Here is a 57,671-nt window from a genome sequence, read left to right as displayed (position 1 = left end):
GCTCCAGCGCATCCTCTAATACACCCTGCACAGTTACCAAGTTAGGCTGCCTTGCCCACCCGCTAAACCACGTGCCGTCATAGGCGCAGTCGATGCGTACCCGCTGCGTGCCCAGCACGTCCCCATCGCCAGATGATGGCTGTGAGTCTAGGTTTATCTGTGATGCCTGAGGACCAGGTTCTTGTAACTGATCAGACACAGTAGCTTTCCCCTTTCGCCCTTCAACAATACCTGGTGAATTGCCCAAGAATATACGTCTGAAACACGCAAAATCCGTCGCCTAGGAACCTAGGCGACGGATTTTGACAATAAGCTAACGCGTTAGCTGTGCTTACTCAGCAGAAACTTTCTGAGCTGCTGCACCACCGGCGGGTGCGTAACCTGCCGCCTCAGCCGACTCAGCGGAGTCGAACCAGATTTCGGCGATGGTGTTTGCATACCAGCGGGAGCCGGGCACGTGGTACTTCATCGAGTCAGCGTTACCCTTGACCTCGAATCCTTCGGGAGCCTCACCAGATTCTAACGGAGCGTGTGCACCTGCGGGCAGACCCTCGGTACCTTCAGACTTAGCGGGCTTAGCTTCTTCCTTAGGTTCAGCCTTTTCAGCTTTTGCCTTCTTTGCTTCAGCCTTGGGAGCTTCGGCAGCCTTCTCAGTAACCTTGGTAGCTTCTGCAACAGCACCCTTGGTTTCTACAGGCTCCATTACGAGTTCGATAACGGCCATAGGTGCGTTATCGCCCTTACGGTTACCGATCTTGGTGATGCGAGTGTAGCCACCGGGACGCTCGGCCATTGCCGGTGCAATTACAGTAAAAAGCTCGTGTACTACGGACTTGTCGGTAATGGATCGCAGCACGCGACGGCGAGCCGCCAAATCGCCCTTCTTACCGAAGGTGATGAAACGTTCAGCCACCGGGCGCATACGCTTTGCCTTAGTCAAGGTGGTGGTGATGCGCTTGTGCTGGAAGAGCTGCGCCGACAGGTTATTAAGCATTAGGCGCTCATGGGTCGGGGAACCGCCGAGGCGGGGACCCTTAGTGGGAGTAGGCATAGTTATTTCTCCATGATTTACGTTCCACCGCCCCAACAACGGGACTTAGGAACCACGTTTACTGATCCCGGAACAACCGGGTGAACTATTCGATCGAAATTTATTCGCCGGAACCGTCTTCGTCATCGTATGCACGAGCAACGGGTTCAAAGCCCGGAGGGGAATCCTTGAGAGCCAGACCAAGCTCATGCAGCTTAGCCTTGACCTCATCAATGGATTTAGCACCGAAGTTACGAATATCCATCAGATCCGCCTCGCTACGAGTTACGAGCTCGCCCACGGTGTGGATGCCCTCGCGCTTGAGGCAGTTGTAGGATCGAACGGACATGTTAAGGTCCTCAATCGGCAGAGCCAAATCGGCAGCCATGGACTCGTCGGCAGGCGACGGACCAACCTCGATACCCTCGGCGGCAACGTTGAGCTCACGTGCAAGTCCGAAGAGCTCAACCAGGGTGCTGCCTGCGGATGCGACGGCATCGCGCGGTGCAATGGCTTCCTTGGTTTCGACGTCCAAAGTCAGGCTGTCGAAGTCGGTGCGCTGTTCAACACGGGTTGCGTTAACGCTGAAGGTAACCTTCAGAACCGGGGAGTAAATAGAATCAACCGGAATACGGCCGATCTCTGCATCACCAGTCTTGTTCTGAGCTGCAGACACATAACCGCGACCGCGCTCAATAATCAGTTCGGCATTGAAGTTTGCCTTCGCGTTGAGGGTTGCGATGTGCAGTTCCGGGTTGTGAATCTCAACACCGGCAGGTACTTCAATGTCGGCTGCAGTAAGTTCACCCTCGCCCTGCTTACGCAGGTATGCAACTACGGGCTCGTCATTTTCCGAAGAAATCGAGAGCTTCTTGACGTTCAAGATAATCTCGGTGACATCCTCGGTGACTCCGGGAACAGTGCTGAACTCGTGCAGAACACCGTCGATACGAACGCTGGTAACAGCGGCGCCGGGAATGGAGGACAGCAGAGTGCGACGGAGGGAGTTACCCATGGTGTAGCCGAATCCCGGCTCAAGGGGCTCGATGGTGAAGCGCGAACGGTTCGGCGCTACGACCTCTTCAGTCAGAGTGGGGCGCTGTGCAATAAGCACTTTGTTTCCTTTCGGTGAGCTCCGCTATATGAGCCCACAAGTTTGGGAAAACAGATTTTAGGAAGCAGACGGGTGTCTGGACTCTTTGGTGTTATCTGTGAAGACGACAGCCGCAGAGGGATTAGGCATTCGCCTAATTAGACGCGGCGGCGCTTCGGCGGACGGCAACCGTTGTGAGCGACAGGGGTTACGTCCTGAATCGAACCAACCTCTAGGCCTGCTGCCTGCAGAGAGCGGATTGCGGTCTCACGGCCAGAACCGGGGCCCTTTACGAAAACATCAACCTTACGGACGCCGTGTTCCTTAGCACGGTTTGCGGCAGTCTCAGCAGCCAACTGTGCGGCGTAGGGAGTGGACTTACGAGAGCCCTTGAAGCCCATATCACCTGCAGAGGACCACGAGATTACTGCACCGGTGGGATCGGTAATGGAGACGATAGTGTTGTTGAAGGTCGACTTGATGTGAGCCTGACCAGCAACGATGTTCTTGCTGACCTTGCGGCGGGTCTTGCGAGCAGCCGCGGCGCGAGTCTTGGGAGGCATTATTGATTCTCCTACAAAGGTTTTCTAATACGTTGGTCGATACTGATAGTTCGACAGAGCAACGTTGCTTACTTCTTCTTACCTGCGACGGTACGCTTCGGGCCCTTACGGGTGCGTGCGTTGGTCTTGGTGCGCTGACCGTGAACCGGCAGGCCGCGACGGTGACGCAGACCCTGGTAGCTGCCGATTTCAACCTTGCGGCGAATATCGGCTGCAACCTCGCGGCGAAGATCACCTTCAACCTTGTAGTTGCCTTCGATGAAGTCACGAAGTGCCACAAGCTCCTGGTCGGTGAGATCCTTGACGCGAGTGTCAGGGTTCACGCCGGTAGCAGCAAGGGTTTCGTGAGCACGGGTCTTGCCCACGCCGTAAATGTAAGTGAGAGCAACTTCCACGCGCTTTTCGCGGGGAATATCAACTCCAGCGAGACGTGCCATACTGGCTTCTCCTTGTTGTTTTCCAGAGGTCTGTAGCATCACTGCCCGGGTGTTTGCCCGGTCCCCGGCCTCTGAGTCCGGAGGTATCCGCATCCTTTATCACTCGATAAACGATACGGAGCGGTGCCTATGACGATTCCGCCCGCAGGCGGTGTTACGCAGCTACCGTGGGCTTAGCCCTGGCGCTGTTTGTGGCGCGGGTTTTCGCAGATCACCATGACTACGCCATGACGGCGAATCACTTTGCACTTATCGCAGATCGGCTTAACGCTCGGCTTGACCTTCATCGCATTCCTTTTGATTGCAACTTGATAACTGGCGAGATAAGAGGTTCTTACTGGGCAACCAGAAGAACTATTTATCCCTATGAACACGACTTAAACGCCGCCGAAGCGACGTTTAATGATCGGGTTTTACTTATAACGGTAGACGATACGACCACGGGACAGGTCGTAGGGGCTCAGTTCCACTACCACGCGATCCTCAGGCAGGATTCGAATGTAGTGCTGACGCATCTTACCCGAGATGTGCGCGAGAACTTTGTGACCATTGTCTAGCTCAACACGGAACATCGCATTGGGCAAAGCCTCAACCACAGAGCCCTCGATCTCGATGACGCCGTCTTTCTTTGCCATATCCTCCGCTAACGTCGGTGCCCAGAGTTTATGCTCTGAACAGTTTTATCTTCTGATGCTGTATATCTTCACACACTGGTGAAGAGCGTTTTGCACCTGCAAAAAGGGCGCACTTAACGCTGGTACAAACAGCCAACTATCAACTATACGACATAGTTGCCTTTTAAACAACTGCAGAATAAGGGTTACTACCTGGTATGAGGCGCCCCTATTCCTCTTCTTTGGCAGCGAGCTGGCCACATGCACCATCAATATCAGAACCGCGAGTATCGCGAATTGTCGTTGGAATACCGTGTGCCCGCAGACGCTCCACAAAATTCTGCTCCACGCCTTTACGCGATGCTGTCCATTTTGAGCCAGGAGTCGGATTCAACGGAATAGGGTTTACATGTACCCATCCGCGACCGCGCTGCGCGAGCTTTTTCCCTAGCAAATCGGCGCGCCATCCCTGGTCGTTAATATCGCGAATAAGCGCATACTCAATTGAGATGCGCCGCCCGGTCGTGCGGTAATAATCGTATGCGGCGTCCAGAGTCTCATCAACCTTCCACCGCTGGTTGATGGGAATAAGCTCATCGCGCAGTTCATCATCCGGCGCGTGCAGCGAGAGGGCAAGCGTAATCGGCAGTTTCTCCAGCTCAAACTTGCGGATACCGGGCACCAAACCCACGGTAGACATCGTAAGTCCGCGTGCGGAGATACCCAGTCCCTCGGGGGCGGGATCGATCAGACGGTGCACCGCACCCATCGTTGATTTGTAGTTTGCGAGCGCCTCGCCCATTCCCATAAATACAATATTGGAGACGCGTAGCGGGCGGGTATCTTCCGACCCTCCATCGGCCTTGTCAAGACCCTTCATCTGCTTCAGATATCGTGCCCCAGCAACCACTTGCTCTACGATTTCTGCAGTCGAGAGATTGCGGGTGAGCCCCTGCTGCCCGGTGGCACAAAAGGGGCAGTTCATCCCGCATCCAGCCTGCGAGGAAATACACATGGTGACGCGGTTGTCATACCGCATAATGACCGATTCAATAAGCGCCCCATCGAAAAGACGATGTACGACTTTGAGGGTATCCCCGCCGTCAGCTTCTAGGGTTCGCACAGGAGTTAGCAGCTGCGGCATTGCGCGGGATACCATCTCGTCACGGTCCTGAGCAGGCAGGTCTGTCATCTGCGCCGGATCGTTAACCAGCCGTTCGAAATAGTGCTTTGAGAGCTGTGATGCACGGAAGGGCTGGTATCCCAGTTCCTTGAGGAATTCACGGCGCCCTGCCATATCAAAATCAGCAATATGCTTGGGCGGTTTTGTGCGCCGGGGTGCTTTGAGCGCAATTTTTCCCGGTTCGGGGCGCACGCTTGAAATCTCCACGGGTACTTTGGTGGAGCGCGACGTGGAATCGGTTGAAGCTGCGGCGCAGCCTGTCAGAGTTTCGCTCATAGTTTTCCTTCGGGCATTATAGATGCTCAGCCTGTGGTTATGATGCTTGTCAAGGATGCACGCCCTAAAGCGGGCAGATGCTACTTAGGAATCGGTACGGGGATAATGCCGAAGCGTGCCAGTTCAGAGGCTCCCCCATCTTCTGCGGTTAGAACCCACAGACCATCTCGATGCACGGCAACCGAGTGCTCCCATTGGCAGGCATCCGACCTGTCGGTTGTAATGACTGTCCAGTCATCCTCAAGTACGGTGATATCGGTATTCCCCGTTACAAGCATGGGTTCGATTGCAAATGCCATGCCAGGTTTAATTTTTGGGCCGAGGTCACGAGCGGCGTAGTTCAGCACGTCGGGTGCCATATGCATGTGGGTACCGATGCCGTGGCCTACATAGTCTTCGATGATACCGTATGTATCCCCGGTTTCGCTGCGCACGAATTCTTCGATCGCAATCCCAACCTCGCCGATTTTCTTTGCGTGCGACAAGGCGGCGATACCGTGCCAGAGGGCTTCCCAGGTTATATCGGATAGGTCTCGGCGGGCCTGTGAAGTATGTCCAACCAATACAGTTCGCGCAGAATCGCCATGCCACTGCTTCTTAGTAGCCGGGTCAATAATATAGGCGCCTCCATCGATGGAGATAATATCGCCGTCTTGAAGGATATAGTCACCGGGTATGCCATGTACCACCTCATGATTCACAGAGGTGCAGATACTTGCAGGGTAGTCATAATAACCATAAAAGTTCGAGATTCCGCCCTGTTCTTCCAGACTGCGCTCGAAAACTTTATTGAGCTCTGCGGTACTCACCCCGGGCTTTGCTGCCGCAACTGCCGCATCCAACGCACGGCTAGTTATGATGCCTGCGCGCGACATGTGATGTAACTGGGCATTAGTTTTGATCTCTACACGTGCCATAGGGTTCCTTCTCGTTCTGAGGCCTAAGAGCATTGCCGTATCACCATTACTGCGGCAGTGCGTTCATGCAACTGCGCCCCCGCACGATGACGGAGGCGCAGTTTATAATGTATAGCCCTAAGATAGGGCTTTAAGAATACGTTCGGTCACGTCGGCAATCTCACCTAGACCATCAACCTCTTTGACGATACCGCGTTCACGATACTTCGCAACCAACGGTGCGGTCTCTTCTTCATACACCTTCAAGCGATGGCGAATGACCTCTTCATTATCGTCGGTGCGCCCCTGCTCGGCAGCTCGGTTGAGCAGTCGGGCAACAAGCTCGTCATCATCCGCAACAAGCAGAAGTACACGGTCGATCTGCTGGTTTTTATCCGCAAGGATAGCATCAAGCTCGTGAACCTGAGCGATGTTGCGGGGGTATCCGTCGAGAAGGAAACCGTGTGCCACATCGGCTTCGTCAAGGCGAGCACGCACCATATTGTTCGTAACAGAATCGGGCACGAGGTTGCCGGAGTCAATATAAGACTTCGCTTCCTTACCGAGCTCGGTCTCTTCCTTAATGTTCTTCCGGAAAATATCGCCGGTCGAAATCGCGGGAATCTTCAGTTCCTCAGCAATCTTGACGGCCTGGGTGCCTTTACCGGCACCGGGAGGACCTATGATCAGAAGACGGTTCATCGAAGCAATCCTTCATAGTTTCGTTGTTGAAGCTGGGCGCTGACCTGCTTGAGAGTATCAAGACCAACACCCACCACGATCAGCAGCGATGCACCGCCGAACGGGAAGTTCTGGTTTGCGTTGAAGAGAACCAACGCAACAAGCGGAATCATGGAAACCACAGCGAGGTAAAGCGAACCCGGAAGTGTAATGCGGGTTAGCACATAGCTGAGGTAACGTTCAGTGGGCTTACCCGCGCGAACACCCGGAATAAAGCCGCCATATTTCTTCATATTGTCTGCAACCTCGACCGGATCGAAAGTCACCGCAACATAGAAATACGTGAATCCAAGAATCAGCAGGAAGTACAGAGCGATGTACAGCGGATGATCGCCCCTCGTAAGGTAAGTATTTACCCAGTTCACCCATTCGGGGGGTGCTGCACCACCCTGTGGTGTATTGAACTGCGCGATAATACCAGGCAAAGTCAGCAGTGAGGAGGCGAAGATGATGGGAATAACGCCCGCCATATTGACTTTGAGCGGAATATAGGTACTGGTACCGCCAATAGTACGGCGACCAATCATGCGTTTAGCATATTGCACGGGAACGCGGCGTACAGACTGCTCCACGTAGACCACAGCAAGCATCACGGCAAGGCCCACAAGGCACACGGACCAGAAGACGAACGGACCCTGCTGTTCCAGGATTGAGCCCAGAGCATTCGGGAATGAGGAAGCAATTGAGGTGAAGATAAGCAAAGACATGCCATTGCCCACGCCGCGCTCAGTAATTTGCTCGCCCATCCACATGATGACGCCGGTACCGGCACACAGAGTAATGATAATAACCAGGATGTGCAGCACATCGTCTTGCGGGATGATACCGGGGCAGTTCCCCAGAAGCACGCCAGAGCGTGCCATAGACACAATCGTGGTCGCGTTGAGAAGCGCAAGAGCGATAGTGAGATAACGGGTGTATTGAGTGAGTTTGGCCTGTCCCTGAGCCCCTTCATCGTGTAGCTCTTGGAAACGAGGAATGACCACGCGCAACAGCTGAATAATAATGCTTGCCGTAATGTAGGGCATCACGCCCAGCGCGAAGATAGAAAGCTGTAGGAGTGCACCACCGCTGAACAGGTTGATGATGTCGTAGGCGCCACCGTGAGTTTGGTTGGCGTTAAGACACTGCTGAACCGTGCCGTAGGAAATACCGGGGGCGGGAATGAAGGTGCCCATACGGTACAGCACAATCATGCCTAGGGTAAACAGCAGCTTACGTCGCAGGTCGGCGGTCTTAATGACTCGCCCGAACGCGCTAAGCACATGTCCTCCTGAAAATCTTGGGGTATGTATTCGCTAACACAGATGTTAGGAACACGCTAAACACATACCTTCCAGTCTAGCCTGTTCACCGGTGTTGTCGATAACCACGGCGCGAGATATGTGTATTTTGTATTCTGTGAGCGTTATTTAAGATGAATTTTCTAGAATTTCTGAGACGTTAAATACATCATAAAAGCTTTAATGCAGACTTTTGCTGTTCAAAGAAGATGGCCCCCGCCTCATGTGCGGGAGCCATCTAGTGAGTCTGAAGACTACTTAACGGTTACAGAACCGCCTGCCGCCTCAATCTTAGAGATTGCGGATGCAGAAGCCTTATCAACCACAACGTTCACCTTGACGGTGATGTCGCCGTCGCCCAGAACCTTCACAAGCTCGTTCTTACGAACAGCGCCCTTAGCGACTAGGGCCTCGACGGTGACCTCGCCACCTTCGGGGAACAGTTCCTGAATGCGCTTCAGGTTAACAACCTGGTACTCGGTACGGAACGGGTTCTTGAATCCGCGCAGCTTCGGCAGGCGCATGTGCAGCGGAAGCTGACCGCCCTCGAAGCCGGGACGAACCTGGTAACGAGCCTTGGTACCCTTGGTACCGCGACCTGCGGTCTTACCCTTGGAGCCTTCACCGCGGCCTACGCGGGTCTTTGCCTTGTGGGCACCCGGTGCCGGGCGCAGATCGTGAATCTTGATAGCGTCTGCCATCTTACTTGACCTCCTCAACCTTCACCAGGTGAGCAACGGTGTTAACCATGCCAACGGTGACGGGGTCGGCAGTGCGCACTACCTTGTTGCCCGGGCGCTTCAAGCCGAGGGAACGTAGGGTGTCGCGCATATTCTGCTTCTGACCAACATAGGATTTAACCTGGGTGATTTCCAGCTTTGCGTCGCTGGGCTGAATACGCTTAGCCATTACGCACCTGCCTTATCGGACTTGGTGTTGCGCAGGTAGCTGGGGATAACCTCATCGTTGGGCAGACCACGACGGGCTGCAACTGCCAGAGGCTCTTCCAGTTGCTTGAGTGCTGCAACGGTTGCGTGAACAATGTTGATCTGGTTCGAGGAACCGAGAGACTTCGACAGCACATCATGGATACCTGCTGCTTCGAGCACTGCACGCACCGGACCACCAGCGATCACACCGGTACCAGCGGTTGCTGGGCGGAGCATCACAACGCCTGCTGCTTCCTCACCCTGTACGCGGTGGGGAATGGTGCGGTTCTCGATGCGGGGCACACGGAAGAAGTTTTTCTTAGCTTCCTCAACACCCTTGGCAATAGCTGCTGGAACTTCCTTAGCTTTGCCGTAGCCAACGCCGACCATGCCATTACCGTCACCAACAACGACCAGAGCGGTGAAGCTGAAGCGACGACCGCCCTTGACGACCTTGGACACACGGTTGATGGTTACCACGCGCTCGATGTACTTGTCTTTTTCCTCCTCGCGTGCGCGGTTCTTACGATCACCGCGACCGCGACGCTCGCCGCGGTTGTTGCGGCGCTCTTCGCGCTGCTTGGAAGTCTCAGCGGTTTCAGCTGCTACTGCTTCGCTCACCTGAGTTTCCTTTACGTTCTGTTCGCTCATTAGAGTGCCAGACCTCCTTCACGTGCGCCATCAGCAACTGCTGCAACACGACCGTGGTATTTGTTGCCGCCGCGGTCAAACACGACAGTTTCAATACCGGCTGCCTTAGCGCGCTCTGCTACAAGCTCACCAACGCGCTTTGCTTTAGCGGTCTTGTCCAGATCGGTTGCGGCACGAAGCTCTGCTTCCATAGTGGAGGCGGATGCCAGGGTCACACCCTTGACATCGTCGATAACCTGAACGAACATGTGACGGCTCGAACGGGTGACGCACAGGCGCGGACGCGCAGCGGTACCCGAAACATACTTGCGGATGCGAGCGTGACGGCGTGCACGCTGCGATGCCTTCGACTTGATAGCCATGTTTACTTACCAGCCTTTCCGACCTTGCGGCGGATGTGCTCACCTGCGTAGCGAACACCCTTGCCCTTATAGGGATCGGGCTTACGCAGACCACGAATGTTTGCTGCAACCTGACCGACGAGCTGCTTATCGATACCCGAAATGGTCAGCTTGTTAGCGCCTTCCACGGCGAAGGAAACACCTTCGGGTGCAGAAACGCTAATCGGGTGGGAGTAACCTAGAGCGAATTCCAGGTCGTTACCCTTCGCGGTCACACGGTAACCGGTACCAACAATTTCCAGCTTCTTCTCATAGCCGTTGGTCACACCGATAATCATGTTCTGAATCAGGGTACGAGTCAGACCATGCAGCGAGCGAGAAACACGCTCGTCGTTCGGGCGCGATACCGCGATTTCATTGTCGTTTAGAGCAACAGTAATGGGGGAAGCCACCTGGTGGCTCAGCTCACCCTTGGAACCTTTAACGGTCACCAGGTTGCCATCGACCTTTACCTCAACGCCGGCTGGAACCGAGATGGGGAGACGTCCAATACGTGACATTCTTCTCTTCCTTTCTCTTCTAACCGACTACCAGATGTAGGCGAGAACTTCGCCGCCCACACCCTTCTTCGCAGCCTGCTTATCAGTGAGCAGGCCCGAGGAGGTGGACAGAATAGCGGTACCGAGACCACCCAGAACCCGAGGCAGGTTCGTGGACTTTGCGTAGGTACGCAGGCCCGGCTTGGAAATACGACGCACGCCAGCGATGGAACGCTCGCGGGACGGACCGTACTTAAGAACGAGGGTCAGGGTCTTGCCAACCTTTGCTTCCTCTTCCTTAACATCGGCAATGTAGCCCTCAGCCTTCAGGATCTCGGCGATGCGAGCCTTGAGCTTCGAGTAGGGCATAGATACGGTGTCGTGGTATGCGGAGTTTGCGTTGCGCAAACGGGTCAGCATATCTGCGACCGGATCAGTCATAGTCATTTTGGGCTGTAGCCCTTCCTCGTTGTGGTTTCCCTAATCTGCGGTAACAGACTCTGGACCTGCAACGTAGTCGTTAGTTGGTCTTGAACGGGAAGCCCAGTGCCTTCAGCATGGCACGGCCTTCATCGTCGGTCTTGGCGCTGGTCACCACGGTGATGTCCATACCACGCACGCGGTCGATCGAATCCTGATCGATTTCGTGGAACATGGACTGCTCGGTGAGGCCGAAGGTGTAGTTGCCGTTACCGTCGAACTGGCGATCGGAAAGACCGCGGAAATCGCGGATACGGGGCAGAGCCAGGGTAACCAGGCGGTCCAGGAACTCCCACATGCGGTCGCCACGCAGGGTAACGTGTGCGCCGATTGGCATGCCTTCACGCAGTTTGAACTGTGCGATGGATTTCTTGGCACGGGTTACAACCGGCTTCTGACCGGTAATAGCGGTGAGATCGCGGATAGCGCCGTCCATGAGCTTTGCATCGCGAGCTGCCTCGCCAACACCCATATTTACGACGACCTTAACGAACTTCGGGGTCTGCATGACGTTCTGGTATTTGAACTCTTCCTGCAGCGCGGGGACGACAACCTCAGCGTACTTGGTCTTAAAGCGGGGGGTAATCTTGGTCTCGCTCATTAGATATCCTTCCCCGAACGCTTAGCAACGCGCACGCGAACGGTACGCTGCTTGCCATTACGCTCTACAGTCTCTTCGCGGAAACCAACACGGGTCGGCTTCTCGGTCTCAGGATCAACGATTGCTACGTTCGAAACGTGAATCGGTGCCTCCACCTTCTGAATACCGCCTGCTGCGCCGGTTACGGGGTTTGCCTTAGTGTGCTTGGTGACGACCTTAACGCCCTCAACAATCACGCGGTTTTCCTTGGGGATAACCTTCAGAACTTTGCCCTGCTTACCCTTGTCTGCACCGGAAATAACCTGAACCAGGTCGCCGGACTTGATCTTAGCCATAAGTTAGAGCACCTCCGGAGCCAGCGAAACAATCTTCATGAACTTCTTATCGCGAAGTTCACGACCAACGGGACCAAAGATACGGGTACCACGGGGATCACCATCAGTGTTCTTCAGAATAACTGCTGAGTTCTCGTCGAACTTGATGTAGGATCCGTCTGCGCGACGGGTTGCCTTCTTGGTACGGACGACGACTGCTTTCACAACGTCACCCTTTTTAACAGTGCCGCCAGGAATTGCATCCTTGACGGTTGCGACGATAATATCGCCGATGCCTGCGTAGCGACGCGAGGAACCACCAAGCACACGGATGGTCAGGATTTCCTTCGCACCAGTGTTATCGGCGACCTTCAGTCGCGACTCCTGCTGAATCATATTTCTCCTGTCGTCTCGCCGGTTCCGACTCGCCTTCAGGCGCGAGCCAGCCTTGCGGAACATTTTTACGGGATTGATTGACGCCCCGGGCCCACAGCATCATAAGGATGCGCGGGTTAGCGGAAACGCCTGGGGTAACCCATGCCAGGAGCATTTGGACCCGCGTAAGCGGGCGTATCCACCCGTTATAGCGGCATTATGCACTGGCACGAGAAACCCGTGGTTATGAGACTATATCTGGGTATAGCCACACAGTCTTAAAATTTTACCGGAATTTTCCTGATATTTCAAAGGATTTATCGTGAGGCATAGCGCATCATACCGGGCTTCAATGCACAAATTCTCAGATTATTAGAAGACAGTGCGGGGGTATCCGCTGAATGGCACCATCTTGCGGGTTAACGCAACCGTCGCATCGGGAGTATCGCTGTCAGACCCTTCAGGTTCTGCAACTCGGACGGGGTTCTATACTGGTGAAAAATTATCCTGCGCGTGTACCATCACTGACGGTGTTTGCGCCGCCCACCCAAACATTACTGTCGCGGTTATCGAGTACCGAACCATATGGGCTTTGCAGGTAGTACTGCCCTGCTGTTTGAAGATGCTCATCCAGTGCAACCGGTCATTTTGCAAGCGTCTCGATACCAAGGTATTCGGGTTAACGCGGGCGGTTGTCGCAACGGCATTCCCACGCGTGCGAGCATGTTTGAAACTTCCGCTAACAAAAAAGCTTATGAGTTTTAGGATTGGCCCCAACTTGATGCTGCTCAAGATTCTCATGAGCTTTACAAATTGTGAGGCTCAAGATTTGAACCATGTCACTGTCTTCCGCATGAGGGGCTCGGAAATTTCTACCCATCATATGCTCTGCCACTTAGCATGTCCCATATCGAAGCGAACATTGCCCTTAAATAAGTTCCTACCAGCACCATAACGCAACATACTCTATAAAACGCCCGAAGCTCTGTACTTCCTGGATGAAATTGGCTTATGACCCTTAAGACTCGTGTACCTGCATATTAGACACATTACGGATATAAAGATAGATAACTTCATGAATTAACAAGATTTTTTCTCTTTTATTCGTGAACATGATGCAAAATCTAACATTTTGCATCATAATGGTTAAGACGCTTGCGTCATTTTACAGGTTCGGCTCTTATCAGACAGATTTCTTGGGTCCCATATTCCTTGCTAGTCCGTCTGCAGGAGCCGAACCGCTTTTAACTGTCAAATAACGCCGTCACCGTCGAAGGTCGCGGCGTTATTCTCTACTATTTAGGCAAATAGCAGCGGTACTCACTCAAGATCATGGCTCTCTCATACCCACGTTCACCTGAGCAATGGATTTATCTCGAATACTCCAAATAACAGTAACAAGGCGGTGCTTACCCCACGAACATGGGGTAAGCACCGCCTCGGTAACCGCGTACTCGCTTATGTTGCCTCTTATTTATTTGACGGCGAATCGGTGGATGAAAGCCGCCATCGCAGCACGCTGAATAGGCTCGTTCGGACGGAAAGTGCCGTCAACCCAGCCAGTCGTGATGTGCTGGTCCTTAAACCAGGAAATCTCGCGGTAGAACGGATTATTGCGATCGACGTCCTTGAACTGAGGAGTCTGCGGTGCCTCATAGTTTGTCACCTTCGCATAACGGAAGAAGAAAGCCGCCATTGCTCCACGATCTACCGATATGCCGGGACGATAAGTTCCATCCTCATACCCAGTTGTAATGCCCTGCTGGGACATCCACACAATCTCTTTGTAGAAAGGATGCGACGAATCGACATCTTTAAAAGGTGAGATCTCAGGAAGTGCTACTTCGGGAGAACCCGCTAGACGGTAAAAATACGCCGCCATAGCCCCACGATCTACCGGCTGCTGGGGGCGATAGGTACCATCAGTCCACCCAAAAGAAAGCCTTTGATGCGCCAACCACTGAATATCGGCGTAAAAGGGAGAACCTTCAGGAACATCCGAGAAAACGGGGGTATCAGCCTTGGTTTGCGCGGGAACTGTGCTGGTGCCCCTAGGATATACAGCACCTGCTGTTGAAGTCGTGGCGACAACCTGCTGAGTCTGCACGGGATCGCACTGAGGAATATTTGGAACAGCAGTAAACGTCGGAGTAATCTTGACAAGGGAATTTACCGTGATCGGAGTATCTGCGCCGTTCTCACCCTTGGGTTCAGCACTTGCCGCCTCTTTAAATTTACCGGTGGTGGGATCCAGCGTGTACCCCGTCGTCACGTTATCAGCAAACTTGTCTCTGACAACCGCGTAGACTTCGCCTTCGGGGGTTACGAGAACGTCGTTAGCTCCGCCTTCTGCCCCCGTGCTCACCTCATGCGTGATGAAGCCGGTACGACCGTCAATAACGCCGATCTTTCCGGTGGCAAAATCGGTAGCATAAACCACGTCATGCTCTTCGTCGGCAGTAATCGCCAGCGTCTGTTTCCCGAAATTAATGCTCTTCTTGTACTCGCCCGTCTTCAAATCGTAAACCGTGATACCAGAGTTCCCCTTAGAAACTTTTGTCTCGCGGTCCATATCGCCCTGGGACGAAACATAGATTTCACCCAGAGACTTATCAATCGTTACATCGGAGGGACGCAGCTGCGCGTCTGCCACTTCTTTATGCAGCTCAATGGTCTGCTCAACAGCGAGAGTTTCGGTATTGATAGCTTTCAGCGTTCCCGAGTTCAGCGAAGGTACGTAGAGGCGACCACCTTCGGAATCCAGCTCCATATTCATGCCCGTATCAGCAGAGCCATCGGAACTAGTAAAGTTAATCTTCTGAATAACCTGGTGGCTCTTCAAGTCGAACACGGTAACGCCGCCAGAACCAGAAACAAATGCTTTCCCTGACTTCGCATCAACCTTAACCTCACGAGGACGCGATACAGACCCGTTTTCCGGATTCTGCGCATCGTAGCTGGTCCACAGTTCCTTCTTGGTGTACAGATCGTACACGGTTACCGAGTTGGTACGAGTCTGGGTTACCCAGATAGTACCGTGTGCATCATCAATCGCAATACCGTCAGGAGAAGCAAGTTGCTTACTTGTCGCTTCGGTCTGCCCGCTGGGTACGAAATCTACGGTTCCCGGCAGCATAACTTCATCGAGGGTTGGGATTTCGCCGTAGGTTGTCCACACTCCAATGCCGCCGGTGTAAACGGGCGGACGTCCATTTGAGAATGTTGTATAAAGGTTCCGGGTGTAGTTGGAATATGCCAGCTGATATTCGCCCGGAAGCCCCTGGTATCGATCAGCGGTGATCGCAATATTACGACAACCAGAACTGTTGTCGTGGGGAGCGGGCTGTTGCTCGTTAGCGAACGATGCAGGCATCGCGCTTAACGATGCCATCACAAGCGATACGGCTCCAGCAGATGCTAACGCTCTCTGCGTGGGTCGAGATATGCCGTGATTAGATGAAGGATTCATGTCTGTGTTCCTCAGTATGCAGTGTGTCGGGGGCATAACGCCCTAGAAGCTCACTAATCAGCGAAACCACGTCAAATATAGGTTTTACTTAGTAAGCGTACCTTCGATAGTAAGCAATACTAGAGCGGATTTTCAACCATATTCAAAAAGTAAAGTTTTCATAAAGTATTGGAACATATTTCGTTTCATCATCTGCACATCTTTCATATAAGAGACGTATAGAACATAGAGGTAGGGCCTCTCCCCCATGGAATTATGGGGGAAGAGGCCCTACCTCGTATAGTGCTCAAGCAGAGTCCTAGGCGCTTACTTAGCTTTCTCTAGGATCTCCACGACACGCCAACGCTTGGTAGCGGACAGCGGACGAGTCTCTGCCAACAGAACATAGTCACCAACGCCGCAGACATTTTGCTCGTCGTGTGCCTTGATCTTGGAGCTACGGCGCATAACCTTGCCGTATAGAGCGTGCTTCACGCGATCCTCGACCTCGACGACAACGGTCTTGTCCATCTTGTCGGAGACAACGTAGCCGCGGCGGGACTTACGGTAGCCGCGCTCTTCGTTCTTTACTTCACTCACTTGGACTCACCTTCGGTTGCGGGACGAATACCGAGCTCGCGCTCACGCAGCACGGTGTAGATACGTGCGATATCACGCTTGATGGTGCGGCGACGACCAGCGTTAGCCTGACCGGTGACTTCCTGGAAACGGATGTTGAAGAGTTCCTTCTTCGATTCGCTCAGCTTTGCAGCCAGCTCTTCGTTGGAGAGCTCTGCGAGCTTATCGATGCTCAGATCCTTGGATCCAACTGCCATCTCGCTTATTCACCACCTTCGCGACGCACAACACGTGCCTTCATCGGGAGTTTGTGGATTGCCAGGCGCAGCGCCTCGCGAGCCACCTCTTCGGATACACCGGCGATCTCAAACATGACTCGACCGGGCTTAACATTAGCGACCCACCACTCGGGTGAACCCTTACCGGAACCCATACGAGTTTCGGCAGGCTTCTTGGTCAACGGACGGTCCGGGTAAATGTTAATCCAGACCTTACCGCCACGCTTGATGTGACGGGTCATTGCAATACGTGCAGCCTCAATCTGACGGTTGGTCACATATGCGGGCGAAAGAGCCTGAATGCCCCATTCACCGAAGCTAACCTCGGTGCCGCCCTTTGCGAGACCATGACGCTTGGGGTGGTGCTGCTTACGGAACTTTACTCGACGGGGAATAAGCATTTATGCCTCACCGTTCTCTGCAGTCTTGGCTTCGGTGTTTGCCGAAGCATTCTCGTTGCGGCGTTCACGACGGGGACCACGGCCACCGGAGCGGCGGCGATCACCATCACGGCGGTTGCCGCGACGGTTGTTGGCTGCCTGCTGAGCTGCCAGTTCCTTGTCGGTCAAGTCGCCTTTGTAGATCCAGACCTTCACACCAATACGACCGAAGGTAGTCTTGGCTTCGAAGAAACCGTAATCGATGTTCGCGCGCAGGGTGTGCAGGGGCACACGACCTTCACGGTAGAACTCGGAACGGGACATTTCAGCGCCGCCTAAGCGACCGGAGCACTGGATACGAATACCCTTTGCGCCTGCACGCTGTGCGGACTGGATTGCCTTCTTCATAGCACGGCGGAATGCAACACGCGCTGCAAGCTGTTCTGCAATGCTCTGAGCAACCAGCTGAGCTGACAGATCGGGGTTAGAAACCTCAAGAATGTTCAGCTGAATCTGCTTGCCGGTCAGTTTCTCAAGCTCGCCACGGATGCGGTCTGCTTCAGCGCCACGGCGGCCGATGACGATACCGGGACGCGCGGTGTGGATATCCACACGCACACGGTCACGGGTACGCTCAATCTCAACCTTTGCAACGCCCGCACGATCCAGGTTCTTTGCCAAAAGCTCGCGGATCTTCACATCTTCGCGAACGAAGTCTGCGTAACGCTCGCCGGGCTTGTTGGAATCAGCGAACCACTTGGAGACGTGCTCGGTGGTAATGCCCAGTCGGAAACCGTTCGGGTGAATTTTCTGACCCATTTAGCGGTCCTCCTCCTTCTCCGGGGTAGCAACTACCACGGTGATGTGGCTGGTGCGCTTGTTGATACGGTATGCACGACCCTGCGCGCGGGGCTGAATGCGCTTCATGGTCGGACCTTCATTCACGAATGCTTCGCTGACGAACAGCTCTTCCTCGCGGAACGGCAGACCTTCCTGGGTCGCCTTCTGACGAGCGTTTGCTATTGCCGAAGCAACGATTTTATATACCGGTTCTGAAGCGCCCTGGGGTGCGAACTTCAGAATCGCCAGAGCCTCTTCCGCTTGCTTACCACGGATCAGGTTGACGACACGGCGGGCCTTCATAGGCGTAACGCGAACAAAACGCGCCGATGCCTTGGCTTCCATTGCCTATCTCTCTTTCGTCTTATGCCGAAAAGGAAACGTTAACTAATCGGATTATCCGATTAGCGACGCTTGCCCTTACGGTCGTCCTTCACATGGCTGCGGAAAGTGCGGGTGGGTGCAAACTCGCCGAGCTTGTGCCCAACCATCGACTCGGTAATGAATACCGGTACGTGCTTGCGTCCGTCGTACACTGCGATGGTGTGCCCGAGCATATCGGGAATAATCATCGAGCGACGGGACCAAGTCTTAATAACATTCTTGGTGCCCTTCTCGTTCTGAGCCGCTACCTTCAGGTAGAGGTGCTGATCAACGAAAGGGCCCTTCTTCAAACTACGAGGCATGTGTCAGGCTCCTTAGCGCTTCTTGCCAGTACGACGGCGACGAACGATGAGCTTGTCGCTTTCCTTATTGGGACGACGAGTACGACCCTCGGGCTTACCGTTGGGGTTAACCGGGTGACGACCACCGGAGGTCTTACCCTCACCACCACCATGCGGGTGGTCAACCGGGTTCATAACCACACCACGAACGGTCGGACGGATGCCCTTCCAACGGTTGCGGCCAGCCTTACCCCAGTTGATGTTGGACTGCTCTGCGTTGCCAACTTCGCCCACGGTTGCACGGCAGCGAACATCCACGTTACGGATTTCGCCGGAGGGCAGACGGAGCTGACCGTACTTGCCTTCCTTAGCAACCAGCTGAACCGAAGCACCAGCGGAACGTGCCAGCTTTGCGCCACCACCGGGACGGAGCTCAACACAGTGGAGCACGGTACCTACGGGGATGTTGCGCAGGGGCAGGTTGTTGCCGGGCTTGATGTCGGCTGCAGGGCCAGACTCGACGATGTCGCCCTGAGAGAGCCTGTTCGGAGCGATAATGTAGCGCTTAGAACCATCGAAGTAGTGCAGCAGTGCGATGCGTGCGGTACGGTTTGGATCGTACTCGATGTGCGCAACGCGTGCATTCACACCGTCTTTATCGTGACGGCGGAAGTCGATCAGACGGTACTGACGCTTGTGTCCGCCACCCTTATGACGAGTGGTGATACGACCGGTGTTGTTACGGCCGCCGGTCTTGTGAAGCGGACGAAGCAGGGACTTTTCCGGGGTGGAGCGGGTGATTTCAACGAAATCAGCAACGCTCGAACCGCGGCGACCCGGGGTCGTCGGCTTATACTTACGAATACCCATGTGAGATATTTCTTTCCTTCGTTAAAGTGGTCTCCGCGAGCCTTATGCCTGCGGACCGCCGAAGATGTCGATACGGCCTTCCTTGAGGGTCACGATGGCACGCTTGGTGTCCTTACGAGAGCCCCAACCGAAACGGGTGCGCTTCCGCTTGCCCTTACGGTTCATAGTATTGATGGAAGCAACCTTGACGTCCCAGATTGTTTCGATAGCCTGCTTGATTTCAAGCTTGTTTGAGTCCGGAGCGACCTCGAAAGTGTATTTGTCTTCGTCGATCTGTCCATAGCTCTTTTCAGAAACAACAGGAGCGATAATTACGTCGTACACGGACTTGGTGGAAACGCTCATTACTTAGCGCCCTCCTTCTTCTGATTAGCAGCTACGAACGCGTCGTATGCCGCCTTGGTGAAGACTACATCATCCGAAACCAGCACATCGTAGGTGTTGAGCTGATCTGCGTAGAGCACGTGAACTTTCTGCAGGTTGCGTGCGGACAGTGCCAGCACATCCTCTGCACGATCGATAACGAACAGAATGTTCTTGCGATCGGTAAGTTCTGCGAATGCAGCCTTAGCAGCCTTAGTCGAGGGAGTCTCACCAGAGATGAAGTTCTCCACCACGTGGATGCGGTCGTGACGAGCGCGGTCAGAGAGAGCGCCACGCAGTGCTGCAGCGATCATCTTCTTGGGGGTGCGCTGTGCGTAGTTACGCGGGGTCGGACCGTGCACCACGCCACCACCGGTCATATGCGGAGCGCGGATGGAGCCCTGACGTGCATTACCGGTACCCTTCTGCTTGAAGGGCTTACGGCCTGCACCGGAAACTTCACCACGGTTCTTGGTTTTGTGGGTACCCTGACGTGCGGCAGCAAGCTGTGCAACGACAACCTGGTGCAGCAGGGGTACGGATGCCTGCGCGTCGAAAATCTCTGCGGGCAGATCTACCTTAAGGGTTTTGACAGCCATGATGTACTAGGCTCCCTTCACAGCGGTACGAACCAGAACAACGCCGCCCTTAGGACCGGGGATTGCACCCTTGATCAGCAGGACATTGTTCTCTGCGTCCACACCCTGGATAGTCAGGTTCAAAGTGGTGTGACGAGCTGCGCCCATACGGCCAGCCATGCGCATACCCTTGAACACGCGTGCGGGATAGGATGCACCACCAATGGAACCGGGCTTACGGTGGTTCTTGTGCTGACCGTGCGATGCGCCAACACCCTTGAAGCCGTGACGCTTCATAACACCTGCGAAACCCTTACCCTTGGTCTTGCCAACGACGTCTACCTTCTGACCGGGCTCGAACATCTCAACGGTCAATTCCTGACCGAGGGAATACTCAGCAGCGTCTGCGGTGCGCAGTTCGACGAGGTGACGACGGGGAGTAACACCGGCCTTCTCGAAGTGACCAGCCAGAGGCTTGGTAACCTTGCGAGAATCGATGGAACCGAAACCGATCTGCACAGCGTGGTAGCCGTCAGTTTCCTGGTTACGGATCTGAGTAATAACGTTAGAATCGGCCTTGACGACGGTCACCGGCACAACTTTGCCGTCCTCGTCCCAGACCTGAGTCATGCCAAGTTTTGTACCCAGCAGACCCTTCACCTGGCGCTCGAATTTGTTAGTCATGAGATGCGATCCTCTACAGCTTGATCTCGATGTTCACGTCTGCCGGCAGGTCAAGACGCATGAGGGCATCAACAGCCTTAGGGGTCGGATCAACAACGTCGATCAGACGCTTGTGCGTACGCATCTCGAAGTGCTCGCGGCTGTCCTTGTACTTATGGGGAGAACGAATAACGCAGTATACGTTCTTCTCGGTCGGCAACGGCACGGGGCCAACTACAGTTGCGCCTGCACCCTTTACCGTTTCGACGATTTTCCGTGCCGAAGAATCAATGACCTCGTGATCATAGGACTTCAGACGGATGCGGATTTTCTGTCCCGCCATCTGTCGGACTCTCTTTCTTGATGTATTCCCTGTATCGGAGCTTGTGCCCCTTATCATGGCGCTTAAGGAACGCGATATATTCATCACGTGCGCCGCCCACCACGGACTGAATCCGGTAAAACCGGGTTCCTCACCCCGCATGGGCACCGACCCCCGAACTCGGGCGTGTCGCCTGCCGTAAGACAGACTCGTCCCTTCATTCCTCGGACCGGGTCATATGTGGGCTTATCTAGAACAGATAAACGCTTTTACAACGTCGTCCATTCTCTCAAAACTCATCACCCCACGCAAGCAGAATCAAAGGTTGTTGTTAAAAACACAACCATCTACGAAGATCTGCATTGTTGTTTCGCAGTCCTGCCTGACTCTCATGCTGAGGTTCATTAATTTATTTTTTCATATCGTTTGAGTGTCCAGAGAATCTATCAAGAGGAAATCTCGAAAACCAGAATTACTCCTTAAAAATGCGGTTATTTCGCATTCAGGATTCTCTCATTCTTTTTCCAGAAACCTCTATGCCGAATAAAGCATCAAATCAAAGAATCTATGCTCCGCATTCGTCTATGGTGAAAATAGGTAAATCATTAAAGGAGTAAATATCATGTCTACCCCCAACCACGAATTCCCCTCCGGTGCTCAGCCGCAGGGTTCAGGGCAGTCTCCTCAGACACCAGCCGGGTATTCATACCCTCAGGCACAGATGCCTTGGCAGGGCCAAAACCCACAAACAACGTGGTATTCTGATCCGTCACAGGCAACGATGCAGGCTCCCCAGCAGACCACCCGTTCTTTGACACGCCGCCGTGCCGAAGACCTTTTCCTTAATGTTCTGCTTTACTTGGGCTCATTGCTCCTCATCGGTTCTGCGGCGCTGTTCATCACTTCGATCACCTCGCAAGATAGGACCAGCGTTATTCTTCGTGTAGCTGGTCTAGGATTAGGTAGTTTACTTTTCTACAGCGCAGGTCTTATTACCTACAAAACCGTGGCACGTTTGCGCATCGCATCTTACTCATTCACCGCCACAGGTTTAGCACTTTTACCTCTTACCGGTATCGCAACCTATGTTCTGGGGTTTTGGAATGATGGAAGCCTTATCTGGCTGCTGGTCTCACTCGTTGGCACAGCTGCGATTATTCTGGCCTGCTCTTTTATGCGCAACAGGGTGATGGCTTATGTTCTTATTTCTTTCTTCGTCTCGGATGCGCTTGCCGCCACGAACGTGGCTGCTCTCCCCTTTGTGTGGTACTTCGTCGCGCTCACAGTACTCGCCATTATCCTGGGCCTGCTCATACGCCTGAATTCGCGCCTTGTACCTACTGGTTTGCGTGAGGGTCTTTTAGAATCCTCCCGTATTTTCGTTCCCGTCACAGCGATCGTGGTGCTCTTCTTTATACCGCAGATGAGTAGCTCTGATATGGGCATAGTCTTCTCCGTTATGTCGGCTCATGCTTTCGTCTTTACCGCTCTGGAACGCAAGCTTGACTACTACATTCAGGCTCGCCTCTACCCATTCATCGCCCTGATCAGTTTCGGCTGGGGCTTAGAGAGGCCTATTACCGTCACAATAGTCCTCATGGGCCTATATGCGCTGCACCTTCTCGCAGTCTTGGTAGGGTACCCCCTTATGCAGCGTGAAATGAAGGCGAATCTACCTAAGCATCCCATAATGCGCTGGGATGTTCGGATTGATACCTATATAAGCATTATTTTTGCTGCATTCGTCACTTTTATCGAAATTCCACATGCGCTTCTGACCAATATAGATTCTTTCCCAACTGGGCTAGAATTTATGCTGCTTGTACATCTAGACGGTGTTACCTTTCCGCGTGCATGGGTATTTGCTGTGCTTTGCGTGGGTATTATTGTTGCCTACCGCAAATATCTTCTTGCTCAGGAGTACGTATACCTGATCACTGGAATAAGCAGTGGGTTAAGCCTGATGTTGCTAGGCCAGCACGAATCCGCTTTCTATCTGTACTTCGTAACAGCGGGTATTCTCATGCTTACCGCCCGCAAGCTTCAGCTACCTCAGCTCCTTGTATCGAGTACAACAAAGATATTCCTCTTCCTAGGTACCATGCACCTGCTCTTTACGCTTCAGCTCGGATGGGGCGTACGAGGTATCCTCCTAGCAGGTGCTCTCACCATTACCGCTCTTGGATTGTTCGCCGCGCTCCGTTACGAGATGCTGCCCCAGAAACGTTCTCTGACAGCCTTCCGGGAAATTCTGGTGTACCTTGTCATGGCAGTTGTATTCTTTCTGCTGCGTTCGATCTTCACGTGGACTCCCCGCGAGGTTGTTGACCCACCCCTTGATACCTCGCTCTATGTTGTCGCTCTTCTCGCGGTTCTGGCTCTTGGCTTCTTGACGCTCCGAGCATCGAGTGCGTATAAAGATCAAAAGATTGTGCCTCTCATCTGCATCTATCTCACGTTATGCGGTTTAGGCATTGCAGCAACATCGATGAACTATCTCTTCCCCGCTGGGGATTGGTGGGCAGTCGGGGTTCTGGTTCTGACCAGCATCTATATGTTTGGAATGTCTTACATTATTCCTCAAGAAACCTCGGAACGTCATATTATGTTTATGACGTCTAGGTTCCCGATGCTGTGGTCAGTCATTGTGCTGTGGGCTTCCAATAGCATTGCCTCTAATCAGGTGTTCCTCACCGCCTCTGGACTGCTCCTTATTCAAGGTCTGCTGAGTGGAATTCTGTACATGACTCGCCGCCAGCCACGCGAACGAACTGTGTTTTACATTATCTTCTACACAGCGTGTCTGCCCGGCTTCATCGCTCCCTTCGCGTACTCAGACAACGCTCTGTTCACCGCCATCTTCTGTCCCCTTGCTGTTCTAGTGCTGTGGGGGCTCGGGGAGGCAGCGAACCTGGCTATGCTCCGAGTATGCGCCTCTATCGCGTTGCTTTTGACAGGTTATACCGTTACCAATCATATGCTGAACTTCAATCATGTGCGGTTCTCTGAATATGTTATCTACCAGGGTCTTGCCGCTGCCCTATGCAGTGCAGTCCTCTACGGTCTAACAACTCTGCTGAAGCGCGAGATCCCCGGCAAGTATGATTCGCTTCAGCCTCTTAACGTGCAGTTGGAGAACTCAGCGAAAGTTATTCAGCTTCCGCTCCACGGGCCCGCCCGATCCTCGAAAAACTATTTGGTTTCTCAGCGTAATGACAGCACCCGATTCTACGGCCCGCACAACACCTTTTTGATGGTTCCAGCAATCATAGCTATCGCCTTCTGGACTCTTGCTTCGATTGCTTCCGAAGATACAGTACAGAGCGCTCTGCTGTGGGGTCTTACAGCTTTGAGCTTTGCCTCCGTCAGCACTAAGCGTATGCTGCCAACAGCCATCGTTGCCGCACCGGTGGCATTTACTACACGAATCCTTCTGGATTTCTCGGTAACAGGGTTCTTCCAGAGCCTGCTGGAAGCTGCGATCCTCATTCTGCTTGCTGTTGTGGCATCTAAGATACTCCGGAACCTCATCGAGAAACGCCCCGCTCAGCAAGGTATCTCTGCGGCGTTGCTCTACACGGCTATAGGATTACAGGGGCTCCTCACCATCATGGCATGGGGCACTGGTTACCTTCAGCAAGGTGCGGTCATCATGCTCTTGGGCATTCTCCTGACTGCACTTGTCAGCGTTGTTCTTGACCGTATCTGGGTATTTGTCAGCGCGGCTCTCGTTACGGTAGATCTTGCGCTTCTGCTCAACGGGCTCAACCCGCTCACGCTTATGATTATCTCGGTACTTCTCATTGCTGGTGTTGTGTGGCGTTTGCTGGCTCGCGATCAGGGGCCTTCAGCGGATAAGCAGGCTACCGCTCTTCCGCAGAACCCGTATCAGGGCGCGCCTGCCGGATTCGTTCCTCCAAATGCTGCATCCGCACCTTACGGACAGGGGCCATGGGCAGGGCAGCAGCCTTACCAAGGCTATAACCAGCCCAATGGTCAGGCACAGTATCCTGGATACTCACAACAGCACAACAACCCGAACGGAAGTAGTCAAGCCTAGAATATTCCTGATGTTCTAGCTCCTACAAAAGAGCCTTGATGGTGAACAAAGCATTGGAAACTTCGCTTCATTCACTATCAAGGCTCTTTTTATGGAGAGGATAAGGGAGGCACGGGTAAGGTGAAGTAATGCAATCCCGGACTATTTACCCCGTTACCTTTTAGCGTGTTCTAGAAAAGCCTGCCCAAGCAAGACACGCTAAAAGAAGGTGCCCAATCCACCCCGACATGCCCTCCCCCAGCCGTGCTTATGGTTAGGGGAATTCCACCGGGGCTAGATACCAAACACAAACTATCGCTCACAGAAGCGCCCTCTCTCCAGGACTGCGGAGTGTTAAACGTAGAAGTCCCCCTGCATTCAATGATGCAGGGGGACTTCTAAAATCGCTAGCGTTGAAAGAGCAAGCTGTTCAACGCATCATCAGCGAATCGTCGTTACTACGGCAATTACTTGATGATCTTGGTAACGCGACCCGAACCAACGGTGCGGCCACCCTCACGGATAGCGAAGCCGAGGCCTTCTTCCATAGCGATGGGCTGGATCAGCTCAACAGTCATCTCGGTATTGTCACCGGGCATAACCATTTCGGTGCCCTCGGGGAGCTTAATAACACCGGTCACGTCAGTGGTACGGAAGTAGAACTGAGGACGGTAGTTCGAGTAGAAGGGGTTGTGACGACCGCCCTCATCCTTGGAGAGGATGTAGACGTTTGCCTCGAACTCGGTGTGAGGGGTGATGGAGCCCGGCTCCACAACAACCTGACCACGCTCAACGTCGTCACGCTTGAGACCACGCAGAAGCAGACCACAGTTCTCGCCTGCCCATGCTTCGTCGAGCTGCTTGTGGAACATCTCGATACCGGTCACGGTGGTCTTCTGGATGGGGCGGATACCAACGATCTCAACCTCAGAGTTGATCTTCAGGGTACCGCGCTCTGCACGACCGGTCACAACGGTGCCGCGACCGGTAATGGTGAAGACGTCCTCAATGGGCATAAGGAAGGGCTTGTCGGTCTCACGAACCGGATCCGGAATGTAGGTGTCAACTGCTTCCATGAGCTCCTCAACCTTAGCAACCCACTCGGGGTCACCTTCGAGAGCCTTCAGAGCGGACACGCGGATCACGGGAGCGTCATCACCGTCGAACTCCTGCGAGGAGAGGAGGTCACGAACCTCCATCTCGACGAGGTCGAGAAGCTCTTCGTCATCAACCATGTCAGCCTTGTTCAGTGCCACCAGCAGGGTGGGCACGCCAACCTGGCGAGCGAGCAGCACGTGCTCACGGGTCTGCGCCATGGGACCATCGGTAGCAGCAACCACGAGGATTGCGCCGTCCATCTGTGCAGCACCGGTAATCATGTTCTTGACGTAGTCAGCGTGACCGGGAGCGTCAACGTGTGCGTAGTGACGCTTCTCAGTCTGGTACTCAATGTGAGCGATGTTAATGGTAATACCGCGCTGGCGCTCCTCAGGAGCGCTGTCGATCATACCGAAGTCGCGCTGTTCGTTCAGGTCCGGGTACTTGTCAGCCAGAACCTTGGAGATAGCAGCGGTCAGGGTGGTCTTACCGTGGTCAACGTGACCAATGGTACCGACGTTAACGTGAGGCTTGGAGCGCTCGAACTTAGCCTTAGCCAAGAGTGTTCCTCCTAGAACGTATTGAAAACATGCACCCGGATCTTCGCTCCGGCGCAACCCGCAAAAAACGGTCTAGCGTCTAGAATAGCGGATTACGCGGCAGAGATGAAACTGTTCATGCCCTCAATGGTGGATTTTTATTTAAAAATTTTAGTGAGGGGTCACGGGCTTCTCAACCCGCAACCCTCAAGAAAGAGACGGGAAATTACTCGCCGCGGCTCTTCTGAATGATCTCGTCAGCGACGTTCTTGGGAACCTCGCCGTAGCTATCGAATGCCATCGAGAACACTGCACGACCCTGGGTCTTACCACGCAAGTCGCCAATGTAACCGAACATCTCGGTCAACGGTACGAGAGCCTTGACGATCTTGACACCGGATGCATCCTCCATGGAACGCACGTGACCACGACGAGAGTTTAGGTCGCCGATAACGTCGCCCATGTACTCCTCGGGGGTACGCACCTCAACGTCCATCAGTGGTTCCAGCAGAACAGGGTTAGCGCGCTTAGCACCTTCCTTGAAGACCATAGAACCAGCGATCTTGAACGCCATTTCAGAGGAGTCGACATCGTGGTAGGCACCGTCGATCAGGGTTGCTTTCACGCCGACCATCGGGTAACCGGCCAGAACACCAAACTTCATAGCGTCCTGAATACCGGCATCGACAGAAGGAATGTACTCGCGAGGCACGCGACCACCGGTCACCTTATCCTCAAACTCGTACAGTTCCTCGCCATCCAAAGGCAGCGGCTCGAAGGAAACCTGCACCTTCGCGAACTGACCGGAACCACCGGTCTGCTTCTTGTGGGTGTAGTCGACCTTCTCAACGGTCTTCTTAATGGTCTCGCGGTATGCAACCTGAGGCTTACCAACGTTAGCCTCAACCTTGAACTCACGCTTCATACGGTCAACGATGATGTCCAAGTGAAGCTCGCCCATACCACCGATTTCGGTCTGACCGGTCTCTTCATTCAGAGACACGGTGAAGGTGGGGTCCTCAGCGGAGAGCTTCTGAATTGCGGTCGACATCTTCTCCTGGTCGCCCTTGGTCTTAGGCTCAATCGCCACGAAGATCACGGGAGCGGGGAAGGTCATCGTCTCAAGCACGATCGGGTTTGCAGGATCGCACAGAGTATCACCGGTAGTCGTGTCCTTCAGACCGATCGCCGCATAAATGTGACCTGCGGTGATTTCGTCAACCGGGTTCTCCTTGTTGGACTGCATCTGGAAGAGCTTACCGAGACGTTCTTTCTTACCCTTAGTCGAGTTAAGAACCTGCTGACCCTGAGCCGCGTGACCGGAGTACACGCGGGTGTAGATGAGCTGACCGTAGAACGGGTGAGCTGCAACCTTGTAGGCTAGAGCCGCGAAAGGCTCATCCGAAGATGCCTTACGGGTAAGCTTCTCTTCCTCATTCGAGGGGCTAGAGCCCTCTACATCGGGAACATCCAGCGGGGAAGGCAGGTACTCGATCACAGCATCCAGCATGGGCTGAACGCCACGGTTCTTGAATGCGGAACCACAGAGCACGGGGAATGCCTCGCCGTTGATGGTCAGCTGACGGATACCAGCCTTGAGCTCATCAATCGTGAGCTCTTCACCTTCGAGGTACTTCTCCATGAGTTCCTCGCTGGACTCAGCAACAGCCTCGATCAGCTCTGCGCGGTACTCTTCGGCCTTAGCCTGCAGGTCAGCGGGGATCTCTCGAGTTTCGTACTCTGCGCCCATGGTCACGTCGCCCTTGGCGTCGCCGGGCCATACGTATGCCTTCATTTCGAGCAGGTCAACCACGCCGACGAAGTCGCTCTCAGCGCCGATAGGCAGCTGCATAACGAGCGGCTTTGCGCCCAGGCGATCGATAATAGTCTGAACGGTGAAGTAGAAGTCCGCACCCATTTTGTCCATCTTGTTAACGAAACAGATGCGGGGGACATCGTACTTATCAGCCTGACGCCACACGGTCTCAGACTGAGGCTCAACACCTTCCTTACCGTCAAACACCGCTACCGCGCCGTCAAGCACGCGCAGCGAACGCTCCACCTCAACGGTGAAGTCAACGTGACCGGGGGTGTCGATAATATTGATCTGGTTGTCTTTCCAGAAGCAGGTGATAGCTGCGGAGGTAATGGTAATACCGCGCTCCTGCTCCTGAGCCATCCAGTCCATAGTTGAAGCGCCATCGTGAGTCTCACCGATCTTGTGGTTAATACCGGTGTAGAACAGGATGCGCTCAGTAGTGGTGGTCTTACCGGCGTCAATGTGCGCCATAATACCGATGTTGCGGACCTTGTTCAGGTCAGTGTACACATCATGTGCCACGTTTTTCTCCCTAAATGAGATACTCCGAAAGCCTGCCAGGCTCCATAACCTCGACAGGCTGTAAACGGAGAATTACCAACGGTAGTGTGCGAAGGCCTTGTTGGACTCGGCCATCTTGTGAGTGTCTTCGCGGCGCTTGACAGCGGCGCCGAGACCGTTGGATGCATCCAGGATCTCGTTCATCAGACGCTCAGTCATAGTCTTTTCGCGGCGCTGCTTCGAGAAGCCAACCAACCAGCGAAGAGCCAGAGCGGTGGAACGGCCGGGGCGGACCTCGACCGGCACCTGGTAGGTTGCACCACCAACACGGCGGGAACGAACCTCAAGCGAGGGCTTGATATTGTCCATAGCCTTCTTCAGGGTGACGACCGGATCAGAACCGGTCTTCTTCTCAACACCCTCAAGAGCACCGTATACGATGCGCTCTGCCACGGACTTCTTGCCGTCCAACAGAACCTTGTTAATGAGCTGGGTAACCAGCGCAGAACCGTAAACAGGATCGTTTACGAGGGGACGCTTGGGAGCGGGACCCTTACGAGGCATTACTTCTTCTCCTTCTTAGCGCCGTAGCGGGAGCGGGCCTGGCCGCGACCCTTAACACCCTGGGTATCCAGAGCACCACGAACGATCTTGTAACGAACACCGGGGAGGTCCTTCACACGGCCACCGCGAACGAGCACAATCGAGTGCTCCTGCAGGTTGTGACCCTCACCGGGAATGTATGCGGTAACCTCGATACCACCGTTAAGCTTGACACGAGCGACTTTACGCAGTGCCGAGTTCGGCTTCTTCGGGGTGGTGGTGTACACACGGGTGCACACGCCACGCTTCATAGGGTTGCCCTTCAGTGCGGGCGCCTTGGTCTTAACGACCTTGGGAGTCCGGCCCTTACGGACCAGCTGCTGAATAGTAGGCACGTTTTCTCCGTTACTATGTGGACTTATCTGTCTTCAAGTCCTTGGGAACTTACTGGCATTTTGTGTTGCCACGAAATGCTCTCGGTTACAGAAGCCCGTAGCCCATCTAGGCACACGGGTTCTTGCTCTCAGCGAGTTTAAACTTATTTCTGATGAAAAAGTTTTTGGGCACACTTAAAAATGGCATTTAGGTGTCAGCGCACAGGCAACACCAAAGGACGGTATCCATACTGCCATTGATTCGTTGACCCAAGACCTCACGATTAACTATCACAAGGAATCACGGTGGTGAATTCCACGCCGAGGCTAGGTACTTCGGATAAAGACTATACAGGTTAAAATCCTGTTAATCTAGCTGAACTCGGAGAGAACACCATCCATCACGGTAAATACACTATGGTATTCATCACTTGATACTGAAATAGAGTAGTCCTCTCCCCTAGCTAACGTCAGGAGGCGGTCTCGGGAAGTTCCCGAAACCGCCTCCATCATCTAGGCTACTAGACCCGATTCACGATCGAGTTTACGAACCCATTATGTGAGTCTTACTCAAGACCACGACCGTACTCGTCCAAGGGAACAGCCATGTAGCCGCTGTTGGCGTAGGGGTACGGATCTTCACCCAGCTGGGTGAACGCGCTCTGATAGCCGAAGCCATCAAACGCCTGCATCTGCTCCTCACGCGCCTTCTGGCTGGGCTCAACCTCAATATCGTTGTAGCGAGCCAAACCGGTACCGGCGGGAACCAGCTTACCGATGATGACGTTCTCCTTCAGACCAAGCAGCGGATCGGTCTTAGCCTCCATAGCAGCCTGGGTGAGAACGCGAGTGGTCTCCTGGAAGGATGCGGCAGACAGCCAGGACTCGGTGGCCAGCGACGCCTTGGTAATACCCATCATCTCGGGACGACCAGCGGCAGGCTTCTTGCCCTCAACCAGTGCCTTGCGGTTAGCCTTCTGGAACACAATGTTGTCCACCAGTTCACCGGGCAACAGCTCGGTATCACCAGACTCAATGACGGTCACACGGCGGAGCATCTGACGCACAATAACCTCAACGTGCTTATCGTGGATCTCTACACCCTGAGACTTGTACACGCCCTGAACCTCGCTCACCAGGTGCTTCTGCGCCTCGCGAGGACCACGAATACGCAGAACCTCCTTCGGATCAACCGCACCAGCAGCCAGCTGATCGCCCACCTGAACGTGGTCGCCAGTCTGCAGCTTCGAAGCTGCACGGCGAAGAACCGTGTAAGACTGCGGTTCGGAACCATCATCCGGGGTAACGACGATCTTGTACGACTTTTCGGTATCCTCAATGGTCACACGGCCGGAAACCTCAGAAATCGGTGCCACGCCCTTAGGGGTACGAGCCTCGAAGAGCTCCTGAATACGGGGCAGACCCTGGGTAATATCGTCAGCCGATGCAACACCACCGGTGTGGAAGGTACGCATAGTCAGCTGAGTACCGGGCTCACCAATGGACTGAGCCGCGATAATACCCACAGCCTCGCCAATATCAACCAGAACGTTCGATGCCATAGAGCGTCCGTAGCACAGGGCGCATACGCCGATGCTGGACTCGCAAGTCAGCACAGAACGAACACGCAGTTCCTTCACGCCAGCCTTGAACAGCTTCTCGATCAGCACATCCGAAACATCCTCACCAGCGGATGCGATGACGTTACCGTCAGAGTCCTTGACATCAATTGCCAAGGTACGACCGTGGATAGAAGTCTCAACATCCGGGTGGAGGTTGCCGTCGGCATCGATCAGCGGAAGCACCAGACCACGGCGAGTACCGCAGTCGTGTTCACGCACGATCACATCCTGCGAAACGTCCACCAGACGGCGGGTCAGGTAACCCGAGTTAGCGGTACGCAGCGCGGTATCGGCAAGACCCTTACGAGCACCGTGAGTTGCGATGAAGTACTCCAACACCGACAGCCCTTCACGGTAGGAGGACTTAATCGGGCGGGGCATAATCTCGCCCTTCGGGTTAGACACCAGACCGCGGATACCCGCAATCTGACGAACCTGCATCCAGTTACCACGTGCGCCAGAGGTCACCATGCGGTAGATGGTATTCAGACCACCGTTGTCGCTCAGATTCTCGCGCATAGCCTCAGCGACCGTATCGGTAGCTTCGGTCCAAATCTTAATGAGCTCTTCACGGCGCTCGTCGTCGCCAATCATACCGACATCAAACTCATCCTCAATCGCGGAGGCCTGCTTCTCATAGCGTTCCATAATCGCGGGCTTAGTCGCCGGGGTTGCGATATCAGAAACGGCGACGGTCACGCCCGAACGCGATGCCCAGTAGAAGCCAGCGTTCTTGAGGTTATCCAGGGTACGCGCCACGATATCCATCGGGTACTTCTCAGCAAGGTCGTTAATGAGCTTGCCCAGTCCCTTCTTATCTGCAATGCCAGAGAACCACGGGTAATCCTTCGGCAAAGTCTGGTTGAACAGAATCTGACCGACGGTGCACTCCAGCAGAATCGGATCTCCAGGCGTGTAACCCTCAGGGGCTTCCCAACCCTCGGGCGCTACAAACTCGTCGCCAGAGAGACGCACCTTAATCTTGGTGTACAGCTCAATATCGTGACGATCCATCGCCATCAGAGCTTCAGCGATCGACGAGAATGCGTGGCCCTCGTTCTTCTCACCTTCGCGTGTGGTGGTCAAGTGGTACAAGCCAATGATCATATCCTGCGAAGGAACAGCTACCGGACGACCGTCCGAAGGCTTCAAGATGTTGTTCGAGGAGAGCATCAAAATGCGTGCCTCAGCCTGAGCCTCGGGCGAGAGCGGCAGGTGAACCGCCATCTGGTCGCCATCGAAGTCAGCGTTGAACGCAGAACACACGAGCGGATGCAGCTGAATAGCCTTACCCTCAACCAGCTTCGGCTCGAACGCCTGAATACCCAGACGGTGCAGGGTAGGTGCACGGTTCAGCAACACAGGATGCTCGGTAATGATCTCTTCGAGAACATCCCACACCTGCGGGCGGAAACGCTCAACCATACGCTTAGCGCTCTTAATGTTCTGCGCGTGCGAAAGCTCCACCAAGCGCTTCATGACGAAGGGCTTGAAGAGCTCCAACGCCATCTGCTTCGGCAGACCGCACTGATGCATTTCCAGCTGCGGACCAACCACGATCACGGAACGGCCGGAGTAGTCCACGCGCTTACCGAGCAGGTTCTGGCGGAAACGCCCCTGCTTACCCTTGAGCATATCGGAGAGCGACTTCAGCGGGCGGTTACCGGGACCGGTCACGGGGCGACCACGACGACCGTTATCGAAGAGCGAATCCACAGCTTCCTGCAGCATACGCTTTTCGTTATTCACAATGATCTCGGGAGCGCCAAGCTCCAGCAGACGCTTGAGGCGGTTATTACGGTTGATCACACGACGGTACAGGTCGTTCAAGTCGGAAGTCGCAAAGCGACCGCCATCGAGCTGAACCATCGGGCGCAGCTCCGGCGGAATAACCGGAACAACATCCAGCACCATACCCAGCGGGGAGTTATTGGTGGTCAGGAAGGCGTTTACAACCTTCAGACGCTTGAGCGCGCGGGTCTTCTTCTGACCCTTACCGGTCTGAATGACCTCTTTCAGGGCCTCAGCTTCGGCCTCTAGATCAAAGGTTTCCAGGCGCTTCTTGATAGCCTCAGCACCCATTGCACCCTCAAAGTACAGACCGTACTTATCGATCATGGAGCGGTAGAGCGCCTCATCACCCTCAAGGTCAGCAACCTTCAGGTTCTTGAAACGATCCCAGACCTTCTCCAGGTGCTCAATTTCACGGTCAGCGCGCTTGCGAACAGACGCCATCTGACGCTCGGCATTATCGCGCAGCTTACGCTTTTCGGCTGTCTTCTTGCCGCCCTCGGCCTCAATACGAGCCAATTCCTGCTCAACTTCGCGGGAAATAGCGGCAATATCGGCGTCACGCTGAGACTCCAGCTCACGCTTTTCACGGTCGTGTGCCGCCTGCAGGTTCGGCAGATCCTCGTGACGAGCCTCCTCGTCCACGCTCGTGATCATGTAGGCGGCGAAGTAGATGACCTTTTCCAGGTCTTTCGGCGCCAAATCAAGCAGATAGCCTAGGCGTGAAGGAACGCCCTTGAAGTACCAGATGTGGGTAACGGGTGCAGCCAGTTCAATGTGGCCCATGCGCTCACGGCGCACTTTAGAGCGGGTCACTTCAACGCCGCAGCGCTCACACACAATACCCTTGAAGCGCACGCGCTTGTATTTACCGCAGTAGCACTCCCAATCCTTGGTGGGACCAAAGATGCGCTCGTCGAAGAGGCCTTCCTTCTCCGGCTTCAGGGTACGGTAGTTGATGGTCTCGGGTTTCTTGACCTCGCCGTAAGACCAACGACGGATATCGTCGGCGGTGGCAAGACCAATTCGCATCAAACCAAGCGAAGATTCGTTGGACATATCGGTCCTAATCTCTTTCTGTAGTTTCGAAGACTTGGGGTTGATGGGCGGGGCGAAAATCGTGCGTGACTACGCCCTGCCCGCGAAGGAGGGGCTGTGATTAGAGCTCGTCCACGGAGCTGGGCTCCTCATGGGTTAGGCTCACGCCCATATCTTCTGCTGCCCGGAAGCCTTCTTCCTCCGAGTCGCTCATTTCAATGGTCTTCCCGTCGGTAGAAAGTACCTCGACGTTCAGGCACAGTGACTGCATTTCTTTAATAAGAACCTTGAAGGATTCAGGGATGCCCGGCTCGGGGATATTCTCACCCTTGACGATCGCCTCGTAAACCTTCACACGACCGGCCACATCGTCAGACTTGACGGTCAAGATTTCCTGCAGGGTGTAGGCGGCGCCGTATGCTTCCAGCGCCCACACTTCCATCTCGCCGAAGCGCTGACCACCGAATTGTGCCTTACCGCCCAACGGCTGCTGGGTAATCATCGAGTAAGGACCGGTGGAACGAGCGTGAATCTTGTCGTCCACCAGGTGGTGCAGCTTCAGGATGTACTGGTAACCCACCGAAATCGGGTCAGGGAACGGCTCACCCGAACGACCGTCAATCAGACGTGCCTTACCGGAGCGAGTAATCAGACGATCGCCGTCACGGTTCGGGTTCGCGTGATCCATCAAGTCGAAGAGCTCATCCTCATGAGCGCCGTCGAACACGGGGGTCGCCAGGCGGGTGGGTCCGGATTCCTTCGGGAAGTTCGGCATATTCTTCAGCCACGCCGGGTCGCCCTCAATCTTCCAACCCTGCTTAGCGAGCCAGCCGGTGTGAACCTCAAGCACCTGGCCGATGTTCATACGACCGGGCACGCCCAACGGGTTCAGAATGACATCAACGGGAGTACCGTCTTCCAAGAAGGGCATGTCTTCGACCGGCAAGATCTTGGAAATAACGCCCTTGTTACCGTGGCGACCTGCGAGCTTGTCGCCGTCGGTAATCTTACGCTTCTGCGCAACGTACACGCGCACAAGCTTGTTAACACCCGGGGGCAGATCGTCTTCATCGTCGCTTTCGCGGTCGAAGATGCGAACGCCGATCACGGTACCGGATTCACCGTGGGGAACCTTCAGAGAAGTGTCACGAACTTCGCGGGACTTCTCGCCGAAGATTGCGCGCAGCAGGCGCTCTTCGGGGGTCAGCTCGGTCTCGCCCTTGGGGGTTACCTTACCGACCAGGATGTCGCCAGCCTCAACCTCGGCACCAATGTGGATAATACCGCGGTCATCCAGTGCAGAGAGAACTTCCTCAGAAACGTTGGGAATATCGCGGGTAATTTCTTCGGGACCCAGCTTGGTGTCACGAGCGTCGATTTCATGCTCTTCGATGTGAATCGAGGTCAGCACATCTTCGGAAACCATGCGCTGGGAGAGGATAATAGCATCCTCATAGTTCAGACCTTCCCAGGGCATGTATGCCACGAGCAGGTTCTTACCCAGAGCGAGCTCACCGCCGTCGGTCGAAGGGCCGTCCGCGATAACGTCACGCTCTTCCACACGCTGACCGGCCTTCACCACAACACGCTGGTTGTAGCAGTTGCCCGGGTTCGAGCGGGAGAACTTCATGATCGGGTACGAGCTGGTGGTGCCGTCATCGTTGCGGACCAACACCAGATCGGCCGAGACCTCGGATACCACGCCAGCTTTCTTCGCCAGCACGGAATCGCCGGAGTCAAGCGCAGCGTACTTCTCCATACCGGTACCAACGACGGGAGCCTCGGACTCCAACAGCGGCACAGCCTGGCGCTGCATGTTAGCGCCCATTAGCGCACGGTTTGCGTCGTCGTGCTCAAGGTAGGGAATTAGAGCGGTTGCCACAGACACCATCTGACGCGGGGAAACGTCCATGTACTGCACAGCGCCGGGGGCAACCAGCACGGCCTCGCCAGAACCATCGCCTGCACGGCAGAGAACCTCGTCCTCAGCGAAGGTACGCTCGCTAGTCAGCGGGGCGTTTGCCTGCGCAATAATAACGCTCTTCTCGTCGTCGGCAGTCAGGTAACGCACCTTGTCGGTGACCTTACCATCTTCAACCACGCGGTAGGGGGTCTCGATAAAGCCGTAAGAGTTGATACGCCCGTAGGTTGCCAACGAACCGATCAGACCAATGTTCGGGCCTTCAGGGGTCTCGATGGGGCACATACGGCCGTAGTGCGAGGGGTGCACGTCGCGCACTTCCATGCCCGCGCGGTCGCGGGAAAGACCGCCGGGGCCCAGCGCCGAAAGACGACGCTTGTGGGTTAGCCCAGCCAGCGGGTTGTTCTGATCCATGAACTGCGAAAGCTGCGAAGTACCGAAGAACTCTTTAATCGCTGCAACCACGGGACGGATGTTCACCAAGGACTGCGGGGTGATGGAATCAACGTCCTGAGTCGTCATGCGCTCACGCACCACACGCTCCATGCGGGAAAGACCGGTGCGAATCTGGTTTTCAATCAACTCGCCCACGGTGCGGATGCGGCGGTTACCGAAGTGGTCAATATCGTCGATATCGATCTTAACGGAAATTTCCTTGCCGTCACGTTTACCGGGGATGCTGCTCTCCTGAGCGTGCAGGGCGCACAGGTAGTGAATCATCTGAGCGATGTCGTCCTGGCTGAGCACCGATGCCTCGGGGGAATCAAGAGGAACATCTACACCGAGCTTACGGTTCACCTTGTAACGGCCAACCTTCGCCAGATCATAGCGGCGCGGGGTGAAGTACATGTTGTCGAGCAACGCCTGTGCGGCCTCTACCGTCGGGGGCTCGCCCGGGCGGAGCTTACGGTAAATATCGAGCAGAGCCTCGTCGCGGGTTGAGACGGAGTCCTTCTCGAGGGTTGCACGAATAGAATCATAGTTCCCGAACTCGGCAAGGATCTTTGCCTCGGTCCATCCCAGAGCCTTCAACAGCACGGTCACAGACTGCTTACGCTTGCGGTCCAGGCGCACACCCACCTGATCGCGCTTGTCTATTTCAAGCTCAAACCATGCACCGCGCGAAGGAATAACGCGTGCTGAGTAGATGTCCTTATCGGAGGTGCGGTCGGGTGCCTTCTCGAAATATGCACCGGGTGAACGCACCAACTGGGAAACGACCACACGCTCGGTACCGTTGATCACGAAGGTACCGGACTCGGTCATGAGCGGGAAGTCGCCCATGAAAAGGGTCTGCTGCTTAACCTCACCGGTGGTCAGGTTCATGAATTCAGCTTTAACGTACAGGGGTGCCGCATAGGTTGCGTCACGGTCCTTGCACTCTTCCATGGTGTACTTGGGATCGGAGAATTCCGGATCCGAGAAGGACAGCTGCATGGTTTCCTGGAAATCACGAATCGGGGAAATCTCCTCGAAGATCTCAGCAAGACCGGATTTCTCAGGTACAGAGGTGTCACCTGTTGCCTGAGCATTTTCCAGACGCTTTGCCCAGCGCTCGTTACCCACGAGGCGGTCGAAGCTGTCGGTCTGGATAGCCAGCAGGTTGGGAACCTTCAACGGTTCACTAATTTTTGCGAATGAGATACGACGGTCGGAATTATTTTCCGCACCGTTAGCGGCGTCATGGTTAGAGGTGCTCGAAGCGACCAAAATGGGGATCCTTCCACAGACATGTCTGTTAGCAATCTGCCTCCCGGCGACAGAGCCGTAAGACATCATGATGAAGACCCCGAAAACGGTGTGCAAAGCTAGTAGATGTCGAACGGTTTAACGTCACCTTCAGCCCGTGCCCACCGCTATATGAAGGCACAAAGGTCAGGGAAAGCGTAAATATTAACAATACACTATGCTCGCGCGTTTGTCTACCACACCCGTACAGCAGATGCAAGCGCCGGATTCAAGTGAGCTTTTATAGCCCTTCCAGAAGCTTCCGCAGTATATCTCCTAGGCTTTTGAAATCGCGCATGAACACCCTCTTACGCTCCCCTGCTAAACCTATTCTTCGCGCAAGAAAATACTGCCGTCAGGGTTGGTGTAAGACTCAACCACCATACCCACTTTCACCAGTTTCGTGCCATCCTGGAGCACCATCATCATACCGTGCTCAACATCCCACTCAGTCTCGGCTTCCACCACAATCAGCACGTTGTTATTGTCCCAGGCAACCGTGCACCGATCCCAGATAGGATCCACAAGAGTCCACACCTGAGATTCGGGAATATCCGGCAAGTATTGTTCCCAGCCATACTCATCCGCCATATCAAAATACATACGGTAGAACTGGTACACATAAGGGGTTGCCTGGGCAAAAATATCGGTATTGGGTGAGCGGAGGTTGTCAATCGCGGCACGAATACGCTGCCACCCGGCAGAGTCAAGAGTCTTCGTATCGAAACTAAACGTTACCGATGCCTTCTTGAGCGCAGGCACGTCCACCGGGTCACTCACATAGAACTCTTCGTCAGCATCGTAATTGAAATTTATGATATTGGGGTCGTGGGTGTTATTAGGTTTCATCGCCATCGCTTTCCTCCTATGTAAACTCTCATTATTTCATCACCGCGCCCCATCAGGTCTTTTTAACGAGTATGTTCTCGAATTGTTGCCTCCAATTCTTCAAGAAACCGCGCGGTAGGCGGAGCGGGCTCTTCTTCCGACATAACACTTATCGGTGGGTGCGGGGGAAGACCTGGAATATGATGCACCCGCACTGCTGCTCCCTGTTTCTCAACGATAGACTGCGCGATTATGGCACATCCCAGGTTTGCCGCAACCATCTCGCGGATACTGGCCGGACTGTGTGTCTCAAAATCCACTCGCGGTTCGACTCCGATTACGCCGAATGCCTCGTTCAGCAGGTGGCGCAGACCGCTATCTGAGGGTAAGCAGACAAATGGCTCATGCGCCACATCAGCCAGCGTACTTACATGACCCCTGCCAGCAAGCGGCGTGATAAGTACCAACCGTTCACTCGTAATTTCGGTTCGCTGCCATCCCTGACGTTTATCGGCAGCACCTGCCGGCCCGATCACCACATCAACCTGACCCGCTTCTAACTTACCCAGCAGTTCTGCAATAAGCCCGGTAGACAATGAAATTGTCACCTGTGGGTAACGTGCACGAAATCGACTCAGCAGACCAGCAACATCAAAATTACCGGTGAGTGGCGTGACTGCTACACGCACATGACCCGCTGAAACCGAGTGGAAAGACTGCATCAGCCGCTTGCCTTCGTCAAGATTCGCCAACGCCAGCCGAGCATAGGGTAAAAATTGTTCCCCGGCAGCGCTGAGGGTCACAGTTCGGGAGCGGTTCAACAACGTGACCCCTAGCTCCTTCTCCAGCCTTTTGACGTGTGCGGAAATAGCAGGCTGTGCCAGATGCAGGTCAGCAGCAGCTTTGGTGAACCCGCCGCACCGCACGACTGCCTCAAAGGATTCCAGGTAGCGTAGTTCCATCTATCCATAATAAAACGTTATGGATTCTATAAAAACATTGTCTTAGACATATAAGAGTGTGGGTGGAAAAATTTTTCATATGACATTACATCAACATACAGATAGTCCAGCCACCCGGAACCTCGGAGCTCTGACGACCTCAGCCTTAGGCTTTGGCTGCATGGGTCTGTCTCAGGGGTACGGGCCTGCTGATGATACCGAGTCAATCGCGGCCATTCATGCTGCTCTTGATGCTGGGGTTACGCTGCTTGATACCGCAATAAGCTATGGTCAGGGGCATAACGAGGCTTTGGTAGGTCGCGCCGTAGCATCCAGTGGTGTGCCCCGCAACAATCTGCAGATCGCAACTAAATTCGGAATTGTACGAGGCGATCACGGTGTCCATCTGGATGCCCACCCGGACCACATTGCAGGTTACTGTGACGAGTCGCTGCGTCGCCTCGGAGCTGAAACGATTGACCTGTACTATCTGCACCGTGTAGACCCGCAGGTGCCGATCGAAGAGTCAATTGGTGCGATGAGCGAGCTGGTGTCCCAGGGGAAAGTACGCCATCTTGGAGTGTCTGAGGTGACAGCTGACCAGTTGCGCCGTGCCCACGCTATCCATCCGATTGCCGCCGTGCAATTTGAATGGTCGCTCATGTGGCGTGAACCTGAGGTAAATATTGTTCCAGCGGCACGCCAGCTGGGTGTGGGCCTAGTCCCCTATAGCCCTCTGGGCCGCGGGTTGCTTGGCGGAAGTCTCAATACCACCAGTGTTGCAGAAAGCCCCTTCCGGGCGAATGACCCGCGGTTTAACGGTTCCAGCCTCACTGCTAATATGCGTCAAGTTGATGCCCTCGCCTCGTTTGCGCAGTCCCGCTCCATGACCGTGGCCCAGCTGGCTCTGGCATGGCTTCTTGCGCAGGGCGACGATGTTGTTCCTATCCCCGGAACACGCAATGCGCAGAGGGCACAGGAAAATGCTGCGGCTATGCGCTACCACCTAGAGGCAGAAGATTTAGCCGCCCTGGAGAGCATGGTACCAACAAACGGTTGGGTGGGAGATCGCCAGTCTTTCGCCGTACCGGTAACCACTCGACCGGTGTTCTAGCCGACTGCACAATAAAAGATCAAGAAAACGCTCGCCCTGAATGCCCCTGCGGATTCCGGGCGAGCGCTCCCCTACCGTTTTGGAGCTAACATTCCACCACGTTAACCGCCAGGCCACCCATTGAGGTTTCCTTGTAACGGTGTGACATATCCATGCCGGTTTGGCGCATCGTTTCGATCACTTGGTCTAGGGAAACACGATGCGCACCGTCACCGCGCAGTGCCATGCGTGCCGCCGTGACCGCGTTCGACGCGGCCATCGCGTTGCGTTCAATGCACGGAATCTGCACCAGCCCGCCCACAGGGTCACAGGTCAGCCCCAGGTTATGCTCCATCGCAATCTCTGCGGCGTTTTCAATCTGCTCGTTCGTACCGCCCAAAACCTGAGCAAGACCGGCGGCGGCCATCGAGCTGGCGCTGCCGACCTCTCCCTGGCATCCCACCTCGGCACCGGAAATCGAGGCACGCTTCTTATACAGCACCCCGATTGCGGCGGCGGCCAAGAAAAAGTCGATCACCGCATCCTCACGCTTGCCCCGACCGCAATGCCGTATTCCGGGCGTATAGTTCATCGCATAGTGCAAAACCGCCGGAATAATGCCGGATGCACCATTCGTCGGCGCCGTCACTACGCGGCCGCCAAACGCATTCTCTTCGTTCACGGCGAGCGCGATTAGGTTCACCCAGTCGATGGCGTATTCGGGGGATTTATTAGGGTCTTCGGTCATCAGGTCGCGGTGCCATGCCCCGGCGCGGCAACGTACCTTGAGGGGTCCAGGCAGGTAACCGACACGCGATAGTGAAGACCCGATGCATTCCTTCATAACCTTGTAGATGTGCAGAATTCCTTGGCGTACCTCGGCCTCGTTGCGAAGCGAACATTCGTTCGTCATTTTGAGTTGGGCAATACTCATCCCGGCCTCGTTCGCCATATCTAGGAGCTCGGTGCCGGAACCGAACGGGTAGGGTGGGTGTTCCAGGGATGCTCCCCCGGTTGCGGGCTCGTCACCTTCGACAATAAATCCACCACCGATGGAAAAATAGGTGCGCTCCAAAAGCATCTTCTCGCCCTCGAATGCGGCGATCTTAATACCGTTTGTGTGGCGCGGAAGCACTGTTAGGGGACGCAGGGTTATATCGAGTTCTCGGTAGTTCAGAACCGGTCCGTAAACTTTGCCCTCCTCGCCGCTGGGTGCTGTCGCACCGTACATACTGGAAGGATACCCGGCGAGCGGTAGAGTACCGTCCACGCTATTGCGCTCAATCATGGAGTCAGCCTCGGTGAGGCAGATAGTTTCGGGCACATGCCCGCACAGCCCTTTGAGCGCCGCGCTCATGGTGCCGTGCCCTGCCCCGGTTGCGGCGAGTGATCCATACAGGTCAATATGCACTTTCGTGATGCGTGAGAGCAGGTTGGTGTCAATAAGTTCGGCGATAAAACGGTTGGAGGCGCGCATCGGCCCTACAGTGTGGGAGCTGGAAGGACCTATGCCGATGCTAAAGAGCTCGAACACGCTAATATCATATTCGAGCGCTTCAGCCTGTTTTTGCACACTACTTGGAACGCCAGTATCTAGTGCCACATTATTCCTTCATCTATGTGAGTATGCGCTTACCCGCCAGGTTTTATATGCGGCGGTTCGTCCGTTTATATTCTCACGGTGTAACCGCCCGAAGACGGTATGCAGCCTTCATTGTCTGCTGATTTTCCCTGAGGTTTATGCTCACCGAGCATCTTGCACCCTGCTGAGTTCATCCTAGCTTACTTCACGTCATGGATAAACTAAGGCGACATTATGTTTGCGTGCGCACCCGGGCTTGCCTGTGCGATAAACTTCGAGTCGATATACCGACACAGGCATGCTGAAGGGCGGGTAAATATACCTCAGCACATTCACCCGCCCTATGCCTCTTGCTCGGGTTACCTGAGATGAAGCAGTATTTACTTCTCGCGCTTGTAGAACGGAAGCGAGACCACGTCGAAAGTTGCACGCTTACCGCGAATATCCACGTCCACCTCGGAACCGACCTCAGAGAATTCGCGCTTCACCAATGCCATTGCTATCGGGTAACCCAGGGTCGGGGAAGGAATACCGGAGGTTACCTCACCGATTTGATTACCCTCGGCATCGACAAGGAACGAACCCGCACGCGCCGGGCGCTTTGCCTGGGCTTTCAGCCCAACCAGGATACGCTCCGACGGAGACTTCGCCAGCTCAGTCAGGGCGGTACGACCCACGAAATCGACGGTCTTCTTCTCCAAAGCGATCTCAACTAGGCGGCCTAAGCCGGACTCGAAGGGGGTAATATCCAGGCCCAGTTCGTGACCGTACAGCGGCATGCCAGCTTCCAGACGCAGCGAATCGCGTGCTGCCAAGCCTGCCGGGGTCAAGCCGAAGGACTCACCAGCGGCAGCGAGCGCATCCCACAGTTTGACGGCGTTGGCGTTCGGTACGAAGAGCTCAAAACCGTCCTCGCCGGTGTAGCCGGTACGTGCCAGAAGTACATCTACCCCGGCAATGGTGACCGGAACGGAGGCGTAGTATTTGAGCTCACGTACCGCATCCTCATCTGAGGCACCAGCCGCAAGCAGAATTTCTTCGGCACGCGGTCCCTGCACAGCAATTAGGGAGGTGTCGTCAGATTCGTTGACGAACTTCACGTCAAAATTGCCCAGACGCTCGCTCATGGCCGCAAAATCGTTATCAATGTTGGCGGCATTGGGCACAACCAAGAATTCTTCGTCGTCCAGGCGGTAGGTGATAAGGTCATCGATCACGCCACCCTTATCGTTGGCGAGAATCGAGTACTTGGCGCGACCGGGCTTGAGTACGGACATGTTGGAGACCAGAGCGTAGTCGAGGAATGCAGCGGCATCGGGCCCGGTGATGCGGAACTCGCCCATGTGGGAGAGGTCGAAAATACCGGCGCGGGTGCGCACAGCCTGATGCTCGGCAACATCGTTGGCGTACTTGAGCGGCATATCCCAGCCGCCGAAGTCGGTGAATGCGGCTCCTAGCTTTTCGTGGACGGGGTAGAGTGCGGTCTTCTTGGGTGACATGTTTCTCCTTAGTACATAGTCAGATACACTGCTTTGTGCCAGAACGGTTTATATCAGAACGATTATTCTTGTTTTTAAGAACATTCATTCTATTTTATGTGTGTATGGTAAGTCTTCCAGGCGCCCCGCTCCCCCGCTTCCTGAAAAACAAGCGAAGAATGCAGGACGCACAGAAGTTCATCGAATCATCGAAGCTACTCGGCGTGAGCTTCAAGATCGAATGCCTCCATCGGAGGGCATTCGCAGACAAAGTGACGGTCTCCGCCCGCACCGTCAATACGGCCCACAGGCGTAAAGTACTTGTTGGCGCGAAGCGAAGGAACCGGGAAGGCAGCCTGGGTACGGCTATACGGGCGGTCCCACTCGTCTGCAGAAACAACATCCACCGTATGCGGAGCGTTGCGCAGCACGGAATCTTCCACTGCGACCTTGCCTTCGGCAACCTCAAGAATTTCGCCATAGATAGTTTCCATCGCCTCAATAAAGCGATCGAGTTCTTCCTTCGACTCCGATTCGGTCGGCTCCATCATCAGAGTGCCCGGAACTGGGAACGCCAGAGTAGGCGCGTGGAAACCGAAGTCCATCAGACGCTTACACACGTCTTCGGCGGTCACATGGGAACGGTCGGTGAGCTCACGAATATCTAGGATGCACTCGTGACCCACCAGGTTTGCGTTGCCGGTGTAGAGCACAGGGAACTTATCGTTGAGCTTTTTCGCCACGTAGTTTGCGTTCAGCACTGCGTACTCCGAGGACTTCTTCAAGCCCTCGGCACCGCTCATAGCAATGTACATCCAGCTAATGGGAAGCACACCGGCAGAGCCAAAGAACGCCTGCGCAATCGGAAGTGCCGCGCCGCTAGGCAGCTTGCCTTCGGCATCCGCAGTCGCGGCATCACCGGGAAGGTACTTCGCCAGATGCTCACGAGCAGCGAGAGGTCCAACACCGGGACCGCCACCGCCGTGTGGAATGGAGAAGGTCTTGTGCAGGTTCAGGTGGGAAATATCGCCGCCGAACTTACCCGGCTGTGCGAAGCCCATCTGCGCGTTCAGGTTTGCACCATCCAGGTAAACCTGACCGCCCGCGGCATGCACAAGCTCGCAAACCTCAGATACCTGAGGCTCAAACACGCCGTGCGTCGAGGGATAAGTAATCATGATGCCAGCGATCTTATTGCCGTACTTCTCGATCTTCGCCTTCAGATCATCAACATCGATCGAGCCATCGGATGCGGTCGCCACACCCGCAACCTTAAGCCCGGCAAGCGCTGCGGATGCGGCATTCGTGCCGTGCGCCGAAAGCGGAATAAGCACGGTATCACGCTCATGATCACCGTTAGCCTCGTGGTAGGAACGAATAGCACGCAGACCACCGTACTCACCGGTTGCACCGGAGTTCGGCTGCAAAGACACGACATCGTATCCGGTGATAGCGACCAGCCAGTCGGACAGTTCCTTAATGAGCTTATGCCAGCCCTGAGCCTGATCGTCGGGTGCGAGCGGGTGAATATTCGCAAATTCGGGCCAGGAAATCGGTTCCATTTCCGCAGCCGCGTTGAGTTTCATAGTGCACGAACCCAGAGGAATCATCGTGCGGTCCAGAGCCAAATCCTTGTCAGAGAGGTGGCGCAGGTAACGCATCATCTCGGTCTCGGAACGGTACCTATGGAAGACGGGATGCTGCATATACTCATCGGTACGGAGCAGATTTGCTGGAATACTGAACTTGGCATCTGCCTCGGAGGGAAGTTCTGCGCCAAATGCCTTTACCAGACGCTCCAGAACGCGGTCATCATGAGATTCACCGACCGAAATACCCACGCGGTTCTCGTTGATACGGCGAATGTTAATACCAGCCTCAAGCGCCTTGGCAACGAGCTCATCTGCGCGAGCCGGTGCATCAATCACCACGGTGTCAAAGAAATGCTCATAGGCAATACCGTATCCGGCGCTTTCCAGTGCTGTTGCTACACGAGCCGCGTTAGTATGCAGACGTTCGGCAATAGCGCGCAGCCCCTCGGGACCGTGATACACAGCGTAAGCACCGGCCACAATCGCCAGCAAAGCCTGAGCGGTACAGATATTACTGGTAGCTTTCTCGCGACGAATGTGCTGTTCGCGGGTTTGCAGAGACAAACGGTACGAAGGCTTACCGGCGGAATCCTGCGACACACCGACCAGACGGCCCGGCATAGTGCGTTCCATGCCCTTATGCACGGCCATGTAGGCGGCATGCGGACCACCAAAGAAGAAGGGCAAACCGAAACGCTGGGTATTGCCCACGGCAATATCAGCACCGAGTTCCCCCGGAGACTTCAGCAGGGTGAGCGCCAGAAGATCGGCATCCACGGTCACTAGGGCGTTACGTTCCTTAGCCGCCTTCACCAGCGGTTCAATGTCACGAATTTCCCCATCGGATGCGGGGTACGCGAGCACCACACCGTACAGATCGCCCTCGGGCAGTCCCTCAGAGAAATCAGTAACTACAAACGGAATGTCAAGAAGTTCGGCACGACCGCGTACCACAGCAAGAACCTGCGGCAAGCATCGAGAATCAATCGCGAAGAAACCGTTCTTAACCTTACGGTTGGCGCGGTGCATCATCACAACCGCCTCCGCAACCGCGCTTGCCTCATCGAGTAGGGAAGCATTCGCAATATCCAGGCCGGTGAGTTCCATAACCACGTTCTGGAAGTTCAGCAGAGCTTCCAGACGACCCTGTGAAATTTCAGCCTGGTAGGGGGTGTACGAAGTGTAAAATCCGGGGTTTTCAAGAATGTTGCGGCGCAGAACGGCGGGGGTTACGGCATCGTAATAGCCTTCGCCAATCATCTGTGTATAAACTTTGTTCTCGGCGGCATACTCGGCGATCTTGGCGAGTGCATCCTGCTCTGTCAACGGATCGGGAAGATCAAGCTCACCGTGAAGGCGAATCTGAGGCGGGACAGCGTCGTCCATCAGAGCTCCCAGGGAATCGTATCCCAGGGCTTTGAGCATCTGCTCAGCGTCTGCGGAACGGGGGCCGAGATGACGGTCAATGAAAGACATAATATCTATCTCCTAATCGGCGCAAACCGTTAGCGGTTCACAACAGTGCTGTTGTGTATATACAGTACTAATTTTCCCATATTGTGGGCTCAAACTTCTAGCTACATATGCCCTGTGACACGCATGTTATAAGGGTTTATCAGCATACATGCGATCACCTGTTACGGCACGGCGAATGATTTCTTACCGCCACATACCAGGAGCGTCATCCCCCACTCTGGCGGCAGCCGTCACAGACAAGAGCATCTCCTATTTAAAGTAGTTGTTTGCGGCGGCGTCATAGACTGCACCCATCACCAGCGGCGGGAAGAACCCGCCTGACCACCGGCGGCCAAAACCGGCATCGCAATCAATAAATTAGAGGTATCTACGTTCAGAGCCATCTGCTCCGAAACTTGTGATCGCCACCCCATAATTTGGTTTTAGGGTACGAAACTCACGTAAAAAGCTCTGGCCGCTCCTCCAGAGTAGGGAACGGCCAGAGCCATGGAAACAAGCAATTGAGTGAAAAACTCAGCTACTACTTCGCTGCGGCATCAGCCTTATGATGTTCCGGCTTACCGCCATGCTTGACCAAGAATGCCGAGGCAAAGGCCACAGCTGCAGTTATAGCCAACAGAGTTAGACCGATGAAGTAGTTACGATGTGCGGCATCGTAGGTTGCACCCATCACCAGCGGCGGGAAGAAGCCGCCAAGGGCGCCAGCAGCAGCGATCACGCCGGAGACCGCACCCACGTTCTTCGGGTCAGCCGCGCGGCCAACCCAACCGAAGACCGAGCCGGAACCCAAGCCCAGCAGAGCTGCCATCGCCAAGAAGATAGGACCGTAGACATGCTCAGCATCCGGCTGGAATGCGGTAATCAGAGCCAAAACCGACACACCGCCCAGCGCGATGAAGGTAATGATCTTCGGACCAAACTTATCAGCCAAGATGCCGCCGAAGGGACGAGCGATCACGGCAGCCGCCGCGAAGCCTGCGGCACGAGCACCAGCATCTTCAGGGTTGAAACTGTAGATATTGTTCAGGTAGGTGGGCAGATAGTTCGAGAACGCCACAAAGCCACCGAATACTACCGAGTACAGGAAGCACAGCTGCCAGGTTGACTTTACCTTGAACGCCCGAATGATCTTCGGCATCAGCGGGGTAACCTCGCGGTTAGCGGTAGCCGGTGAATCACGCAGGAACAAGAATGAGATAATGGCGGTTACCGCGCACAGAGCCGCGATGATGTAGTGGGTATTCATGTAACCCACGAGGTTCATCAGGCGCGGGGTAAAGAACGCCGACAGAGCGGTACCGACCATACCAGCACCGAAAACACCGGTTGCAAAGCCCTTACGAGCGGGCGGGTACCAAGCGGAGCTGAACGGAATACCCACCGCGAACACGGTACCGGCGATACCCAGCAGGAACGAGAAGACCAACATCAAAGGGAACGACTTCATCGAGCCGGCAACACCGACCAGGAGCACCAGCGGAGTGCTGACGGCAAGCACCAGACTCATCATGATGCGCCCACCGTACTTATCGGTTAGACCACCAATCGGAATACGCCCAATCGCGCCAATAAAGATAGGCATAGCAACCAGCAAACTCGTGGTTCCCGGGTTCAAATGCATCTGATCCGGCTTGGCGTAATACTTCGCAAGCGGACCGACAATCGTCCACGCCCAGAACCCAACGGTCGAGGCGAAGGTAACCAGCAGCAGGTTAAAAAGCTGCCCCTTTTTTAGGTCGTAACTCTCAGCAGTGGGAGCACTCATGATTCCTCTTTGTGTTATGTGTTGTGTGTATATTGTTAGCGATTGACGCGCTCACGTGGGAGCGCCTCTTGCGGGTTGTCCCAGCCACGACGTGCGCCCACGCGCTCATTGCCGCGAGAACGGTAGATGGTGTAGGGACGGAACAGGTAGTGCAGCGGCACAGTCAGTGCATGCACCAAACGAGTGAAAGGCCAGATAATGAACAGCACCATAGCCACAATGATGTGAATCTTGAAGGCAACAGGCACATTCACCATCAACGCTACCTCCGGGTGGAAGTAGAAGATAGAACGGAACCACACCGCAATGGAGGTGCGGTAGTTGAACTCCACCTCATGCCCATTAACCGGGGGCAGACCGCCCGAGGGGTCAAAAGCGGAAATTAAAGTTGCGGCGGTACCCGCCAGAATGACGGCGACCAGCACAAAGTACATAAACTTATCGTTCATCGTCGTTGCAGAGAAAACCTGTGCGTTACGACGACGACGCCACAGAAGCAGGAACAAACCAAGAATAGTTGCTGCAGCGGCTGCGGAACCGCCCACCAAAGCGACAATGTGATAAGTATGGTCGTCCACCACGAGGTCTGTGAGCATCTTAGGCACCACTAGACCGCCCACGTGTCCCATAAACACGGCGGCTAGACCGTAGTGGAACAGAGGCGATCCCAGACGCAGCATTTTGGATTCATAAATCTGTGATGACCGAGTGGTCCAACTAAACTGATCGGTACGGTAACGCCAAATAGTGCCGCCGATCAGAACAAGAATAGTGACATAGGGAAGCACGCCCCACAGGAGGGTGTCTACAATCCCCGGCTCGCCGACAGGCACCGCATGTGCTGCGTGCTCGGATGCGAGTGCGTACACGATGTACTCCTAATTTGAGGGGTCTAAATATTATTAGGGTTAACTTGGGTCAGCCGCGGATCGGCATACCCGCTCAGACCAACGGTCTCAACGGGCGGGCCATAACCCGCCATCTGCTGCACCTGTTCCTGAGTCTCGGGAGAGACACCGGGGAGGGTATTGCAGATACTCTGTAATAACCCGTAGTGTGGGAGGTTTCCATCCCGAAGCGCTAAACGAAGCAGCTCCAATGAGGGACGGTATGCTTGAAGCGCTGCGCGACCCTGGCGACGATCCACCAGCGCCGCAAACTCCAAGACGAGAGGTAAATAGTCGGGAAGTTCTCCGTTAAGGCGGGTGAGCATCCCCGAATCGCGATACATTTTCTTAAATCGAAGAAGGGTTTCGCCGCGACGGCGAGTATCGCCATCCGTCCAGTAAGAAAGGTGCAGAGCGTGCCTGCGGGAGAGGTCGTATTCCTGCACGTAGTCACTCTGAACTTCTTCAAGCTCGCGAGCCGTAAGCCAATCCGCAACGGTTTGCACGGCCTGCACGAAATCGGGATTCTCAGTTGCCTGCGCCAACCGCGTAAACTCCGGCAGAAGATCAAGAGTTTCTTCCGTCGGATAGCTCAACAGCATGCCGCTGACCTGGTAAATCACCGAGTCTCGGTCTTCACCTGCACCATAGTCACGATCAAACGGATCAATGTCGTCGTGCGCGGCTTGCGCCGATTCCGGGGTATTCCCGGAATCGGCTTTGCCCATAAGCTTGGAAAAGAATCCAGCCACTACTTACTTCTTTCCGGTGGTATTCGGGAACAGACCATCCGGGCGCGAGTTTCCATCCCAGCTAAAGAGGCTCACCTTGTTAGAGCTCTCATATACGCCGGTCGAGACGGGGGTCGGGCGACCTTCCATGTCGTTGAATGCGTCACCATACATGCCGGGACCACCATCAACGCTCAGCGAGCATCCCATCTCTTCGAGGTTGTGCGCATCTTCCATATGAGCCGGAGGAATCACATAACGCTCGTTATACTTAGCAATCGCCATCAGACGGTACATTTCGTACATCTGCGCACCGGTCATACCCACCGAGTTTGCGATCTCTTCATTGCCTTCGCCGCCCAAATTAATGTCACGCATGTAGGCGCGCATTGCGGCTAGGCGCTTGAGCACGAAGGTCACGACCTCGGTATCGCCAGCGGTAAACAGCTCAGCAAGGTATTCAACGGGGATGCGCAGCGCCTCGATCGCGCCGAACAGGTTCTGGCTGTTCTCAGCATCGTGTCCCTGGTCTTTGAGCAGATCCACAATCGGCGACAGCGGCGGAACGTACCAGACCATCGGCATGGTGCGGTATTCGGGGTGCAGCGGAAGTGCAACCTTCCATTCCTTCGCCAGCTTGTACACGGGTGACTTCTGGGCTGCGGTAATCCATGCCTCGGGAATATCGTTCTCGCGTGCCAAACGAATAATCTCGGGGTCCGAAGGATCGAGCATGAGCGAAAGCTGCGACTCGTACAGGTCTTTCTCATCGGCAACGGATGCTGCCTCAGTCACGCGATCTGCATCGTAGAGGAAGATACCGATGTAGCGCATACGACCCACGCAGGTCTCGGCACATACGGTCGGAATACCGGCCTCAATACGGGGGTAGCAGAACGTACATTTCTCTGCCTTACCCGTCTTGTGGTTGAAGTACACCTTCTTGTAGGGGCAGCCGGTGATACATTGACGCCAGCCACGGCAGCGGTCCTGATCGACCAGCACGATGCCGTCCTCGGCGCGCTTGTAGATAGCGCCGGAGGGGCATGCCGCCATACAGGACGGGTTCAGGCAGTGCTCACAAATACGCGGCAGGTAGAACATGAAGGTCTGCTCGAACTCGAATTTAATCTTGTCCTCAGCCTTCTTGCGCACCTTCTCCACAAGCGGGTCAAGGTGACCGTGCTCGGGGGCGCCGCCCAGGTTATCGTCCCAGTTCAGGCCCCATTGAATCTTGGTATCCTGACCGGTAATCATCGATACCGGCTTAGCCGCAGGGAAGTCATCACCTAGAGGTGCGGTGGTGAGATTCTGGTAGTCGTAAGTCCAGGGCTCATAGTAGTCGCTGAGCTCGGGCTGAATCGGCGAAGCGAAAATGGAGAAGAGCTTCTGGAAGCGGTTACCACTCTTGAGCTCCAGACGGCCGCGCTTGTTCAGCACCCAGCCGCCCTTCCACTTTTCTTGGTCCTCGTAGCGGCGCGGGTAGCCCTGACCGGGGCGGGTCTCAACGTTGTTGAACCACACATACTCGGTACCGGAACGGTTTGTCCATGCCTGTTTACAGGTCACGGAGCAGGTGTGGCAGCCAATGCACTTATCAAGCGCCATCACCATTGCAACTTGTGCCATAACACGCATTAGAATGTAACCTCCTGCGACTTGCGACGGCGAATGTACGAGACAATGTCACGCTGGTTGCCGGTCGGTCCGAGATAGTTGAAGGCGAATGCCTGGTGTGCGTAGCCGCCAATCATATGGGTCGGCTTGAGTAGGATGCGGGTCATCGAGTTGTGAATACCGCCGCGTTTGCCGGTGGTTTCGGTCTTCGGCGTCATCATACGCTCCTGAGCGTGGTGCACGTAGCACACGCCCTCAGGCATACGGTGCGAGACAACCGCACGACCCACGAACACACCATTGGTATTCACACATTCGATCCATTCGCCGTCCTTGACGCCGATCTTCTCGGCATCCTGGGGGCTCATCCAGGCAGTCTGACCACCGCGGAAGAGGGTCAGCATATGCTGGTTGTCGAAGTACTGGGAGTGAATAGCCCACTTGTTGTGCGGGGTTAGGTAACGCACTGCAACCGAAACGCCGTCGGTAGTACCGATTTCGGGTTCCTTGAAGAGCCCGGTCATATCCAGCGGGGGACGGTAAATCGGCAGCGCCTCGCCCATTTCGTGCATCCAGTCGTGATCCAAGAAGAAGTGCATACGACCGGTTAGGGTATGGAACGGCTTCTTCTTTTCAATGTTCACGGTGAACGGCGCGTAACGGCGGCCGCCGGTTTCCGAACCGGACCACTCGGGAGAGGTAATCACGGGCTGCGGGGATGCCTGGGTCATGGGGAAGGTAATCTTACGTTCCTCGTTACCTTCGGCAAGATCCATCAGGTGCAGACCGGTCTGCTTCTCAAGTTCTTTGAAGCCCTTAAGCGCCACCTCACCGTTAGAGGTACCAGAGATGCGCAGAATCGACTCGGCGAGTTTGGTGTCGGTATCCAGCGCAGGACGGCCCGCGCCCTTACCGGAGTCCATCACACCAAATTCCTTCGCCATCTGAGCGACTTCGTCCTTCAGATCGTACGTCACGTATTTGGTGGTGGCGCCGACCTTGTCGAAGAGCGGGCCTACAGAGGTGTACATATCGTACATCGCGCTGTAGTCGCGTTCGACGGTCATAAAGTTCGGCATATTCTTACCGGGAACACCTGACATGCCGGGAGTGCTCTTCCAGTCGGGTGCGTGACCGCCGGGCTGCTTGATCTGACCGGGGGTATCGTGCAGGAGCGGAACCGAAACAATATCCTTGCGGGTGCCCAGGTGCTTCTTGGCCTGGCGTGTGAACTCATACGAGAGAGCTTTGAAGGTATCGTGGTCGGTTCGTGCTTCCCACGGCGGGTCGATAGCAGGCGAGAACGCGTGCAGGAAGGGGTGCATATCGGTCGAGGAAATATCGTGCTTCTCGTACCAGGTTGCGGTGGGGAGCACAACATCCGACAGCAGGGTCGTGGTGGTCATACGGAAGTCTGAGGTGACCAGCAGATCGAGCTTGCCTTGCGGTGCTTCCTGGTACCAGGTGACCTCACGCGGAATGGATTCCTCATGATCGGCGCCCTGCACGTTGTCCATGCTGCCGACAAGGTGCTTGAGGAAGTAGCTCTCACCCTTAGCGGAGGAGCCAAAGAGGTTCGAGCGCCACAGCATCAGGGTACGCGGCCAGTTCACGGGGTTATCGACGTCTTCGACAGAGAATTCAAGGTCGCCGGAGTTCAGGCGCTGTGCCACATAATCGGCATTATCCTTAGCTTCTCCGCGTGCTACCGCCGCCTCTGCCTTATCGGCGAGGTCGAGCGAGTTCTCGGGGAACTGCGGGTAGAACGGCATCCAGCCCATACGGGTAGATCGCGCGACAACATCCGCAGTGTGTACGCCTTTGAGCTCGCCGGTACCCAGCGGGGACTGCAGGTAATCAGTGGAGTAACCGTCCTGGCGGAACTGGTCGGTATGCATGTACCAGAAACCGGTGCCGATCATATGACGCGGCGGGCGGCTCCAGTCCAAAGCGTTTGCCATATTGGTCAAACCGGTGAGCGGACGTGCCTTCTCCTGACCCACATAGTGAGCCCAGCCGCCGCCGTTGCGGCCCTGGCAGCCGGTCAGGTTCAGCAGAGCCAAGATAGCGCGGTAGGTTGTATCCGCGTGGTACCACTGACAAATACCGGCACCGAAGATAATCATAGAACGACCGTGAGAGTCAATAGCGTTCTGCGCAAATTCGCGCGCCACGCGAATAACAGCCTCCGGCGGAACCGAAGTAATCTGCTCCTGCCATGCCGGGGTGTTCTGAATCGACCAGTCTTCGTAATCCTTGGCCCAGTCGCCGGGCAGTCCGGGGCGACCGATACCGTAGGTAGCAAGCATCAAGTCGAAGACGGTGGTAACTTCCTGACCCTCAACGTAGGTGACGGGCACGCCGCGGGTCATGATGTCGCCGTGACCCTTGGGGTTATCGAAGGTCGGCATCTTAATCTCGACAGCGGCGGACTCGCCCTGCGGCAGATCGCGAATCGAGAGAATGGGTTTGCGCCCGTCCAATTCAAGGTTCCATTTACCCTGATCGGATTCGGAGTAGCGGTGACCCATAGTACCGTTGGGAACAAAGACCTCGCCGGTTTCGCGATCCATCATGGCGGTCTTGAAATCGGCGTTTTCCTGGTGCTGCTCCCCCGCCAGGGATGCGGCGGTCAGGAACTTCGAGGGAACCTTCGTGCCGTCTTCACGAGTTTCGAGGGTAACCAAGAAGGGCAAGTCGGTGTAGGTCAGGGCAAAGTCCTCGAAGAACTCCACGCGCTGATCCACGTAATTTTCCTTGAGAATCACGTGCCCCATAGCCATTGCGAGCGCAGCGTCGGTACCTGCCTGTGCGGGCAACCATTCGTCGGCGAATTTGGTGTTGTCGGCATAGTCAGGGCTGACCGAGACAACCTTGGTGCCGCGGTAGCGCACCTCGGCAACCCAGTGGGCATCCGGGGTACGGGTCACGGGAATGTTCGAACCCCACATGATCAGATAGGAAGCATCCCACCAGTCACCGGATTCAGGCACGTCGGTCTGATCGCCAAAGACCTGCGGGGAGGCCACGGGAAGGTCGGCGTACCAGTCGTAGAAGCTGGTCATCACACCGCCGATGAGCTGGATAAAGCGCACACCGGCACTGAAGGAGACCATCGACATTGCGGGAATCGGGGTGAAGCCGGTGCAGCGGTCGGGTCCGTAGTACTTAATGGTGTGCACGTGGGCGGCGGCTACGATTTCGAGCGCCTCCGCCCAGGTGGAGCGCACCAATCCGCCTTTACCGCGCGCGCTGATGTAGCGGTTGCGTTTGACGGGGTCGGAGACGATGGAGTGGAATGCTTCAACCGGGTCGCTGTGCAGGGCTTTTGCTTCGCGGTACATTTCGAGGAGCAGACCGCGCACATAAGGGTATTTCACGCGGGTCGGTGAGTAGGTATACCACGAGAATGCAGCGCCACGGGGGCATCCGCGCGGTTCGTATTCGGGGCGGTCGGGACCGACTGTGGGATAGTCGGTCTGCTGTGCTTCCCAGGTGATAATGCCGTCTTTGACATACACCTTCCATGAGCAGGAGCCGGTACAGTTCACACCGTGGGTTGAGCGAACTTCTTTATCATGGCTCCAGCGGTCGCGGTAGAAGGTATCGCCTTTGCGACCGCCTTCACGGAAGACCGCACGACCGTCATCAGTCTCGTCCCAGCGAGAGAAGAACTTACCGAATTTGATCAGCTGATCGGTAAGGGGTCCATCCGGACCTTTGGTCTGTGATGCTTGTTCCATACAGCCAATATATCGCAAAAATTGGTATGCCAAATACGATATAAAAATATTCTCTAATCCAGGAAATTCATAGGGTTATTCAGACTGTAAGCCATCCGGAAATTCCACCTACTAAAACACGCACGGGAGTATCTGTAGCGGCAGCAATATCCCGTGCTGCCTCCAACGCCCGTGTATATCCCGTGCAGTAGACCACAAGATATTTCGATGCGGGGTCAATTTTTTCGCGGATTTTCGCGGCAAGACTGCCTTCGCGGGCAGCATCCAAGATTTCTGTCAGCGGCAGATTAATCGCCCCCTCGATCGCAAAAGAAGAAAACTCGATAGCTTCACGAACATCTATAAGGGTCATTTTTTCGTGCTGTAAAAGCTGCCGGACTTGAACAGGGGTTATGTCTTCTAACTTTTGCGTGTGATGGTTACCCGTCAATTTTCCTGAATTATGACGAAATATTAAGCGATTTTTAGTGTCTTGGCTCTCTTGAGGGTGAGTTTCTGCCGATTTCTTAGGTTTTGCTTGCATCGAAGCTAAGAGAGGTATATATTCCCATTTTCCTGTTAACGCGGAGTATAGCCCAACCTCACCTAGCAGCGGCTTTCCGGAACCCATGATGACCTTAATAGCCTCCATTGCCATCGCCGAGCCCACGATCCCGGCGAGCGCCCCAATAATCCCGGCGGTACTGCACGAAGGAACGCTTCCCGGTGCGGGGGCCTGCGGGTAGAGATCCTCATAGACCGGCCCGTGACCTGCCCAGAATACGCTGAGCTGTGCGTCAAACCCTAGAATTGCCGCCCAAATATGCGGGATACCCAACTGTTGTGCCGCAGCCGAAACCGCATAGCGAGCCTCAAAGTTATCGCTGCCGTCGAGCACCGCATCCGTGCCGATGAGGAGCGTCAAAGCATTACTGTCAGTGAGGCGTTCTCGGATAACGGTCACCGTGATGAAGGGGTTGAGCGCGCGCATCGTTTCGGCAGCCGACTCTGCCTTCGAGTTTCCCGCCCGTGCATAAGTGTGAATGACCTGCCGGTGCAGGTTTGAGATCTCAATGGAATCATCGTCGATGATGATAATCTCGCCCACCCCGGCTCCCGCAAGATAGAGCAGGGCGGGGGCACCAAGCCCACCGGCGCCGAGCACCGCAACCCGTGCCGCCTTCAGCTTCAGCTGCCCCGCCATGCCGATCTCGGGCAGAATCAGCTGGCGTGCATAGAAGGCACGTTCGGCCGCGCTCAGCTGAGTTACGGGCTCCGGCGCGGTTTCGGGGTCTGGGATAAAGCTCATCCTGATGGTATCTTTCGCGGGAATACGTGTTGAGTCTCTAGGTGTCTATGCCCACCCATTCGGTGCTGCCGTCTGTCAGCTCCTGTTCTTTCCAAATGGGAACCTGGGCTTTCACACGGTCGGCCACCGCCTCGCAGGCCTCGAAGGCCCGCCCACGATGTGCTGCAGCGGCAAGCACGGTCAGCGCGGACTCTCCTATAGCGATAGGACCGACGCGGTGAACTGCCCACAGACGAACCCCCTCCAGCTCATCCGCTACAGACTGCACAACACGCGCAATATATTCTTTTGCCTGCGGATGCGCA

At 55.0% G+C, this 57,671-nt stretch carries 52 protein-coding genes (2 of these 52 cut by a window edge); 2 read left to right on the top strand and 50 right to left on the bottom strand.

Annotated features, from left to right (window positions below; genetic code table 11):
* The 32 genes from truA to rpsJ all read right to left on the bottom strand — a co-directional run.
* Nucleotides 1-115: the beginning of a tRNA pseudouridine(38-40) synthase TruA gene (truA, locus tag HMPREF2625_RS05255; protein WP_180950149.1), read on the bottom strand. 782 nt of this gene lie to the left of the window's left edge; the window shows 115 of its 897 coding nt (coding positions 1-115); the start codon lies at nucleotides 113-115; its stop codon lies beyond the left edge, outside the window.
* A 216-nt stretch (nucleotides 116-331) separates the two neighbouring features.
* Nucleotides 332-1,051: a 50S ribosomal protein L17, sunset domain variant gene (gene rplQ / locus HMPREF2625_RS05250; protein ID WP_004005253.1), complete on the bottom strand. Its 720-nt coding sequence runs from the start codon at nucleotides 1,049-1,051 to the stop codon at nucleotides 332-334.
* Between the two features lie 100 nt (nucleotides 1,052-1,151).
* On the bottom strand, nucleotides 1,152-2,144 hold the full coding sequence (locus HMPREF2625_RS05245) for a DNA-directed RNA polymerase subunit alpha (protein WP_013397604.1): 993 nt from the start codon (nucleotides 2,142-2,144) through the stop codon (nucleotides 1,152-1,154).
* A gap of 137 nt (nucleotides 2,145-2,281) precedes the next feature.
* On the bottom strand, nucleotides 2,282-2,686 hold the full coding sequence (gene rpsK, locus HMPREF2625_RS05240; protein ID WP_004005255.1) for a 30S ribosomal protein S11: 405 nt from the start codon (nucleotides 2,684-2,686) through the stop codon (nucleotides 2,282-2,284).
* A gap of 68 nt (nucleotides 2,687-2,754) precedes the next feature.
* Nucleotides 2,755-3,123: a 30S ribosomal protein S13 gene (rpsM, locus tag HMPREF2625_RS05235; protein ID WP_005505026.1), complete on the bottom strand. Its 369-nt coding sequence runs from the start codon at nucleotides 3,121-3,123 to the stop codon at nucleotides 2,755-2,757.
* A gap of 173 nt (nucleotides 3,124-3,296) precedes the next feature.
* Nucleotides 3,297-3,410: a 50S ribosomal protein L36 gene (rpmJ, locus tag HMPREF2625_RS05230; protein ID WP_004005257.1), complete on the bottom strand. Its 114-nt coding sequence runs from the start codon at nucleotides 3,408-3,410 to the stop codon at nucleotides 3,297-3,299.
* A 126-nt stretch (nucleotides 3,411-3,536) separates the two neighbouring features.
* Nucleotides 3,537-3,758 (bottom strand): translation initiation factor IF-1, encoded by a 222-nt coding sequence (gene infA, locus HMPREF2625_RS05225; RefSeq protein ID WP_005505018.1) that lies wholly within the window; start codon nucleotides 3,756-3,758, stop codon nucleotides 3,537-3,539.
* A 208-nt stretch (nucleotides 3,759-3,966) separates the two neighbouring features.
* Complete coding sequence (gene rlmN, locus HMPREF2625_RS05220; protein WP_048754759.1) at nucleotides 3,967-5,196, bottom strand: 23S rRNA (adenine(2503)-C(2))-methyltransferase RlmN; 1,230 nt, start codon at nucleotides 5,194-5,196, stop codon at nucleotides 3,967-3,969.
* 80 nt (nucleotides 5,197-5,276) lie between these two features.
* Entirely contained in the window at nucleotides 5,277-6,113 is an 837-nt protein-coding gene (gene map / locus HMPREF2625_RS05215) for a type I methionyl aminopeptidase (protein ID WP_070522462.1), read from the bottom strand.
* A 117-nt stretch (nucleotides 6,114-6,230) separates the two neighbouring features.
* Nucleotides 6,231-6,794, bottom strand: a complete 564-nt coding sequence (locus HMPREF2625_RS05210) for an adenylate kinase (RefSeq protein ID WP_013397607.1) — start codon at nucleotides 6,792-6,794, stop codon at nucleotides 6,231-6,233.
* Nucleotides 6,791-8,098, bottom strand: coding sequence for a preprotein translocase subunit SecY (gene secY, locus HMPREF2625_RS05205; RefSeq protein ID WP_013397608.1), 1,308 nt, complete (start codon nucleotides 8,096-8,098; stop codon nucleotides 6,791-6,793). The genes HMPREF2625_RS05210 and secY overlap by 4 nt, the downstream gene beginning before the upstream one ends.
* Nucleotides 8,099-8,370: 272 nt before the next feature.
* The gene (rplO, locus tag HMPREF2625_RS05200; RefSeq protein ID WP_013397609.1) at nucleotides 8,371-8,817 is read right to left on the bottom strand and encodes a 50S ribosomal protein L15; all 447 of its coding nucleotides are present in this window, start codon (nucleotides 8,815-8,817) and stop codon (nucleotides 8,371-8,373) included.
* A 1-nt stretch (nucleotide 8,818) separates the two neighbouring features.
* On the bottom strand, nucleotides 8,819-9,025 hold the full coding sequence (gene rpmD / locus HMPREF2625_RS05195; RefSeq protein WP_004005265.1) for a 50S ribosomal protein L30: 207 nt from the start codon (nucleotides 9,023-9,025) through the stop codon (nucleotides 8,819-8,821).
* A complete protein-coding gene (gene rpsE, locus HMPREF2625_RS05190) occupies nucleotides 9,025-9,666 on the bottom strand; it encodes a 30S ribosomal protein S5 (RefSeq protein WP_172461391.1) in 642 nt (213 codons plus the stop codon). The genes rpmD and rpsE overlap by 1 nt, the downstream gene beginning before the upstream one ends.
* Before the next feature lie 29 nt (nucleotides 9,667-9,695).
* Complete coding sequence (rplR, locus tag HMPREF2625_RS05185; RefSeq protein WP_004005271.1) at nucleotides 9,696-10,058, bottom strand: 50S ribosomal protein L18; 363 nt, start codon at nucleotides 10,056-10,058, stop codon at nucleotides 9,696-9,698.
* A gap of 2 nt (nucleotides 10,059-10,060) precedes the next feature.
* Nucleotides 10,061-10,597 carry a 50S ribosomal protein L6 gene (rplF, locus tag HMPREF2625_RS05180; protein WP_004005272.1) on the bottom strand — a complete coding sequence of 179 codons (537 nt, stop codon included), beginning with the start codon at nucleotides 10,595-10,597 and terminating at the stop codon, nucleotides 10,061-10,063.
* A gap of 27 nt (nucleotides 10,598-10,624) precedes the next feature.
* Nucleotides 10,625-11,023: a 30S ribosomal protein S8 gene (gene rpsH, locus HMPREF2625_RS05175; protein ID WP_004005273.1), complete on the bottom strand. Its 399-nt coding sequence runs from the start codon at nucleotides 11,021-11,023 to the stop codon at nucleotides 10,625-10,627.
* 73 nt (nucleotides 11,024-11,096) lie between these two features.
* Complete coding sequence (gene rplE, locus HMPREF2625_RS05170) at nucleotides 11,097-11,657, bottom strand: 50S ribosomal protein L5 (RefSeq protein WP_004005274.1); 561 nt, start codon at nucleotides 11,655-11,657, stop codon at nucleotides 11,097-11,099.
* Nucleotides 11,657-11,992 (bottom strand): 50S ribosomal protein L24, encoded by a 336-nt coding sequence (rplX, locus tag HMPREF2625_RS05165; RefSeq protein ID WP_004005275.1) that lies wholly within the window; start codon nucleotides 11,990-11,992, stop codon nucleotides 11,657-11,659. The genes rplE and rplX overlap by 1 nt, the downstream gene beginning before the upstream one ends.
* Before the next feature lie 3 nt (nucleotides 11,993-11,995).
* On the bottom strand, nucleotides 11,996-12,367 hold the full coding sequence (gene rplN, locus HMPREF2625_RS05160) for a 50S ribosomal protein L14 (RefSeq protein ID WP_004005276.1): 372 nt from the start codon (nucleotides 12,365-12,367) through the stop codon (nucleotides 11,996-11,998).
* A 1,453-nt stretch (nucleotides 12,368-13,820) separates the two neighbouring features.
* Entirely contained in the window at nucleotides 13,821-15,815 is a 1,995-nt protein-coding gene (locus tag HMPREF2625_RS05155; RefSeq protein WP_070522460.1) for an S-layer homology domain-containing protein, read from the bottom strand.
* Between the two features lie 306 nt (nucleotides 15,816-16,121).
* A complete protein-coding gene (gene rpsQ, locus HMPREF2625_RS05150; protein WP_004005278.1) occupies nucleotides 16,122-16,394 on the bottom strand; it encodes a 30S ribosomal protein S17 in 273 nt (90 codons plus the stop codon).
* Nucleotides 16,391-16,630 (bottom strand): 50S ribosomal protein L29, encoded by a 240-nt coding sequence (gene rpmC / locus HMPREF2625_RS05145; RefSeq protein ID WP_013397613.1) that lies wholly within the window; start codon nucleotides 16,628-16,630, stop codon nucleotides 16,391-16,393. Before rpmC ends, rpsQ begins: the two co-directional genes overlap by 4 nt.
* A 5-nt stretch (nucleotides 16,631-16,635) precedes the next feature.
* Nucleotides 16,636-17,052 carry a 50S ribosomal protein L16 gene (gene rplP, locus HMPREF2625_RS05140; RefSeq protein ID WP_004005279.1) on the bottom strand — a complete coding sequence of 139 codons (417 nt, stop codon included), beginning with the start codon at nucleotides 17,050-17,052 and terminating at the stop codon, nucleotides 16,636-16,638.
* On the bottom strand, nucleotides 17,053-17,850 hold the full coding sequence (gene rpsC / locus HMPREF2625_RS05135) for a 30S ribosomal protein S3 (RefSeq protein ID WP_004005280.1): 798 nt from the start codon (nucleotides 17,848-17,850) through the stop codon (nucleotides 17,053-17,055). It abuts the gene before it with no gap.
* Nucleotides 17,851-18,216, bottom strand: a complete 366-nt coding sequence (gene rplV, locus HMPREF2625_RS05130) for a 50S ribosomal protein L22 (RefSeq protein ID WP_013397614.1) — start codon at nucleotides 18,214-18,216, stop codon at nucleotides 17,851-17,853.
* Between the two features lie 59 nt (nucleotides 18,217-18,275).
* The gene (rpsS, locus tag HMPREF2625_RS05125; RefSeq protein WP_004005282.1) at nucleotides 18,276-18,557 is read right to left on the bottom strand and encodes a 30S ribosomal protein S19; all 282 of its coding nucleotides are present in this window, start codon (nucleotides 18,555-18,557) and stop codon (nucleotides 18,276-18,278) included.
* Between the two features lie 12 nt (nucleotides 18,558-18,569).
* A complete protein-coding gene (gene rplB, locus HMPREF2625_RS05120; RefSeq protein ID WP_070522457.1) occupies nucleotides 18,570-19,406 on the bottom strand; it encodes a 50S ribosomal protein L2 in 837 nt (278 codons plus the stop codon).
* 42 nt (nucleotides 19,407-19,448) lie between these two features.
* On the bottom strand, nucleotides 19,449-19,751 hold the full coding sequence (gene rplW / locus HMPREF2625_RS05115; protein WP_004005284.1) for a 50S ribosomal protein L23: 303 nt from the start codon (nucleotides 19,749-19,751) through the stop codon (nucleotides 19,449-19,451).
* Nucleotides 19,751-20,368, bottom strand: coding sequence for a 50S ribosomal protein L4 (rplD, locus tag HMPREF2625_RS05110; protein ID WP_070522454.1), 618 nt, complete (start codon nucleotides 20,366-20,368; stop codon nucleotides 19,751-19,753). Before rplD ends, rplW begins: the two co-directional genes overlap by 1 nt.
* Nucleotides 20,369-20,374: 6 nt before the next feature.
* On the bottom strand, nucleotides 20,375-21,031 hold the full coding sequence (gene rplC / locus HMPREF2625_RS05105) for a 50S ribosomal protein L3 (RefSeq protein ID WP_004005286.1): 657 nt from the start codon (nucleotides 21,029-21,031) through the stop codon (nucleotides 20,375-20,377).
* 13 nt (nucleotides 21,032-21,044) lie between these two features.
* A complete protein-coding gene (gene rpsJ, locus HMPREF2625_RS05100) occupies nucleotides 21,045-21,353 on the bottom strand; it encodes a 30S ribosomal protein S10 (protein WP_004005287.1) in 309 nt (102 codons plus the stop codon).
* A 601-nt stretch (nucleotides 21,354-21,954) separates the two neighbouring features.
* Here rpsJ and HMPREF2625_RS05095 point away from each other — a divergent pair.
* Nucleotides 21,955-25,392, top strand: a complete 3,438-nt coding sequence (locus tag HMPREF2625_RS05095) for a hypothetical protein (RefSeq protein ID WP_246826677.1) — start codon at nucleotides 21,955-21,957, stop codon at nucleotides 25,390-25,392.
* Between the two features lie 446 nt (nucleotides 25,393-25,838).
* Here the strand turns inward: HMPREF2625_RS05095 and tuf are convergent, their stop codons facing one another.
* The 8 genes from tuf to HMPREF2625_RS05055 form a co-directional block, all read right to left on the bottom strand.
* Entirely contained in the window at nucleotides 25,839-27,029 is a 1,191-nt protein-coding gene (gene tuf / locus HMPREF2625_RS05090) for an elongation factor Tu (protein ID WP_004005289.1), read from the bottom strand.
* Between the two features lie 205 nt (nucleotides 27,030-27,234).
* Nucleotides 27,235-29,349, bottom strand: coding sequence for an elongation factor G (gene fusA, locus HMPREF2625_RS05085; RefSeq protein WP_004005290.1), 2,115 nt, complete (start codon nucleotides 29,347-29,349; stop codon nucleotides 27,235-27,237).
* A gap of 72 nt (nucleotides 29,350-29,421) precedes the next feature.
* Nucleotides 29,422-29,892 carry a 30S ribosomal protein S7 gene (gene rpsG / locus HMPREF2625_RS05080; RefSeq protein ID WP_004005291.1) on the bottom strand — a complete coding sequence of 157 codons (471 nt, stop codon included), beginning with the start codon at nucleotides 29,890-29,892 and terminating at the stop codon, nucleotides 29,422-29,424.
* Nucleotides 29,892-30,266: a 30S ribosomal protein S12 gene (gene rpsL, locus HMPREF2625_RS05075; RefSeq protein ID WP_004005292.1), complete on the bottom strand. Its 375-nt coding sequence runs from the start codon at nucleotides 30,264-30,266 to the stop codon at nucleotides 29,892-29,894. Before rpsL ends, rpsG begins: the two co-directional genes overlap by 1 nt.
* A gap of 545 nt (nucleotides 30,267-30,811) precedes the next feature.
* Nucleotides 30,812-34,717: a DNA-directed RNA polymerase subunit beta' gene (locus HMPREF2625_RS05070; RefSeq protein ID WP_013397620.1), complete on the bottom strand. Its 3,906-nt coding sequence runs from the start codon at nucleotides 34,715-34,717 to the stop codon at nucleotides 30,812-30,814.
* A 100-nt stretch (nucleotides 34,718-34,817) separates the two neighbouring features.
* A complete protein-coding gene (rpoB, locus tag HMPREF2625_RS05065) occupies nucleotides 34,818-38,327 on the bottom strand; it encodes a DNA-directed RNA polymerase subunit beta (RefSeq protein WP_070522449.1) in 3,510 nt (1,169 codons plus the stop codon).
* Between the two features lie 345 nt (nucleotides 38,328-38,672).
* Nucleotides 38,673-39,200 carry a DUF6985 domain-containing protein gene (locus tag HMPREF2625_RS05060; RefSeq protein ID WP_070522446.1) on the bottom strand — a complete coding sequence of 176 codons (528 nt, stop codon included), beginning with the start codon at nucleotides 39,198-39,200 and terminating at the stop codon, nucleotides 38,673-38,675.
* Nucleotides 39,201-39,256: 56 nt separating this feature from the next.
* Nucleotides 39,257-40,135 (bottom strand): LysR family transcriptional regulator, encoded by an 879-nt coding sequence (locus tag HMPREF2625_RS05055; RefSeq protein ID WP_013397623.1) that lies wholly within the window; start codon nucleotides 40,133-40,135, stop codon nucleotides 39,257-39,259.
* A gap of 79 nt (nucleotides 40,136-40,214) precedes the next feature.
* Here HMPREF2625_RS05055 and HMPREF2625_RS05050 point away from each other — a divergent pair, with 79 nt between their 5' ends.
* Nucleotides 40,215-41,228 (top strand): aldo/keto reductase, encoded by a 1,014-nt coding sequence (locus tag HMPREF2625_RS05050; protein WP_070522443.1) that lies wholly within the window; start codon nucleotides 40,215-40,217, stop codon nucleotides 41,226-41,228.
* A gap of 85 nt (nucleotides 41,229-41,313) precedes the next feature.
* On the opposite strand, the gene HMPREF2625_RS05045 is transcribed toward HMPREF2625_RS05050, so the two are convergent.
* The 10 genes from HMPREF2625_RS05045 to HMPREF2625_RS05000 all read right to left on the bottom strand — a co-directional run.
* On the bottom strand, nucleotides 41,314-42,810 hold the full coding sequence (locus HMPREF2625_RS05045; RefSeq protein WP_070522439.1) for an L-serine ammonia-lyase: 1,497 nt from the start codon (nucleotides 42,808-42,810) through the stop codon (nucleotides 41,314-41,316).
* A 359-nt stretch (nucleotides 42,811-43,169) separates the two neighbouring features.
* Entirely contained in the window at nucleotides 43,170-44,288 is a 1,119-nt protein-coding gene (gene gcvT, locus HMPREF2625_RS05040) for a glycine cleavage system aminomethyltransferase GcvT (RefSeq protein ID WP_070522436.1), read from the bottom strand.
* Nucleotides 44,289-44,482: 194 nt separating this feature from the next.
* Complete coding sequence (gene gcvP / locus HMPREF2625_RS05035) at nucleotides 44,483-47,335, bottom strand: aminomethyl-transferring glycine dehydrogenase (protein WP_070522433.1); 2,853 nt, start codon at nucleotides 47,333-47,335, stop codon at nucleotides 44,483-44,485.
* A 520-nt stretch (nucleotides 47,336-47,855) separates the two neighbouring features.
* On the bottom strand, nucleotides 47,856-49,100 hold the full coding sequence (locus HMPREF2625_RS05030; protein ID WP_070522429.1) for an MFS transporter: 1,245 nt from the start codon (nucleotides 49,098-49,100) through the stop codon (nucleotides 47,856-47,858).
* A gap of 35 nt (nucleotides 49,101-49,135) precedes the next feature.
* Nucleotides 49,136-49,969 (bottom strand): respiratory nitrate reductase subunit gamma, encoded by an 834-nt coding sequence (gene narI / locus HMPREF2625_RS05025; protein ID WP_013397629.1) that lies wholly within the window; start codon nucleotides 49,967-49,969, stop codon nucleotides 49,136-49,138.
* A 23-nt stretch (nucleotides 49,970-49,992) separates the two neighbouring features.
* Nucleotides 49,993-50,739 carry a nitrate reductase molybdenum cofactor assembly chaperone gene (gene narJ / locus HMPREF2625_RS05020; RefSeq protein ID WP_070522426.1) on the bottom strand — a complete coding sequence of 249 codons (747 nt, stop codon included), beginning with the start codon at nucleotides 50,737-50,739 and terminating at the stop codon, nucleotides 49,993-49,995.
* Nucleotides 50,740-50,742: 3 nt separating this feature from the next.
* Nucleotides 50,743-52,356, bottom strand: a complete 1,614-nt coding sequence (gene narH, locus HMPREF2625_RS05015) for a nitrate reductase subunit beta (RefSeq protein ID WP_004005307.1) — start codon at nucleotides 52,354-52,356, stop codon at nucleotides 50,743-50,745.
* On the bottom strand, nucleotides 52,356-56,078 hold the full coding sequence (locus tag HMPREF2625_RS05010) for a nitrate reductase subunit alpha (protein WP_070522422.1): 3,723 nt from the start codon (nucleotides 56,076-56,078) through the stop codon (nucleotides 52,356-52,358). The genes narH and HMPREF2625_RS05010 overlap by 1 nt, the downstream gene beginning before the upstream one ends.
* Before the next feature lie 79 nt (nucleotides 56,079-56,157).
* Nucleotides 56,158-57,366, bottom strand: a complete 1,209-nt coding sequence (locus tag HMPREF2625_RS05005) for a ThiF family adenylyltransferase (protein WP_070522419.1) — start codon at nucleotides 57,364-57,366, stop codon at nucleotides 56,158-56,160.
* Nucleotides 57,367-57,403: 37 nt separating this feature from the next.
* Nucleotides 57,404-57,671, bottom strand: partial view of a molybdenum cofactor biosynthesis protein MoaE gene (locus HMPREF2625_RS05000; RefSeq protein ID WP_013397633.1) — the 3' portion only. It continues 221 nt past the right edge of the window; the window shows 268 of its 489 coding nt (coding positions 222-489); its start codon lies beyond the right edge, outside the window; it ends in the stop codon at nucleotides 57,404-57,406.

The organism is Rothia sp. HMSC064D08 (assembly GCF_001809525.1).
Classification (GTDB): Bacteria; Actinomycetota; Actinomycetes; order Actinomycetales; family Micrococcaceae; genus Rothia; species Rothia dentocariosa.
The sequence above is the reverse complement of the archived record's forward strand: the minus strand, read 5'-3'. Positions and strand labels throughout refer to the sequence as shown.

Coding starts and splice junctions, on each gene's coding strand:
- rplB (WP_070522457.1), bottom strand. CDS start 19,406: ATGGGTATTCGTAAGTATAAGCCGACGACCCCGGGTCGCCGCGGTTCG.
- narH (WP_004005307.1), bottom strand. CDS start 52,356: ATGCGTGTTATGGCACAAGTTGCAATGGTGATGGCGCTTGATAAGTGC.
- HMPREF2625_RS05070 (WP_013397620.1), bottom strand. CDS start 34,717: ATGTCCAACGAATCTTCGCTTGGTTTGATGCGAATTGGTCTTGCCACC.
- rpmD (WP_004005265.1), bottom strand. CDS start 9,025: ATGGCTAAGCGTATTCAGCCCAGCGACGCAAAGCTGGAAATCACCCAG.
- HMPREF2625_RS05155 (WP_070522460.1), bottom strand. CDS start 15,815: ATGAATCCTTCATCTAATCACGGCATATCTCGACCCACGCAGAGAGCG.
- HMPREF2625_RS05060 (WP_070522446.1), bottom strand. CDS start 39,200: ATGGCGATGAAACCTAATAACACCCACGACCCCAATATCATAAATTTC.
- HMPREF2625_RS05010 (WP_070522422.1), bottom strand. CDS start 56,078: ATGGAACAAGCATCACAGACCAAAGGTCCGGATGGACCCCTTACCGAT.
- rplQ (WP_004005253.1), bottom strand. CDS start 1,051: ATGCCTACTCCCACTAAGGGTCCCCGCCTCGGCGGTTCCCCGACCCAT.
- HMPREF2625_RS05030 (WP_070522429.1), bottom strand. CDS start 49,100: ATGAGTGCTCCCACTGCTGAGAGTTACGACCTAAAAAAGGGGCAGCTT.
- rpsK (WP_004005255.1), bottom strand. CDS start 2,686: ATGCCTCCCAAGACTCGCGCCGCGGCTGCTCGCAAGACCCGCCGCAAG.
- rpsJ (WP_004005287.1), bottom strand. CDS start 21,353: ATGGCGGGACAGAAAATCCGCATCCGTCTGAAGTCCTATGATCACGAG.
- rpmJ (WP_004005257.1), bottom strand. CDS start 3,410: ATGAAGGTCAAGCCGAGCGTTAAGCCGATCTGCGATAAGTGCAAAGTG.
- map (WP_070522462.1), bottom strand. CDS start 6,113: ATGGCACGTGTAGAGATCAAAACTAATGCCCAGTTACATCACATGTCG.
- rplX (WP_004005275.1), bottom strand. CDS start 11,992: ATGGCTAAGATCAAGTCCGGCGACCTGGTTCAGGTTATTTCCGGTGCA.
- rplC (WP_004005286.1), bottom strand. CDS start 21,031: ATGACTAACAAATTCGAGCGCCAGGTGAAGGGTCTGCTGGGTACAAAA.
- HMPREF2625_RS05055 (WP_013397623.1), bottom strand. CDS start 40,135: ATGGAACTACGCTACCTGGAATCCTTTGAGGCAGTCGTGCGGTGCGGC.
- rplO (WP_013397609.1), bottom strand. CDS start 8,817: ATGGCAGACGCTATCAAGATTCACGATCTGCGCCCGGCACCGGGTGCC.
- rpsS (WP_004005282.1), bottom strand. CDS start 18,557: ATGCCTCGTAGTTTGAAGAAGGGCCCTTTCGTTGATCAGCACCTCTAC.
- rplP (WP_004005279.1), bottom strand. CDS start 17,052: ATGCTTATTCCCCGTCGAGTAAAGTTCCGTAAGCAGCACCACCCCAAG.
- rlmN (WP_048754759.1), bottom strand. CDS start 5,196: ATGAGCGAAACTCTGACAGGCTGCGCCGCAGCTTCAACCGATTCCACG.
- rplV (WP_013397614.1), bottom strand. CDS start 18,216: ATGGAAGCCAAGGCATCGGCGCGTTTTGTTCGCGTTACGCCTATGAAG.
- infA (WP_005505018.1), bottom strand. CDS start 3,758: ATGGCAAAGAAAGACGGCGTCATCGAGATCGAGGGCTCTGTGGTTGAG.
- HMPREF2625_RS05005 (WP_070522419.1), bottom strand. CDS start 57,366: ATGAGCTTTATCCCAGACCCCGAAACCGCGCCGGAGCCCGTAACTCAG.
- rpsG (WP_004005291.1), bottom strand. CDS start 29,892: ATGCCTCGTAAGGGTCCCGCTCCCAAGCGTCCCCTCGTAAACGATCCT.
- rplD (WP_070522454.1), bottom strand. CDS start 20,368: ATGGCTGTCAAAACCCTTAAGGTAGATCTGCCCGCAGAGATTTTCGAC.
- HMPREF2625_RS05210 (WP_013397607.1), bottom strand. CDS start 6,794: ATGAACCGTCTTCTGATCATAGGTCCTCCCGGTGCCGGTAAAGGCACC.
- HMPREF2625_RS05095 (WP_246826677.1), top strand. CDS start 21,955: ATGTCTACCCCCAACCACGAATTCCCCTCCGGTGCTCAGCCGCAGGGT.
- rplN (WP_004005276.1), bottom strand. CDS start 12,367: ATGATTCAGCAGGAGTCGCGACTGAAGGTCGCCGATAACACTGGTGCG.
- rplR (WP_004005271.1), bottom strand. CDS start 10,058: ATGGCTATCAAGTCGAAGGCATCGCAGCGTGCACGCCGTCACGCTCGC.
- HMPREF2625_RS05050 (WP_070522443.1), top strand. CDS start 40,215: ATGACATTACATCAACATACAGATAGTCCAGCCACCCGGAACCTCGGA.
- gcvP (WP_070522433.1), bottom strand. CDS start 47,335: ATGTCTTTCATTGACCGTCATCTCGGCCCCCGTTCCGCAGACGCTGAG.
- rplW (WP_004005284.1), bottom strand. CDS start 19,751: ATGAGCGTTTCCACCAAGTCCGTGTACGACGTAATTATCGCTCCTGTT.
- rplF (WP_004005272.1), bottom strand. CDS start 10,597: ATGTCACGTATTGGACGTCTCCCCATCTCGGTTCCAGCCGGCGTTGAG.
- rpsC (WP_004005280.1), bottom strand. CDS start 17,850: ATGGGTCAGAAAATTCACCCGAACGGTTTCCGACTGGGCATTACCACC.
- rpsM (WP_005505026.1), bottom strand. CDS start 3,123: ATGGCACGTCTCGCTGGAGTTGATATTCCCCGCGAAAAGCGCGTGGAA.
- rpmC (WP_013397613.1), bottom strand. CDS start 16,630: ATGGCAGTTGGATCCAAGGATCTGAGCATCGATAAGCTCGCAGAGCTC.
- rpsH (WP_004005273.1), bottom strand. CDS start 11,023: ATGACTATGACTGATCCGGTCGCAGATATGCTGACCCGTTTGCGCAAC.
- rplE (WP_004005274.1), bottom strand. CDS start 11,657: ATGAGCGAGACCAAGATTACCCCCCGCTTTAAGACCAAGTACGCTGAG.
- gcvT (WP_070522436.1), bottom strand. CDS start 44,288: ATGTCACCCAAGAAGACCGCACTCTACCCCGTCCACGAAAAGCTAGGA.